Origin of the sequence: Acaryochloris thomasi RCC1774 (genome assembly GCF_003231495.1) — a bacterium.
In the GTDB taxonomy this organism is placed as follows: domain Bacteria; phylum Cyanobacteriota; class Cyanobacteriia; order Thermosynechococcales; family Thermosynechococcaceae; genus RCC1774.
On sequence record NZ_PQWO01000014.1, the window covers coordinates 1 to 57,671 of the forward strand.

The following is a 57,671-nucleotide window of genomic DNA, read 5'->3' on the forward strand; positions in this document are numbered from 1 at the left end:
CTATCTGCTCCCATTGATCATCGCGCAGAGCATATCGTCGGGGCATCTCAAAGCTCCTCACAGTAGAAGAGTCTTTAAGATGAAAGATTAATGTAGATACGTCAAGTTAATTGATGACACGCCCTAGATGCATCTGCTAGCGAAATTCGGAAACGATATCTAAAAATCGCCCGCAGTCTGCACCCAGATGCTCGTGGACAGGGAGCAGACGTCGCACAGGCGAGTCAGTTGCTTTCTAAGCTAGTCAATCCGGCCTACGAGACGCTTTCGCAAGATAAAGAGCGGGAAGAGTATCGCCTGTTGGTGCGGCTCGTGAGTCAGCGAGTCACGATGGAGCAAAACCAGCAGATGCACACGGTTAAAGCAAAGGAACTGCTCAAAGCCAATGATGTTGGTGTTTTGTACAAGGAAATGGTTGCTGAGCTGGCAGAGGGGCAATACCAGACGTTAGATCATGTTCAAGCTGTTGTTGAGCAGTTAAGCGAGTTGAATCTTGCCTATTTGATTCGTCAAGAGAGTATGGCGAGTGCGCCACAGCAAAAGTTTGCTACCTCCCAGACCGTCCAGACATCTGCTCCAGAACCGGTGCCACAGCCACCACCCTCTTCGCCCAAGACGGCGGTGACGTCGCCGCAGGCTGCTCCGGCTCCCAGTAAGCCCCCGGTCGATTCTTTTGTGAGTCAATATGTGCGCCGTGCTGAGGAGTTGATGGCGAAGAATCGCTTTCAACAGGCGATTCAGGAGTTACGCGATGGCTTAAAATTGGATCCTAAAAATAGTCAGTGCCAAAGTTTGCTGGGCAGCATCTATCTCAAACAGAAGCAGACAAAAATGGCTAAGATTCATTTCCGGCAGGCTTTGAAGCTGGAGCCTGGCGATATTGATGCGCTTAAAGGCATGGAGAAAATTGCCAAGCTGGAGAAGGCGGCCCAGGGCACCAGCTCTCAAAGTGCTCAGCAAGCCTCAGGGCGTAAGGGGTTATTTGGGCTGTTTGGTGGCAAAAAGTAGATGGAACGCTTGAGTTTGATAATTGCGCAGACGGCGGAGCAGTTGAGTCAACTTACTCTCTTTGGTCACAGAACGAACAATACGAAGCTCACAATGTTCTAGACGCTGCAGCATCGATTTTAGGTTGCGATCGCGACTCGCTAGTTTATTGGTCAGACAAGCTGGTTGGCGCAGACAAGAATTACACAGCACTCGGTCACTCCTCAGTTAAATAATGGGGGCTTAAACCCCCCGCACCGCATGGCAAAGATGAGGCGTGATTTTACGTCGATTTGATTTTAGCCAACATCCCATCAGATGGCACTCTCTATTGTGCGGCATTGTTCAATGTGAAACTGTGCCCCATATCACTTGAAGGCTTGATCTTGAGCCGCTGTGACAAGAGCGGTCTAATCAGACTAGAGTAGAAGTAGGTTAACAATTCGCAACCTTTCATGGATTATCCCCGAGCAACGATGACGCGAGCGGTAAGGGCTGTGGCCTGTAGTCCGTTTGATGTAGAGCTGTTTAAAGCGATGCGATCGCAAAGTATTTCCCTCGCTGAGATTGCCGGACAGCAGGGCATCACGCATCGCTACACCCGTCGCTCCCTATCAGAGCAGAAAGTAGAGGGCCTGTTGACGTGGCTCATTGATGTGGGGCTTCTGCGGCGTGAGGTTGACGGTCAAGGTTTGACAGATAGCTTTCGGTTGACGCCCCTAGGTCAGCAGCTCCTGCAGCTCTGGCAGCAGCAGAATATCCCGCGCCCTTCCCTTGCGGACTATTGGCGTAATCTCTGCAGCCGCTGGGTGCGGTGGCCGGTGTAGATGGGCGCAATCATGGTGGTGGGAACCACCTCCCATGCTGGGAAATCGCTACTCACCGCTGTCATTTGTCGATTGCTGAAGCGTCAGGGCAAGCGGGTGACTCCCTTTAAAGGGCAAAACATGGCCCTCAACGCCTACGTAACTGCCGCCGGAGAGGAGATGGGACATGCTCAAGCCGTCCAGGCTTGGGCCGCTGGCGTCGAGCCTCAGGTGGATATGAATCCTATTTTGCTCAAGCCCCAAGGAGATATGACTTCTCAAGTGGTGCTGCAGGGGAAGGTGGTGGGCCGAGTCCAGGCGGCAGACTACTACCGAGATTATTTTGACCGTGGCTGGCAGGCGATTACCGGGGCGCTGGAGCGACTGCAGCAGGACTTTGACTGGATCGTTTGTGAAGGAGCCGGAAGTCCCGCAGAAATTAATCTTAAGCATCGTGATTTGACGAATATGCGTGTGGCCAAGCATCTACAGGCTCCAACGCTGTTGGTGGCAGACATTGACCGAGGCGGTGTTTTTGCCCATGTCGTCGGAACGCTAGCGCTACTGGAGCCAGATGAACGGGCGCTGGTGCGCGGCATTGTGATCAACAAATTCCGGGGGCAGCGCTCCTTGCTAGAGTCGGGGGTGACGTGGCTGGAGGATCGCACGGGAATCCCTGTGGTGGGCGTGATTCCCTGGCTACCCCAAACGCTGCCTGCAGAGGACTCGCTGAGCCTTTTTGACCGTCGTGCAACAAAGCCAGAGGCTGAGATTACCATTGTCGTCATTCGGCTCCCGCGAGTGGCTAACTTTACGGACTTTGATCCGTTAGAGTCTGAAGCCAGCGTCAACTTGCGATTTGTAGATCCCTCTGAGCTTTTGGGAACGCCTGATGCGGTAATTTTGCCCGGGTCAAAAACGACCATTGCCGATCTGCAGGTGCTGCAATCATCTGGGATGGCTGCTCAGATTCAGGCTTACAGCGCGGCGGGTGGCATGGTGTTGGGCATCTGTGGAGGTCTGCAGATGCTGGGGCAGGTCTTGATTGACACGACCGGCGAAGAGGGCCAGGAAGGAGAATTTCCAGGTCTTGGGCTGTTGCCGCTACGAACGGAGATGACGATGGCGAAGATAACCCAGCAACGACAGGTTCTGAGTTGTTCTCTACCGGCCCAATTTGAGGCTCCGTCGGCGGAACGGCCGATTCACGGTTACGAAATTCATCAGGGCCAAACGCAGATACTTGATTCCAGTATTGTTCAGCCTTTATTTGACGATCCGACTTTGGGCGTCGTCAGCTTAGAACGTCTGACGCTCGGCACTTATCTGCACGGCCTGTTGGATAATGGGGCTTGGCGGCGATCTTGGCTCAATCAAATTCGGTGCCGACGCGATCTTTATTCTTTGCCGACGGATGTGCCTGACTATGAAGAACAGCGCAATCAGATGTTCGATCAGGTAACGGATGCCATTGCGGAGCATCTCGACCTCACGCCCTTGCTGACCCTAACGCCAACCGATACTCATTAACCTATGGACAGTTCTGTTCCTGCGACTCTACCGGCATGGATCATTCTTGATCCGATGCTCACCCGCTGGCTGCAAGAAGATATCGGTCGAGGAGATTTGACCACTCAGGCCCTGGGTCTATCGGAGCAGGGGCAGGCAAAGCTTCTATTTAAGCAGGCAGGATGTGTGGCGGGTCTTCCTCTAGTGCAAAGGGTATTTTCTCTTCTTGATGGCCACATAAAGCTGATGCCGTTGGTGGCAGAGGGAGAATGGTGCGCCGCAGGCACGGTTGTGGCTGAGCTTCAGGGGCCGATGGCGCCGCTATTAACAGGGGAACGAGTGGCTCTCAATCTGATCATGCGGCTGAGTGGGATTGCGACTTTGACAAAGCAATATGGAGATGCGATCGCAACCCTACCCACGCAACTCGTCGATACTCGTAAAACTACCCCTGGCCTCAGATTGCTAGAAAAATACGCCACGAGAATCGGAGGAGCCAAAAACCATCGTCTGGGCCTCGACGATGCCGTGATGCTCAAAGACAACCATATTCAGGCGGCAGGTGGCATTGGTGCCGCCATTGATCAGGTCCGCACCCAGATTCCGTATCCCCTTGCCGTTGAGGTGGAGACTGAAACGTTAGAGCAGGTGACAGAAGCCCTAGAGCATGACGTGGATATCATTATGCTCGACAATATGCTCCCAGCTCAGATGCAGAAGGCTGTTGGAATGATTCGAGCCTGCAGCACCACAATCAAAATTGAAGCTTCTGGCAACATCACCTTAGACACGATTCGGGCTGCCGCTGAAACAGGGGTTGACTACATTTCGACGAGCGCCCCGATTACCCAAGCCCCCTGGCTCGATATCAGTCTACGGATGATTGCTTAAGTCGTCATGCACGGTTGTAGGATAGGCTCCTATTAAAATCCCGCGAGGTCAGGCGATCCCGCGACAGGACAGATGTGATCGCCTCAGGGTACACTTGCAATGCGGCGAGACTCACGAAAAGTCCTGTCGCAACTGCGCTTGATTTATCGTTGCTTGTCAGGTCTAAACCCAATATGTCTGACCTTCCGTTTACGCTCGATCAGCTCCGTATTCTCAAAGCGATCGCAGCAGAAGGGAGTTTTAAGCGGGCCGCCGACAGCTTGTATGTCTCTCAACCCGCCGTGAGCCTGCAGGTCCAAAACCTGGAGCGCCAGCTTGATGTTCCACTTTTTGATCGAGGCGGACGTCGCGCTCAGCTAACTGAAGCTGGGCATCTGCTACTCAACTATGGCGATCGTATTCTCGCCCTGTGCCAAGAGACCTGCCGAGCTATTGATGATCTGCAAAATCTTCAGGGCGGAACCCTCATTATTGGAGCTAGCCAAACCACCGGCACCTATCTCATGCCGCGTCTTATTGGTCTGTTTCGCAAAGAATATCCTGAGGTTGCTGTTCAGCTTCATGTACATTCCACCCGCCGCACTTGCTGGAGCGTTGTCAACGGACAAGTTGATCTCGCCATTATCGGCGGAGAAGTTCCCCCAGAACTCCAGGAATCTCTTGAGATCTCGCCCTATGCTGAAGATGAGCTGGCCTTGATTTTGCCCGTCTCCCATCCCTTTGCTCGGCGAGAGATTGTACATCGAGAAGATTTATATAAGCTCAACTTTATTGCCCTTGATGCTCAATCAACCATTCGTAAGGTGATTGATCAGATTTTGGTGCGGGGCGATATTGACCCCCGTCGTCTCAAGCTAGAAATGGAGCTTAACTCTATTGAAGCGATTAAAAATGCTGTGCAGTCGGGGCTAGGGGCCGCTTTTGTCTCGATATCAGCCATTGAAAAAGAGCTTGACCTGGGGCTCTTCAAGCAGGTCGCTATTGAAGGTGTCGTAGTGAAGCGGGTTCTTTCGCTCATCATTAACCCCAATCGCTATCGTTCTAAGGCTGCCAAAACCTTCATGCATGAAATTTTGCCGCAGTTTGCCAGCGTCAGCGCGCGTCTAATATCGCTCTCTGAAGTCGAGAAACCACTGTCGGCAACCTCTGGTTCTACGCCTCTATAAGCCGGTGACGCATGAGAGATAAGGCGTTCCGATCTCCACCTAAGGTTAATGAAAGCCTCACCCAAAAGAGCCTACCGAATTTATTTGCAACGTATGTTACACCTGTGATAGCTTGAGAGCCTGAGGACGCATAGCTCAGTTGGTTAGAGCACCACGTTGACATCGTGGGGGTCCCCCGTTCGAGTCGGGGTGTGTCCATCCTTTAAGTGTAAAAATGCTTGTCTGAACGTTTGTTTTCGGAGCTTGCTGATATCGGATTAAATAAACAGAAAGTTATACAATAATCTGACTCACTTTTGATCTAAGTATGCTATGCTCCACTGACAACTCTAGTCTAGACGCAGATCTGTTGTTGGCAAATTGCCACAACTCGGGGGAAACAGGCTGCTTCTAAGAGCAACGTTTTGACGTAGCTAGCGTTGTATTTTAGTTCGTGCTTCGTCCTATCTGCTGCTCCACCAAGGATGTGGGGTTGGTGATGACGATGGATCTTGGATAGGAACGATTTTTTTGAGTCAAATTTTATTGGTAGAGCGGCAGGATTAATACGCTGGGGGATGGCAGATATGAGACAAAACACTCAAAACAGGTTGCTGTGCTTTTTGAAAGAAGAACTTTCTTTGCCTAGCGATTCTATTGGCCTTGCTTTACGACACCTAGAGCAGGATCCTGGTCCGTTGCCTATTGTGCTGTGGCAGTATGGCCTGATTACGCTTGAGCAATTAAATAAGATCTACGACTGGTTGGAAACGTCATAGAGACTTGACCCAGGCCTTGGGTAAAGAAAGCAGTTTCTGGCGCTTTGGAACGTAGGCCCGTTTGCTGAAGACGTCGTACTGGTTGTGCTTAATGACGTCTAGGATCCTTCGATATAGGATGAGTGCCGACCAAACTGGCCAACGCGCATTTTTCTCCAGTGATCGGATGCCGTCTTCGGCTTGGGCGAAAAACTGGTGTGCGCGCTCAATCTGAAACTGCATCAAGGAACGCCACTGGTCGTTGATGACGCCATCAAAGAGTTCCTGTTCGGTATAGCCAAAGCGCTTTAGATCGTCGAGTGGGAGATAGATCCGACCTCGCCGAGCGTCTTCGCCCACGTCACGCAGAATATTGGTGAGTTGATTGGCGACACCCAGAGCAACGGCCTTTTCAATGGGGCTGCCCGGTGTTGTCTCAGGGATGGCCCAGGGTGGCTGCAGGCGATCGCAAAAGGGTTCGATGCCCATGACGGGAGCTGACATCAAACCTACGGTACCGGCAACTCGGTAGCAGTAGAGATGCAGTTCCTCAAAGGTGTCATATCGGCTACGCTGCAGATCCATTCGTTGCCCTGCAATCATGTCTTGAAAGGGCTGAATATCAAGATTAAAGCGTTTGATAGTATCCTGAAGGGCGACATCTTCGCTTTGGATGGGGTGACCAGCAAAAACGGATTCTAGCTGCTCTTGCCATTGATCCAATGTGGCCGCCAGCTCTTCCGGTGTGGAATTAGCGGCTTGCGGACCATCCATTAGTTCATCTGTCTGGCGACACCAGACATAAATCGCCCAGATGCCCCGCCGCTTTTCGGGCGTCATTAGCAGCGTGCTGAGGTAAAAGGTTTTGGCATAGTCTGCTGTAACCTGACGACACTGCTCGTAGGCATCTTCGAGGGAAGACAGGGATTTGACCTGGCTAACCTGGCGTCGTGGCGTTTCAGGCAGTTGTAGCATGTGTCAGTGACGGAGAGCGAGACAATGATGGAGCAGATTTGCCACTATCGGAGGCAGAGGGATTATTTGCGATCGCATGTGCTGCCAGCTTACCAGAAAGGACCGCTCCCTCCATACTGCCAAGGTATTCCTGCATGGTGTAGCTTCCGGCCAAAAAGAAGTTGGCGATTGGCGTGGTCTGCACGGGACGACACTGCTGTGAACCCGGTACAGCCTTATAGACTGACCGAGGCGTAATCACAATTTTCTGCTTTAGTAGCTGGGCTGAGTCGTCACCTTGAAAGTGCTGAGGGAAGAGGTTTTCAAGCTCTGCCATCGTGGCGGCTAGTATTTCATCTTCAGACTTAGAAATCCAATCTTTTGCAGGGGCTAAAACTAGCTCCAGCATAGATTTGTTCGGATCGGCATACTCACGACAGGTATTGCTCATGTCCGCGTAGACACTTAACAAAGGCGACCGAGAGAACAATAGATTATCAATCTCAGTTAGCTTGCGGTCAAACCACAGATGAATGTTGATCACCGGTACGCCTTCTAGTCCCTGCATTTTTTTGAAATAGTCTAGCTTCTGCCAGGGTTCGGGCAGCATGACCTTAAGCGGATCAACGGCCATCGCAGAGACGTAGGCATCAGCAGAAACTTCGTAGTCTTCAGCACCCTCAAGACCGCGCATCAAAAAGCTGTTGACGGAGTCATCCTCTTTAAGACGAATTTCCTTGAGAGGGGCATTCAAATGAATTTCACCACCGCGTTCAGTGATGTAGTCCACGATGGGTTGACATAGGCGTTCAGGGGGTGAGCCATCTAAGAAGGCGACGCGAGAGCCGTGCTGCTCTTGCATGAAGTGGTAGAAAGCCGAGAACATCACGGTGGCGGTGATCTCTTCGGGATTAATAAAGTTGAGAGATTTAGAGGCGGCTAAAAAGAGTTGGTTGGTGACGTTCTCAGGGATGCCGTGTTGATCGCACCATTCAGTCCATGAGTACTTATCCATCTCTTCGGCGTAGGATTGCCCCTTAATCATGGCGGGCACTAAGCCGACCCCTAAGCGCACCTTCTCCGGCCAAGAGAGCATATCGTTGTTGCGGGCGATTGCCGCCAGGCCATTCCAGGGTGCGGCTACATTCGGGAAGTCAAATCGAGAGTAAGTTCCTGGCTTGTCTGGCTGGTTGAAGATCATGGTGTGCTCTTTCCACTGCAGCCGATCTTCAATGCCTAACTCTTTAAAGAGCTGGAGCATATTCGGGTAGGCACCGAAAAAGATATGTAAACCCGTCTCATACCAGTCGCCGTCCTCATCTTTCCAGGCAGCGACAAGGCCACCTAAGACATCCCGGCGCTCATAAACGATAGGAGTATGACCATGATCAACTAAATACTTGGCACAGGCTAGCCCAGCTAGGCCACCCCCTGCGATCGCAACTCGCATGTATTTCAACTATCCTTCCGCGACGCCAATGGGCGCGTCTGCTGTCTTGCAGCCGCTCCGTCACTAATTATACCGTTGCAATCCGTAACATTTCAGGAATATTTAAGATTGCTAGATTTAAATCATCACGGCGAACGTCTGAAACCGTCGGATATAGAAGTACACGTATTGATTAGGACATAAAAATGACTGCAATCTATCTGTGCTGAAGAAGGGCTGTCCTAACTCAGCCGGGTACTGCTCTAAGCTCCAGAAATACCGTAGAATTCAATGGACTTCGGGCAGGGTGAGCTGACGATTGTAGGTTCTCCAAGGGGCGCTGTCATTGAGGGCCTCCGGTTTGAATCGGAAACCCGAAGGCCGACGCTCAAGTCTCCTGCCAAAGAGTCTGCTGTCATCGTGGGTTTCCCATGCGCATTAAACGCCCCCTCAAAACGATTACTGATGTTCTCGTTTTCAAAACGCCCTTAGAGGCCCAGTTGATTATTACGCGACGCTGCAATTTGAGCTGTGGCTATTGCACAGAGTACGACCACACCTCAGATCCTGTTCCTCTCGCTGACCTTAAAGATCGAATCGATGCCATTCATCGATTAGGCGTGATCAATATTTCTTTGCTAGGGGGTGAACCGCTGATGCACCCAGATCTGATGGAAATTATTGAGTATGGCAGTCGTCACAGCCAGGTTTCGATGACGACCAATGGTTTTTTGCTCAAGAAAGAGCTGATTGATCGGCTTAATACAGCGGGCCTCAGCAATCTACAGATCAGTATTGATGCTCTGGAGTCTGACCCAACCCACTATATTCAGAAGTCGCTGAATAAGCTGATCTCAAAGCTAGAGCTGCTCAAGGAGTCTGCTACCTTTGATGTCCATGCCAACGTGGTGATGTGTGAAGCGACCAAAGAGACGTTTACAGAGACCGTTAACCAGATTCGGGCTTTTGGCTTCTATGTCTCTGTGGGGCTAATCCATAATGATCAGGGGCAAGTTCAAGTGCAGGGCGATGACTACATAAATCTCTGGGACCAGCACTTTGCCAATCGTGCGTCTCATACGAGCCTAGATTATGATTACGGTCGTCAATTACTGCAGGGGCAGCAGCCAGAGTGGATCTGCCGTGCGGGATCTCGATTTCTCTATATTGATGAATTTGGACTGACGCAGTACTGCTCTTCACAGCGTAATCGCCTAAATAAGCCGATCACGGACTACACCCGTGCAGATTTGCAGGCGCAGTTTAAAGAGCGAAAGGGCTGTGAGTCGGGCTGCTCTATTCTCTGTGTCTATCGCGACTCGATGCTCGATAATCAGCCGCTGGCAATGGTCAAAGATGCTTATCAATCCTGGCAAAGTGGCTCTATTTCTTTCTGAGGAAATATCTATACGTGATCTCCTGATTCAGAATGTTTAAGTCTGGAACGAGGCGGCTATTCTTTCGCCTGCTGTTTTTGCTATTGCTGGGTGTGGGGTTTGTGATTGCTTGGCATCGCTTGCGCTTCGATGGGGAAGCTTTTTTGGAAACGCTCCGACAGTTTGGCCCTACTTCTTTGGGGACAGGTCTAGTCATTGTCCTTGTCCAAATCGCGTTCCAGATCTCTCGCCTCTGGGTACTTTGCCCGCCAACGGTAGGTGTTTCCTGGCGGCAGGCGGCACGATCTTTTACCTCTGGGCAATTTGTCGGAAATTTTATTCAAGGACAGGCCGGACATGCGGTCAAGGTGGCTGTTCTCCGGCAGCCTGCGAATGCTCAGGGGCGGCAAATGGCGACGGCGGAATCGACGGCTATTGTGTTCGTCGATAAGGTGATGGATATCTTAATGTTGCTGGGGCTAACGGGACTGGCGGTCCTGCAGCTCGGGTTACTGGCACGGAGCTGGCGCTATTTCGACCATAATTTGCTGTGGGGCATTCCGGTGGCGGCGGTTGCGATCGCAATCTTGATCTATGTTCTCCGCCGCTGTTCAGGGCGCATTCAGCGTGGGCTGGCGGATTTCAAAAAGGGTTTGGCCGTCGTCAAGGTACCGATGCAGTTAGGCCAAGGCATCACAATGGGGCTGGGAGACTGGTTTACTGAAGGCCTGCTTTTGCAGGTGCTCTGTGTCGCTCAAGGGTTTCCGCTATCGCCCGCTCAGTTGATGGTGAGCCTATTTATTCTAAATGTCGGCATTTCAATCCCCATTTCTGTGGCTAACGTAGGGACGTTTGAGGCTGCGCTAATTTTTGCCTTGACGCGATTTGGCGTACCGCTGGTGCAGGGGGTTGCGATCGCAACCTTATTTCATCTTTACCAAATGCTCGGCATTGCCCTGTGGATGCTGGTGATGCTTCCAAAAAATGTCAAAGCTGAGATGCAGGGATAATAGCTTTTGAGACGATTTGCCCGAACTTCTAAGCACTCGACCCTTATAGAAGTAAGATTGGCGCTGTTCATGATAAATTCACACACAGTGAGCGCTTCTAATATTACGGAGCCAAGCAACGATTACAGGATTTTCTGTCAAGCTGAAGGACACCTCTATTGCAATGAACTCAAGCCTTCTCTTTACACCTACGCTATCAGCTCTACTCAAAAATAGACCTGCCTGTCTCGCCGTATCTGGTGCCACTATGCTTCACCTGACCCTGATGTCATTAGGATTGCCAAGCTGGCAATGCCCACTTCGCTATGGCTTGAATATACCTTGCCCTGGCTGTGGTCTGTCACGCTCTGTTGCGGCTCTCGCTCACGGACATTGGCATGATGCGGTCAACATTCATGCATTTTTCCCTCTCATGATGGCTGCTATTCTACTGATATTGGTAGCCAGTTTTTTGACTGACACTGCTAGGCTTTCTCTCGCGAATCGTTTAGAAAATGTAGAGGTTGACTTTGGAATTACAAATTTTATCTTAGTAGCCTTTGTTATCTACTGGTTAGTTCGGCTGCTGTTTTTCTCTAGCATTTTGTATCGGTTAGTTATGTGATACCTTTATCTCTAGATTTTGTTTTGAGATGGGGGATAAGAGTTGTGGCTTTAGTGGCTTCTATATTGGCGATTGCAACCTCAATTGGTTCAATTGTTTGTTGGATTATTGTGTTAACAAAACTTTTCCCCTCAGAAGGTGTGGGTTTAGGGATTTTGGGAATTATTTGCGGTCTCTACACCTTTATCTGGGGATGGCAAAATGTCAATCAGCACGATATTAAAAATATTATGTTGATTTGGAGTTTTTGCTTTGGGATGGGGATAGTCCTGAACGGCGTATTGACTGTGGCTGCTTCGTAGGAGTCGAAAGAAAAAATTTGTATATTCGTCACCAATGATGTGTGCTGCTCGTACCAGGCACATCATTTTTTGTATCAGTCTTCGGTTAGTAGGCTGTGAGCAAAGTTCTCACGCCTGCTTGAGACCCAACCGAATCCGAATGAAGGTGGCTCCCATAAATAACAGAGGACTCAATAAAAATCCTGTGATCACCAAATGCAGCGGAAAGTGAAAATAAAGCCACCAAAGCAGCAAAATTCCGGTACTGGAGTCGATGTGGTCAAAGATAAAAAAGAGAGGGCTACTCTGAGCACCGGCTGGAATCTGTAGCCGCCGTTTGACAAAAGAGTTGGGTAGCTCAGCAAGGTTACAGGCAAAACCGATCAGCAGCCCGTATTCTAAGGTACTGACGTCAGCAAAGCTCATCCAGGCATCTGGCACGACCGGACTGTAGTGTTCCAATACCTGGAAGCAAAATGTAGCCAGTAGATGCGTCAGCGGTAGGCTTAAAAGACCGCGCCAGCGTTTATTCTCACCAAACCATTCTCGCTGAATAGGGTGATTAGCCCACTCTAAAAGGGAAGTCTGCCAGAGATAGGCTTCCAGGATGCCAGCGGCAAACAGACCCAACAGTAACCAGATGAGGTTAAATGAGTCTTGAATCAACTGGTTAGCTGCAGAAGGCATGACGGTTCCCTTGAGACAATTGATTTTAGAAGCAGATCTGATCTACTGTCCATCGGGAATTCGGTCTCGTTCCCAGACTGTAGCGGCTTCTCTGACCTCTGAAACGTTTACATGGCAGGAAGGGAACCACTCTCAAACACTCAATCTGTCGGATATTCTGAATGTCTCCCCTTCGCCAGCAAAAGAGGCCGTGGAATTTATCGTGACGGCCTGTCCACTGCGGCGTCGGCATCAATGGACCCAGGTGCGACGACGAGTGATAGAGACTTATACGTTCTCTTGTTCAGAGGATTTGCGATCGCAATGGCTGTCAGCATTTTCTCAACTCCTCCGCACCCCTGCGAAACATCTAGTCGTGATCCTCAACACCACTAGCGGGCAAAGGCGGGGACTGCAACTCTTTGAGCGTGTCCGCCCGCTGCTAGAAGCGAGTCAAATTCAGGTAACGGTGGCAGAGTCTAAAAATGGTTCCCAGACGCGGCAATTGATCCAATCGCTAAACCTAGCTGAGTTCGATGGTCTAGTGGTGGTGGGCGGTGATGGTACCGTTCACGATGTGATTAATGGACTGATGCAGCGCTCGGACGCGGCAACCGCGATTCAAACACCTATCGGCGTCATTCCGGCAGGGACAGGCAATGGCCTCTGTCAGTCTCTGTTAGCGCAGGCGGGTGAACCCTACGATGTGATGTCAGCAGGATTTGCGATCGCAAAGGGCCACCCCCAGCCCTTAGATATTTTGCAGGTCCAGCAAGACGGGCAGCTATCCTACGGTATTCTCTCGCTAGCGTGGGGACTCATCAGTGATAGCGACCTCGCCTCAGATCGTTTACGTTGGCTAGGGCCGCTGAGGGATGATATCTGCGCGCTGCTGCTGATTGCTCGCCTGCGCGCTTATCCTGGACGTCTTGTGTTTGAGCATGAAGGTCGAAAACAGACTATTGAAGATGAATTCATTGCGGTGTGGGGCATGAATGTCCCCTGGGCCGCCTCCAATATGTTCGTGGCTCCCAACGCCGAGCGTGCCGGAGGAAAACTAGACCTCCTGATGGTGCGTCGGGGCGCCTCCCGATGGCGGTTGCTCCAAGCTTTTTCACAGCTTGATACGGGAGGACACGTCCAGTTCGCAGAGGTGGACTGCTTCAAGACCAGCCGATTGACTCTAACACCTGAAAAGCGATGCGGAACGCTAGCGATTGACGGGGAACCCGTTTCCTATGGCAAAACTGAAATGACAGTATTGCCTATACTGAGTTACTTCTTCGCTTTGACAAGAAGTGACTCAGTATTTGGGCCGCGAAATTGATTTCGTCCGTGTTTTGAGATTCCCAAATATCAGCACCCGCATATTCCTGAAATGAGTAACACAGCAGCCCAAGACTATCTCAACCTTAATGAACTTCAATAGGGACACTAGCTTATCAGGAGGTTGAGATCCAGTAACGGTAGGGCAACAGATTGAAATGCTCCATCAATAGAAAAATTTTTGGTTTGCGATCGCACAATTTAAATCGATCACCTCAACCTTGCAAGAGTGAATAAGAAGCTGAAAACTTGATATCTAGTATAAACAGCTACACTATTTCGAGCAGTGTAAAAGCTGTCTGTCATGGCAGAATGCATTTATGTACTCAGTACAGATAACCGATAATAGTGTTTTTCAAGTTGTTGAATAAGATGTCACTGTCCTCATAAATCTATTAAATATAATCTTGTAGAAAAATAATCTCACCCAAAAAACTTCCTGATAAAACTAATCAATGTATACGTGTATACATTCTATATTCGAGGTGAGCGTGTAAAGTAATCACCTAATGTCAGTTAGCTCAGTTAGCTTAAATAAATTCCTCAGCATCATTCCGAGTTGAAAAGCATCTAAAGCCCGGGTAGTTAGAGTTTTAACTAACGTATCTACTATTCAAAATGTTTCAATAAATAATTTTTATCTAAGTGGTCTAGCACGCTTCATTATTTACCTTGCCCCCGCCTTCTCAAGCTTTTCCAGTAAGGCAGCCTACTCTTGCTGCATAGACTAGTTTTCTTTATAAGTAATATTCACGGTTAATAGGAGTTCGCCTCGAAAGCCTTTTAATACTATCCTTGTATCTAAAATTTCGTTAACCAGCAAAATATTTCTTGGATTTAGCAATCCGTAGCCATGAGTGAAGTCAATGACGCTATCATCCTCTACCTTATCTCCTTCTCATTCAGCCACACGCGAGCCTGTTATTGAAGCCTATCTTTTAGAGCGTCGCATAACATTTATGACAACTCCTACATTAGTGAATGTCATCAGCGATATGTGCACATGTGGCAAGAAGTTTGTGGTCGCTAACTACAACGTTCACGGTTTTAATCTTTCAATGCAGTTGCCATGGCTCGATGGCTTTCACAAGACTGCAAACATCACCCACTGTGATGGGATGGGAATCATAAAACTGGTCAATATTTTAGGACTCAAGCTGCCAAAAGAGTATAAAAATTCATACACACTTTTGATGCCTGAGCTTTTAGAGCGATGCAACGAGAGGCAATTCTCAGTCTACCTTCTGGGAGGGAAGCCAGAGCAGCTCACGAATGCCCTCATTAATTTAAAGAACAGATATAGTGAAGCTCATTTCTCAGGACATGACGGCTACTTTTCGGTCCATGATTCTAATCGAAACGAAAGCATAATCAACGAGATTAATGCGATTAAACCAAATGTTTTGATTGTCGGCATGGGTATGCCTCTTCAAGAGCAGTGGGTTGACCTATACAGAGATAGGATAGATGTTAATGCGATTATGCTAGGTGGAGCAGTAATTGATCGGTTCGCAGGTTTAGTTCCTGATTGTCCTCATTACATTTCGGATCTAGGACTAGAATGGTTATTCCGATTGCTAAGAGAACCAAGGCGACTGATGGGTCGTTACCTACTCGGAAATCCAGTCTTTTTATTGAATATTGCCTTGGCATCTGCCCTTGGAATTCGTCCTTTGACTATTGGTCGGGTTGATGAGAACTGGCAAGAGATTATTCCGTAAGTAAGTTCCTGAAATGAGAGGATTGAAGCATTGCCTATAATTGGGCCATCTTTGTCGACGCATACATCCACGCTGTCTTTCCCCACTGATGTTGATTTTCTAGAAAACAAACGACGTGAACCTAAATTATGGTTTTTGATTCCAAAGTCAGCATTATAATTCCGGCATTTAATGTTGCATCTTATCTTCAATCAGCTCTTGAGTCCGTTGAAAGGCAGTCCTACCAAAACTTCGAAGCAATTGTTGTTAACGATGGCTCAACTGACAATACGGCTGAGATAGCTAGCTCCTTTTGTGAGTGTGACAGCAGATTTCACCTGCTATCTAAACCGAATGGTGGACTTTCATCTGCGAGGAACTATGGCATCAGACACAGTCAGGGAGAGTACATTGCTCTTTTAGATGGTGATGACGTCTATGAACCCGATAAATTACTCAATCACGTTTTTCATCTAGATCGATTGCTTAATGTGGGTGTTGTTTACAGTGCTTCAAGAGCCATTCGTGAAGATGGGCAGTCTACGCCAATGTACTTGAGCGGAAAACCTGTTAAACAGAATGACTTGGCAGCGCTTTTGTGTAAGAACTTTGTAGGTCATGGCTCCAATAGTATATTTCGCCGCTGTATTTTTGAGGAGATAGGTGAATTTGATGAAAGACTTAAAAGCTGTGAAGATTTAGATTTTTGGTTGAGAGTTGCTTCGGCTGGGCGGTGGCAGTTTTACCGCGAGTCAAAAATTTTATGTCAGTATCGAGTGCGCCCATCTGGTCTTTCTTTTAATGTGACAGAGATGCAGCGCTGCAACGAAAGAGTGCTTGAAATGGCCCGTAACAGAATGCCTAGCCTAGTCGAACCACTTCTCCCAACAGCTAATGCTTACATGTATCGCTATCTAGCACGTTTATCCTTGACTGCGGGCAATATAGGTGATGCTCGTAAATTTATTGACAAAGCATTATCATCTGATCGTTCTATCTTTCTTCTCGACTGGCGATCTTTCCTCACCCTTATGTCAGTTCGCTTAGCTCCCATCTCTAAGATAATGCTTCACTTAGCCTTGGGTTCACATAAGTCTCTAAGCCAGACGCCTTTGATTAGCCTTAACCAAAAAAGATAAGTATTATTTCTAGAGTATCAAGTCTACTGTCTCATGACTTTTTTATCCACGAATGAGTCTCTTTACTTGAACCAGATTCCAACAAGCTAATCCAAATTATAATGGAGACTTTGATATAGTGCAGTTAGCTTATGTTTCGGTAATTGTTCCGGTTTTTAATGATATAGAACGCTTGGAAAAATGCCTGAGGGCTTTGGAGGAGCAAACATATCCGAAGCATCTATACGAAGTTATAGTCATTGATAATAATTCTGATGAGGATATTGAATGTTTAGTGGCTAGCTTCAAGCACGTAAAACTAAGCTTTGAAGCTAAGCAAGGTTCATATGCAGCAAGAAACAAAGGTATTTCCCTATCTGTGGGCGAAATATTCTCTTTTACTGATTCAGACTGTATACCTAGACCTCAGTGGATCGAGAAAGGAGTTGAAGCTTTAGAGTCCAATAATGCTGACTTAGTAGGTGGAAAAGTAGAATTCACATTCTCATCTGAAAGGACTGCTGCTGAAATTTATGATTCTGTGACAAATATGCAAATAGAAAAAAATATAGCTAGTAGAAAAATTAGCAAAACGGCTAATTTATTTGTTCGGAAAACTGTCTTCTCTGAAATTGGTTTATTCCCAGGTAATCTTAAGTCAGGTGGAGATGTTATTTGGACTAAGAGGGCAACTGACGCAAATTTTTACTTAGTATACTCTTCTGAAGCATGTGTATTACATCCAGCACGTAAGCTAGTATCAATGCTCAGGAAACAGTATCGGGTCGGTTCTGGTCAACCGTCTATATGGCTAGAGCAAGGGCAGTCATTGACGCAAATTTTTAGCAATATTATATTTGGGTTTAGACCTCCTTCACGCAAGCAAATTCAGCAAAACTGTATAGACCGTGCGCGTGAGATTCGCTCTAGCTACATATCTATTTGGCGGGTTGCTTGGTTGTGTACTATCGCAACAAGCTTAGGACGTTTAAGTGGTTTTTTTATGTTTTATTCAGCGAAATGAAACTCTATGATTTTATTGTTGAAAGTGCTAACTCGGCCCTGCCTTTTCAAAATAATTCGACAGGCAGTATGCCAGCGGGCCACAACGGTTTATACCATGACTTAGAAACTCCTGTAAGAAATACTTCACATTGGCTTATTACTTTTTTAAAGGCATATTCAATATCTCATGATCAGAGATTTCTCAGAGCTGCTGAGTTTTCAGCTCAGTACTTATGTAAGAGTGAAGTAAGGCCAATGGGAGCCACATTTTGGCACCGCCAGAATCCTGAAAAAGATGCATGCAATGGTCTTATTGGTCAAGCGTGGACGATTGAAGCATTAGCAATAGCTGCTCAGAAACTGGAAATGCCTGAGTTGTTAGACTTGGCACAGGAAGTGTTTCTACTTCATCCATTTAATGAAGAAGCTGGGCTTTGGCAACGGGTTGGTGTTGATGGGAGTTACTTATCGTTCGATTTAACATTTAATCACCAGTTGTGGTTTGCTGCTGCAGGCAGTTTGATAGCAAAATATGGTTCTAGCGAAATTGATAGGCAGGTTCAGTGCTTTATCAGTAAGATCCCGAATCTCTTCAATACTTACGCTTCGGGGCTTATCTATCATTTGATTATTCCCAAGCCTGTAGGATTTCGGCAAAAACTTGTGAATCTAATTGAAGAGCAAAAGTCAATCCAGAAGCGTAAGATGTTGGCTTATAAAGCTATTGGATACCATAGCTTTAACCTTTATGCTTTTGCACTGTTGAAGAATCAGTATCCAAGTCAAGAAATTTGGAGAAGCAAAAAAATTAAAAAATCTCTGTTATATGCTAAATCAAGCCAGTACTTTAGAGATGTGCAGAATAACAAATATGGCTACCCATATAACCCTGCCGGGTTTGAAATACCTTTTTCTCTCCATGCCTTCAACGTTTGTGACCGATCAGAACAAGAAAAATGGATTTCTTCTCAATTTAATATATGTTTTGACTTCAGTGAGAATATGATGTCTAAGAATACAGACGATCCAAATACTCATTCTGCGAGAATCTACGAAGCAACAAGACTATCTAATATGGAGGTTGTAAGATAACTGCGTCTCATCAGCTTCAAGATATGCGAACGTTTTTTCTATTTAATTGGACTCAGTTTTGTCGATTTTGATAGAATCTTGCGTATTGCTTATATAAGATGAGAATATGCCTCACCTCTAATGTGATTAAGCAGTAAAAATGAGATTTTGATAATGTATTATTGTGATTTTATGCCGATTTCGCCTATGTTTTTTTGATTGGTTGCAGCCCTTTAATTATAGTGCTGTGAAAAGAGTTATCTCTTTTAATCTAAGCATTCTGTAACAAAAAAATTATCTATTCGTGTAATTCAGCACTCCATTGAAAAAGAACTAAAAGCTCAATCCTGTCGTTTCTGGTATACCTCTTAATCTTTTTTGCACTTGTTTGTAAAAGAGACTCGCCGCTTCTTGCTGAATACTTTGCATGCTTACACTCGCCTATGAGTCATCCTTCTACACATACTAAGTACAGTGAGTATTTTAATACTTCAAATCTTAAGGCTGACTTGAAAGAGCGCTCTATTCGTAGTGGCGCAGTTACGATTACATCTCAGTGGTTTCAGTTTGTCCTACGGATGGGATCAACGGTTTTTTTGGCTCGTTTATTGAGCCCTGAAGACTATGGTTTGATTGGGATGGTAGCTATCCTCACTGGTTTTGTTCAACTCTTCAAGGATCTAGGATTATCTGCAGCTACAGTACAGAAAAAGGAAGTCGATCATCAGCAAGTTAGTACTCTGTTTTGGATCAATCTTGGCGTCAGCTGCTTAGTTGCTTTTGTTGTTGCAGCTCTTGCTCCTATCTTAGCCTTGTTTTATCAAGAGCCACGACTGCTTTGGGTCACGCTGGCACTTTCGACTAACTTCATTTTCGGTGGATTGACCGTGCAGCATCAGGCTTTGATGAGGCGGCAGATGCAGTTTACTAACTTAGCTAGGATCGGCATTTGTTCGGTAGCTGTAGGCTTAATTGTAAGCATTACTATGGCTTGGCTAGGTGCTGGATACTGGGCATTGGTCGGAATGCAGTCTGCAAGCTCGATGACCACTGCAGTGTTCACATGGATCGAATGCAAATGGCGACCAGAAAGGCCCACACGTAGATCAGATATTAGAGATATGTTAGCCTTTGGTGGAAATTTGACGGGGTTTCGCACACTAAATTACTTTTCTCGTAATCTGGATAATCTTTTAATTGGGCGGTTCTGGGGTGCAACAGAGCTAGGCCTGTACGCGAAAGCGTATCAATTAGTTTTACTTCCGATCCAACAGATAAATTCTCCTGTTAATAATGTCGCGATGCCAACTCTCAGTAGTTTGCAGGATGACCCGGAAAGATATAGTCGGTACTATTACAAAGCCATCCTGCTTATTACTAGTCTGGGAATGCCGATTGTGGCGTTTATGTTTGCCTCATCTGATAAGCTGATACTACTTTTATTGGGTGAGCGATGGATTGATGCAGTTCCTATCTTTAGACTTCTAATACCTGCAGCTTATATTGCTACCTTCAATGTAGCGACGGGCTGGGTCTATCAGTCATTAGGTAGAACTGATCGTCAACTTCGATGGGGTGTTATTGGTTCGATATTAAATGCGTTGGTATTTATGGCTGGAGTCCGTTGGGGGGCTATCGGTGTTGCAGCAGTATTTGGGATGACGAGACCATTATTTTTTTTCCCTGCTCATATCTACTGTTTTCAGGGGACGCCTATTAAGTTCAAAAGCTTCTTGTCTGTTCTAGCAAGACCGACTATTGCTTCTATTGGTGCCGCTGGGTTGCTTATGGTTTTTCACAAGGTAGGCATCACACAGCATAGCAGCATCGGAGTGCTATTGCTCGATATAGCTTCATACATAGTGCTTTACCCTCTTCTCTGGATAGGTCTTCCGAACGGCAGAAGGCGTTTCATGGAAATTTTGGGTATATTCAGTAGTCTTAGAAAGAAGAGAAAAAAGATCTAGGACTACGGCTTTTGTTGTGCTTTGCAATAGAAATAAAATCTGAAATTTGCGTGACATTATGAATTTTCTCTTGAGACATATTTTTTCCTTGCCATCGTTTCTTTTATCTGGTGATGTAAGCAATGTTATTTGTCAATCAAGATAAGACTCAGTACGAGAAAAATTTACTCTCGTTGAAGGATGCTTAAGATGATAAGTAGACAACTTTATGAAATCGGGCCGAGCTACTTCTCCTGTTGCGTTGAATAAAAAATCACTCTGACTCTTGTCGCGAGCACACGAATGTTTCAAATTGCTCATTTAGATGAGGATGTACAATTTAAAGTCGTTCTTAATTCGCTGAAATATATGCTTATTAATCAATTGTCGTTAGCTTGAAATGTTATTCAACATAGATGCAAATGGGGATCTCAAATATAGAATAAATCACGGAGAAAAAATAGCCGCTACTTGGTACATCAAGTGCTAGGACCCCGCTAGTGGTTATAACCAATACTCCGGACAGTTTTCGGAACGCAGCCATAAGCCTTTCAGCATATGAAGTATAGAAAATATCGAATTAAATGCAACTCAGGGTCAGACCTGACTTTGAGTTAATGATCCTTGGTACACCCTAACCCTAGGGGGATGGTTATCCAGCCTCTAAAAAAGTGTCCGGACTATTGTATAACAGCAACTGGAGGTTCATAAAATGTCAAGTCAAAATAGAGAATGTTAAAAGTAAAGATAAAAAATACTTTCATTATGTTCTAGAGCCTCTGTTACAGTAAAATGTTGAGCTTTGTTAAAAAACTATGAAGCAACATCCAATCTTTATTGTCGGGGCACCTCGATCAGGCACGACACTACTTTCAGCTTTGCTGTCAAGCCATAGTCGAATTGCTTGTGGGCCTGAATCACATTTTTTTAACAAGCTTGCTTCTAAAGAGATAGACGACGCTATTCAAGATGATAACTGGCCAAACAAAGCAGTGAGCTTGCTGACTTCCACTAAACTATCAGGTCAATGTGTTTATGAACTTTTTGGCTTGAAATCTGACGATATTAGAGTCTATCTTACAAATCGATCTCCTTCTTTGAGAGTGCTACTGGAAGCTCTCACCGTTCAGCATGCTCATAAACTAGATAAGGTTCGTTGGGCTGAGAAAACACCAAATCACTTACTTTGCCTCCCATTGATTCGCAGCACCTTTCCCGGGTCACCGATCATCCGAATTATTCGTGATCCGAGAGATTCGGCAATGTCTATGCGCAAGCTGCCATGGGCTAGTCAGTCAATCTTGGCAAATTGCTATTTGTGGGATGCATGGTTCTCTTCAAGTCATGAATTTTGTGTTCGGGATGAAGAGACGCTAACTATCCGATATGAAGATTTAATTCTAAGTCCGAAAACTGTTCTTAGCAAAATCTGCTGCCATATTGGAGAGAGCTTTGAAGAAAATATGCTAGACACCTCAGAAACAGCCAGGATTGTAAGCTCACCGAATGAGTTTTGGAAAACTCAGGTTGCGGATCCTCTAGATCTAGATCGTTTATATGTGTGGAAAAGGGAACTTCCTAAACAGCTTTTGAAGCCTACTACTTATGCTTGTCAATATGGAATCGAGACTTTTCAGTATGAACAAGCATCGCCTCCAAAGTCTCTTTACTTTTTATATTGCCTAGATCGAGATTTCATTGAGATGAATGAGGCTTCTATTATAGAATCTTCGAATAATGGTATGGAATTTATTCAAGTTCAAAAAATCAAAGTTCTTGAGCATACTGATTTGGGTGCTGGAACGTTCTTTGTCTGCAAGTTGCCTGATTTGGAAGATGAGTTTCTTGAAAAGGTACTGTCCCTCTTGAAGTTTTTTTTGTACTTGCTTATCAATCGAATGAGAGGGCACTCAATTGCTTGTCCGGAAGATTATCTGGATTTAAGAAAAGCTAAGGGATTGAGTAATTTTTGGCGCATATTCTTTCTTAAAATACTCGGATCGAAAGCAGCTTCGATATAGAAGCAGATTTATATTTTGAGACTGTTATACAGGAATAGTATCGCATGAAGATTTTCAGAAATAGGCATGATAATCCCCGTATTTTCTTCATGCATATACCAAAATCAGGAGGTACGTCTGTTGATTATGCGATGCGAAAGAACTACCAAAATAGCTTTAGAAGAATTGAAGCTTCTGCATCTTATAAAGCATCTGAGATTGTAAATTCGCATATGCATTGGGAAGAAAATTATAATGCCTGTTTTAGGTATCGAGAAGGTTTGCTAGTTTATGAAATGGTTAGAGGTGTTCGCTATATTAGTGGACATATATTATATGATCAGAAAATATGGTATTTATTTAAGGATAAATATAACTATATTTCATTGCTGAGGCATCCCGTTGAACGATATGTATCAAACTATTTTTATAATAGGTATAAAGATAGTGAGCATTGTAGGCTGGAAACCAGTATTTCAAGTTTTTTGGAGTCAGACTTAGGTCGCTCTTGGGGACACGAATTTATTAAGTTTTTTTCTGGTTCGCAAACTAAAAGTGATGACTTGCCAGAGGTTAAGTTGAATGTAGCCAAAGAGAATGCCTTGAAATTTAATACGATTGGGTTTTTAGATTCTCTTGAGAGTTTTGTGGCTGAATGTAAAAGCAAATATGGTTTAAAGCTAAATATCCCTCATAAAAGAAAAAATCCTAAGGGTAATTATGGACTGTCTAAAGCTGAATTCGATAGAATAGCCCACGTTTGTCGCTTTGATATTGAACTCTATGACTTTATTCGTTCTAGTAGCTGTAAAGTCTATTAAATTGTAGTGGACACCGAACCTGAGATATATGAGTAAATTTTCTGATCGATCTTTGCCCGTTTTCTCTGGTAAATTTACTGTATGCTTTGCTCCTAAGTTTACCGATACTAATCCTTATCAAAGCTGTCTAGCTTATAACCTTGAACGTTTAGGTGTGAAATTGGATGGGATAGAAGATTGTAAGCTTTTTTTGCCTAAGGAAGTAGCCAAAAGGAGGGCAAGGATTCTCCATTTGCACTGGCTGCATCGCTTTTATCACCGATCAAAATCAGAAGTCTCTATATGTGTCTTCCTTAAGTTTTTTGTTGGGTTAATGACTTTGAAGGTCCGTAATGTTCCTATTGTTTGGACAGCTCATAATATTGTAAGTCATGAGGTTTCCAGCGTAGTGCTTGATCGCTTGAGTAGTATTTTAGTTGCGAGGCAAGCTGAGGCTATTATTACACATTCAAAGGCTGCCAAGCAGGAGCTTATTAATACATACAAAATTAAGAGCTGCGACAAAATATTAGTTATTCCCCACGCTAACTATATCGATCAGTACAAAAATGAGATTAGCAAAAAAGATGCAAGAAGTCGGCTCAGCATTCCAGAGGCTAAAACTGTTTTTCTGTTTTTCGGTCTTATTCGACCTTATAAGGGGGTTCCTGAACTAATTGATGCATTTGAGAAGTTGCGGGCAGATGAAATATGCCTGCTGATTGCTGGGCAACCAAGAGATAACGACTTAAGAGGTTTGATTGAGCGAAAGGTTGCTAAGAACTGTGAGTCTATTTGCTTTATTCCTCGCTTCATTGCTGAGGACGAAGTCCAAATATATATGAATGCTGCTGATGTTGTTGTTTTTCCGTATCGCGAGCTTTTGACCTCTGGAGCTATTTTGTTAGCAACCTCCTTCGGTCGCGCCTGTATTGCTCCCCAAAGGGGAGCGATTCTTGAATCTCTTGATAGCAAAGGAGCTTTTCTCTATGACCCTGACTCAGAAAGCGGTTTACTGAAGGCAATGACTTCGGCTCTCGCCCACAAAGCAAATCTTCATGAGATGGGTCAGCACAACTATCGAGTTGCTAAGGCATGGGGTTGGGAAGAAGTCGCAAGGGAAACGTCGGCTGTATATTCAAAATGTCTTAACGTAGTTAACTCACAGAAGGATTCAGTTGCGTATAAAAAATAGGGCAGCGAATAAATTCTACTCATGCCTCAGTTTTAAAACGCTGTTTCAAAACGTCTTGTCAGTGTAGAAATATCTTCTGCTTCTCAGAGCCTTTTCTGCATGCTTTATGCCGCAGCTGAGATACTATGCTGGGGCGTAATTTTTGTCCAGCCTTTGATGATTTGTAAATCATCATGCAAAAGTATTTCAGTAAAGCGAACACATTGTAGTCTACCAGGCTTACATCTGCTTTCTTGTCTGGCCCTTAAAAAATATTCCGATTTTTTCAAACTTTATTTTGAACATGGTATATCTGGCTACTTAGTTCTTAAGCAAGATATTGATAAGTTAGTGGTTGTGGTAAGTTATCTGCTGGATAGTTCATATGCTTGACTTAGAGATAGGTCAAGTTGACGTCTGATTATCAAAGATTAACTTATTCGTTCGATGGATGCCAAGCGGAGTGGTATGCCCATTATGCTTAAAGTTAAAGTACCTCAGCCATACGTTTCCGTCATTATTCCAGTCTTTAATGACTCAGCTCGTTTAAAGAGATGTTTACAGGTCCTGGATGGACAAACCTATGCCAGGGAGCGGTACGAAGTGATCGTGGTCGATAATGCCTCAGAGGAGAGTGTTGTGGACCTTTTGGCTCAGTTCGTCCAGGCTGTGTCGGCTTACGAAGGTCAGCAGGGTTCTTATGCAGCGCGCAATAGGGGTTTGTCTCTAGCTAAGGGAGAAATCATTGCTTTCACTGATTCTGACTGCGTACCTGCTTCTGACTGGATTGAAAGCGGTGTCACTGCGCTCTTACAGGATCAAGACTATTCAATTGTTGGAGGCAGAATAGAGCTTTTCTTCAGAAATTCAGATCAGTTAACACCTGCTGAACTATATGAGGACTTAACAGCTTTTCCGCAGAAGCAGCACATTGAAAAATCAAATTTTTCGCCAACAGCAAATCTATTTACATATAGAAGAGTTTTTGATGAATGTGGCGTCTTCAATCAAGAGCTTAAATCAAATGGCGATCGCGAGTGGTGCCAATCTGTTGTTCGCCAAGGATGTTCAATTAGATATGATGAGAAAGTTGTGGTTCAGCATCCGGCACGACATTCATTTCTGCAGCTTTATCGACGCCATTTGAGAATGGCTGGTGGTCGAGCTGATGCGTATAAAGAGAAGTTTAGCAACAGAAGATTTCAGTTGGTCAAAAATATTCTTTTGAACGAGATTCTTCCTGATGCCTTTTTGATGATAAAGGATTTCTTGGTCATTATCTTGCGGCGAAAGTACTCAGCTTTTGAAAAAGCTCAAATAGTTTTAGTTTCATCCTTGCTACGCCATGCTAGGAGTTGGGAAAAGGTGCGAGTCATTATGGGTGGAACATCCAGAAATTTCTAGAGACGTCCAGCAGCTCAGGAGAGAATTATTTTGGGATCATCTATTGTCAGCGTTGTCATCCCGACTCGTAATCGACCGGAGCTAGTCAAAAGGGCAGTGCATAGTGCCTTGGCCCAGACATTGGAGAAGATTGAGGTCTGTGTTGTGATTGACGGTCCAGATCCAGAAACATTTTCCGAACTATCTAAGTGTTCTGACTCACGGCTACGAGTAATCCAGCTTGCATCTAACAAAGGAGGTGCAGGTGCCCGCAACGAAGGTATTTCAAAGTCACAATCAGAATGGATTGCCTTTTTAGATGATGATGATGAGTGGCTTCCCCAAAAACTAGAGTGTCAGCTTGAAGCCGCTACGGCTTCTCAATATCAGTGGCCCATTATTACCAGTTTTGTAACTGCAAGAACGCCGAAAGGTGAGTTTACTTATCCTCGTCGGTTACCGCGTCACTCTGAAGACCTCAGCGAATATCTCCTAGCGCGGAATACACTTTCCTACGGAGAAGGCTTGATTCAGACGTCCACAATTTTAACAAAGAGGGAACTTTTGCTGACCGTTCCTTTTCGGGAAGAGCTACCCAAGCATCAGGATTGGGACTGGATACTGCACGTTCATTCATTAGAAGGCGTAGCAGTGGAGTTTGTACCCGAAGCGCTAGCGGTTTGGCATCTATGGGAACAGCGAGCAAGCACGAGCGGCAACAGCAACTGGGAAAATTCACTCGATTGGATTCAGCAGAATCAGCATTTGATTACCCCTAGAGCCTATGCCGCTTTTGTGCTAGTGGAGGTCGGATCACAGGCAGCACACACTCGTCGATGGGCCGCATTTTGGCAGCTTTTATTGGAGGCGTTCCGACTGGGTAAACCGAAACCTATTGATCTCTTTGTATTTATGGGGATGTGGATAGTTCCTCAAGAGCTACGGCGTTCTATGAAAAGTTTGCAGAGCAAAGCAGCTCAAAAGTTGAGTCACTTACCGTCACTAAAGGCAGATGCTACAGGCTAGTCACTCACCATTGAGGCGTCGTCACGTAGTCCCTGACTCTGAGCTTGGGCAATTGTCCCGCGCGGAGCGGATAATTTATTGGACAATTTTGCTCACCCCTCTATGGTGGGTGTTAGGGATACAGCCTTTATTATTCCCTGCAGTTGTGATCGGCTTACTGGCTAGCTCCTTTGATGCTGATAAGTTGCTAAGAATTCCTCTCCCCCTTTGCATATGGGCATGGTTGGGTATGGGGATCGTGATGCTCTGGACAGCCTTTACTGGCCTCAGTGAGCAGGGCTGGGATATATCGAAAGCAATTGCTACCGTGGTTACTTTCCTCAAGGGATACTTTCTGATTTTTGCCTGTTTTCTACTGCCTATGTGGAATCGCGTCAGAGTGGCGGTTATTACGAGAGCAGTAGTTTGGATGACCAGCGGTTATCTAATTAGCCTTACCGTTCAGATTACCTTGCTGTTCCTGGGCCTCAGCAGGGCGTTCTCTCCACCGTGGGCGCGATTTATGCCCGGTAATCCCTTGAGTTTTAGGGTCAATGCTGCTACTTTTCAGCCTTTTTTCGGTATCCCTCTTCCAAGAACTCCTCTTTATATGCCTGACCCGCCAATCCTAGGAATTTGTGGCCTGCTTTGTTTCTTAATTTGTCTGGGTGAGCCTAATCATCGGCTGCGTCAACTCGGCATGGCCGGGAGTCTGTCAGCACTCATCATCAGTCAGAGCCGTTTGGGCTGGATCTGCTTACCTATTGCCTTGCTAATCATTGCTTTATTCCGCAGCCCAATTGCTCGGCAGGGGGCTATTTGGGTCTCAGCCTTGATCTCTTTATTATGTACCTTGCTAGGAGGATTAACGCTCTCAGAGCTATTGAATAAGCCCCTCACAGTTTTCACAAATGCCCGACCGGCATCCTCAACAGATAGAGAATTCGTTGTTCGCAAGACCCTTGAAGCATGGCAAGAATCCCCCTGGCTTGGCTGGGGGGTTGCTCATGATTCAGCCAAATGGCATACCTTTGAGATCACCCTCGGCTCGTTCTCGAGCTATGCTGGCGTGCTTTATCTGCATGGGATTTTGGGGTTTGTCTGTCTGATAACTGCAATAGGATCCACACTATGGCATTTCCTACTGCCAGCACTAAGAGGTAATCTGCTTTGTAAAAAAGCATTTGCGAGCGTTGTTGCCCTCAGCCTGTTTATGGAAGGTATTCCCCTTTCTTGGATGGCCGTATATTTCTGGTATTTTCTGATTTGGCTAGGCGCTATTATTTCTCAGCAAAAGCAAGAGAAAAATTCAATGAAAAAGCTCGAGAACTTCAGCCCAATTTAACTCTTTAAATTCAAAAAAATCTATGACGATCTATTCAGAAACATCCCGAAAAATAAAGCGACTAAAATCAGTTCTAGAAGATATTGCTTTAGAAAAAGGAATAGTCAATAAGCACCATAGTTATACGAAGTTTATCATTCTTTGTCGAAGCCGTGTTGGCTCCAACTTGTTGCTTAATCTTCTGCAATCTCATAAGAATACTAGATTATTCTATGAGCTATTTAGCACAGCCCACAGCGACAAAACTCATTGGGATTTTGTTAATCATAATATTGATGATGTTATGCAGGTGAAGAAAAAGGATCCAACTGGCTTCATCGATGATTTTGTATTTCGTCCTATGCCACACTCAGTTCATGCAGTTGGATTCAAAATATTTTACTATCATGCCTCCTCGGGAAAAGAAAAATGTATCTGGGAACACTTAAAAAACATGGATGGCATGAGGATTATTCATCTGAAGAGAAACAATATATTGAAGTCGTTGCTTTCAAGAACAGTGGCTCAGAGGACTGGCTCTTGGGTTAAGCAGTCACTCCACAAAACAGATTCCAGCCAATCAAAATCAGTTGAGTTTGACTACAATCAACTCCTTTATTCTTTTGAAAGCACTAAGAGAATGGAACAAGAGTACGAAAGATTCTTTAAAAAAAATCCATTAATGAATATTACATATGAAGATTTATTGATGGAACCCTTGAGCGAGTTAAAAAGAATCTTAGACTTCTTGAGCTTGGATTTTCAGACTCTGAAAATATCTACCAAAAAGCAATCATCTGATAAGAGTCTGTCTAACGCTATTGTGAATTATTCCGAATTAAAACAAAAGTTCTCCGGTACTCCTTGGAAAATTTTCTTTGAGGAATAATAGCTGTACTTATGTTGACTGAAGATTATTCTAATTTAAAGAGATTAATTTATCTCTTCTTTGAGATTAAGCGTTGGTTTTATCAATTTCAATACCCCAATCTCACTCTTGAAAAAGGCGTATTAATTAAAGGTTCTATCAAGATAGAAGGCAGCGTTAAGGTGAATATTGAGACCGGGACGCGCATCAGTAAACAAGTTAAAATATTTGGTGGCGGGGAGGTTGTGGTAGGTCGAAATGTATCGCTCAATGGATGTTGGATTGGTTGCCAATGCTCAGTTCTAATCAGTGATGACTGTCTGATTTCTGATTGCTATCTGCTCGACTCTGATTATCATAACCTTGAGCCACATCTGCGGCATAGTCATGCCGGACCAAAGGTTTCAGCTCCAATTGTACTCAAGCCTAATGTGTGGGTGGGAGCAAATGCTACCGTAATGAAAGGAGTACACATCGGAGAGAATAGCGTTGTAGGTTTAGGGAGCGTTGTTAGAGAAACTGTTCCTGCTAATGTTGTCGTGATTGGAAATCCCCAACAGATTTTAAAGTCTCTTAAGTAAGAAGGCTTAGTCCTATGATTTTGGGAGTTAAAAAAGTATATGGGATAGAAAAACGTTGAGTTATTGCACAACGCTTGCTTCTGATCACTGCTGTTTTTTGCTCAATTATTATCTGCATCATACATGCATCTGTAATGTACCTCATATCTTAGAAGGTTTAGTTTTACAACATGAACTTAATCATTACTATTTTTAGGCATAGCAAGTTTATCATTCTGTGGAATGTTCTGGTACTCCTGTTTTTCTTGCAAGCTTGGAAGGGTGCCGCTAAGTCATGGACAGCTACAACAAAATTTGCTTTGCCGCAGACAACGAGTACTTTGAGTGCAGACCTTGGAACACTTGGGTCACTTAGAGGAGGAGATCCAAGCTTCTCTGCTGTTGTCAATCCACTCAAAACTCAAGAGGAGATTCTATCGAGTGATAACTTATTAGAAAAGGCGTTGAAGCTAGATCCAGAGTCTGAAAATTTTTCTGGGGTAAGTCAGTATAGAAATCTCTTTGAAGTGATTTTGGTCGAAAAGTCTAATGTATTTTCCATCGATGCCAAAGGCTCTAGCCCTGGAGTCGCACTTCAAAGAGCTAAAGTTCTAGCGCAAGTTTACCAAAAACACTTGAACTATTTACGTAAAGCGGATGTGGCTGGCCGGAACTCGTTTTACCAAAATGACCTAAAACGAGCAAGTCAAAGGTTAGCAGATGCGGAATCTGCCTTGGCAAGCTATCAAAAAGCTTCAGGATTAGTTAGTAGCGAAGAACAAACTGGTCAGACAGTTTCTCTGATATCTGAATTAGAGAAAACTTTAGCGCTTACAATTGCCGAGTCCAATAAAGATGCCAGTCAAGTTCAGGAGCTATCAAGTCAGCTAGATCTTCTGCCTAGAGAAGCCGTTAGCTCTGTAAGTTTAGATGAAAATAGTAGCTATCAGCTTGTCCGTCAAAAGCTAACTGAACTAGAATCCGAGTTGAAGGCGCAGCGGGCTCAGCTCACAGAGAGCCATCCATCAGTACAAACCCTAGTTTCGAATCGTGATGGGCTACTACGCCAACTATCTCAGTATGTTGATCATTCAGAAATTCAGAATGGCGATGGTGTTATTGCAAGTGGAGCTGAGGGGCAAAACGAAATCATTGAGCAGATTATACTTCTGAAAAGTAGCGCTATTGGAAAACGTCAGCAAGCCCAGGATATTCAGTCAAAAATTAATTCACTTCGGGTTAAGTTAGGGTCTCTCCCAAATCAGCAATCCCGTCTCGCTGTTTTGCAGAGAAACCTAAACGTTAGTAAAGGAATCTTTAACGGACTAATCGCACAAATTGAAAAGAGCAAAGTGGATGCCTTCCAGAGTTATCCTAGTGTTCAGTTATTAAATACTCCTACCCTAAATCCTGCGCCTATCTCTAATCGACTTCTAATTTCGATTAATGCACTATTCGCCTCAGCTCTTGGGAGTCTTGGCTTACTACTTTTGTTAGAGGGGCGCAACCCACTTCTTAGGCCAAAAGATCTAGAAGGCGCTTCCTTCCCATTAGCAACTCGAATCCCTAAATTGCGACGCCAACTGCACAAAGCTAGTGATAATATTCAATCTCTTAGGGGTGGTGAAACAGCTTTTTTGCAGCTGGCTTATGGAATTCTGACGCAAGAGATTTCTGATCGTTGTCTAATGGTAGTAAGCGCAATGTCTAAGGAAGGGAGGACAACTATATCCCTCCATCTAGCCCAAGCTTTGAGGGATTTAGGTTTAAAAGTATTGATTTTGAGTGAACGTTCATCTCAAAATGTTAAGAGGCGAAAAAAGACAGATCAGATACCAGCACTAGGCTCCATGTCTAGCCGAGCCTTAAAAAACTTCCCTTCACAGAAGCTACTTACTAGTAAATCGAAAGAGGCAGGGGTTCAAGTTATTGATTTCAATTTCTCGAGTCGCGACGACTTTAAGGAACAAATGCATCTTATTCTTAAATCTGAGATCTATGATTTCATAATTGTTGATGCGCCTCCTGTTCAATCAAGTAGCATAACAACTTTAATGTCTACTGTGATTACAAATATTTTGTTAGTTGTTCGCCCTGGAAAAAGTACGCGTTTTTCTGTGAGAGACTCACTTCAACTTTTGTTCCAGAGTCAGTTGAATTCTGTTGGTTTAGTTATTAACGATCCTGGCTATTTGGGGCTGTCAGATAGAACGGGATGGGAGCAAGATTTTATTGGTGTTTCTTCTAATAAATTTAATTCCTTGACTGTGGCTCCATAGAAATTCTGCCTACAGTATGCATCAAGAAAGCTAGTTGTTTCAACTTATTAAAGATTGTAAGCTGATGGTAGGAGAAGGTGCCGAGTTCTCCTCTAAATTGAGAATATTAATTCTGCTTCTGCTCATGATCCTATAGAAGACTGTATTTTGACGATGTAAGTGTTTATACACTGCCTTTCGATTGGAAATATATATCAGTTTTTTACTACTTAAAAAGTTATTTACTGAATCTACGTATTCGGTTTCGGGAAAATAATGTTATCAGTTAGCTTTCTTGTAGCAGTCTTGCTTCGAACTCACAATATTGTTTCTTTTGCATGCCGATGTAAGGCCCTGCACTTGTAGATTTTGTGTATTAAAAAAATCAAAATAAAGGTTAAGTATGATTAAGCAGTATCTCTTAGGTAGGTCTCTGACTCTTTTAAGTGCAGTTTGTATTGTTCTGGGTACTACCCCTTTGTTTCTTCTCCTTGTCAAGGCCTCTGAAAACACAACGATAGTCACTGTCGATTGGGACAAAAGAGTAGGACGTGCTCGCAATATTTACAGCCTAAACCTATGGTCAGCAACAGCAGAATCAGTCGGTACAAATACTAGCTATGCTAGCCGGATTGGTGAGATTTATCCCCACATTTGTCGTTTTCATTCTGCAGAGATGCTGAAGATTGGTCACCCAAAAGCTTGGATCAAGATGGATGGTCAATGGAACGAGCAAAAAATTGGAAGGATTTTGAGTTTCTTGGCACCTAAGTGTGAATCAATCATGATCTCTATCCCCAACTGGTCGCCTACTTTGCATCGCGGTGGCAAGCTACCTACAAGTAAATACGATGATTTTGCTCGCTGGTGTGCCCAATTGGTTGATATTGTAAAAAATCGGCAGAAGTACAATAATGTTAGGTATTTTGAAGTTCTAAATGAAAGAGATCAGATATATGATGGTAGCTCAGAGGAGCTTGCAGCCGTTGTCAGACATGCCTCAGCTAAAATGAGATCAGCTCACCCAAGGATAAAAATTGTAGGTGGTTCCTGGACACAGCCTTTCGATGATAGTGATATTCAGACGTTTTTAGACAACGTTGCAGCTACTGATATTCAAGCTTTTTCTTATCATCATTATGGGACAAGTGGTTCCATAACAGATCTAAATATTCTCTACGATCGTGCTAAATCTGTGGGGAGGCGTGGAGCCGTAATCCGTTCATGGATGGATAGTCGTGGGCTTAGTAAGGCTGAGTTATTTCATGACGAAATGAATATCTATTCAAATTGGCGTAAAGATTCTAAACGGTATATGCGTTCTTATCGTAGTGCTGTTTTTATGGCTTTAGTGTATAAGTATGCTTCTCAACGTGGAAAGGTCGATAGTGTTATGCCCTGGAATGATGCGGACGAGATATATGGGGTTTTGAGCCGTTCTGGCTCTTCTTATAGGTTTCGACCCGCCGGGCATTTACTAAGAATTTTGAGGCGTGAGTTTAGTGACGGTGAATTATATTCATCCTCTACATCTGACCCAGATATTAAAGTGTTGGCAGTAAGAAGTAAGAATAAACGGGTTGTTATGATTGTCAATCGTAGTCTTTCAAAAAACAAAAACTTCAGTATTGATATGAATATTGAAAACTTTAACTCAAGAACTTATAAAGATTTATCAATCAATTCACTAGGCTTTTCTGCTTCTCGTAAGCCTTGGAATCAAAATGATCTTCGATCGTTAAATATTTCAAAAGAATCAATTCGGTTTTTTGTCTTTAATTAGCGTCTAAATAAAAACCTTGGAATTGGTATCGAATCTATTTACTTCTTTTGTTTTTGTGTTCGTAAAAGAGCATTGTGAGCATCATCTTTAAATCCTGCCGGGGAAAGTAGTTTTCTTTCCTTGTAGCTATACAATGGTGCTACCGACTAAGGGATAAGTAATAGTAGCCGATCTGATGTAAGGCTAGATGAGATCGTATTCTCTATATTGTTAATCATTTCGTATAAAGCGTGGGAATGGCCTGGTTAGTTAATAAAAGTTGTGATAGAAATTCAGGGAGTATTGGATATCGGAAGAATCAGTATTAGTTCTGGTATCTTTGCTGCCATTGATTTTGAAACTGCTGACCGCGGTGCGGATAGCGCTTGTGCGATTGCAATTGTGCGTGCGAGTGATCACCAAATTATTGATTCTAAGTATTGGCTTATTCGGCCGCCTCGGCAGCAGTTCGAGTTCAGCCATATACATGGACTAACATGGGCCGATGTAAAGGACCAACCGACTTTTTCTCAGCTCTGGCCGCAGCTCCATGAGCAGCTTGAAGGAGTTGATTTTATTGCTGCTCACAATGCTAGCTTTGACCGTAGAGTTTTGCTGGCCTGTTGCCAGATAGCTGATGTTACTTTACCTCCCTGGGTCTTTCACTGTACGGTCAAGGTCGCTCGTCAGGCGTGGAGCATTTATCCAACCAAGCTGCCGAATGTATGCTCGGCCCTCAATATTCCACTGGACCACCACAATGCGCTATCGGATGCAGAAGCCTGCGCCAAAATAGTTATTGCGGCTAATCAGGAAAGCTAGGTTGGGAACTTGAACCACGAAGGAAGAGACCTCTCTCTAACGCTGACGAGATTGACTCACCTGTGTCGGGAATGGTCCTGGTTTTACGGAGATGGTTTGCTCACGGCCGTTGCGTTTGATGCCTAGCTGTAGGGCTGTGCCGATCTGAGTCTTCTCAACTTTGTTCTGTACGTCGGTCGCGGTTTTGACTTCTGCGTCGTTGATGCTTGTGATCACGTCGCCGGACTGTAGTCCTGACTGGGCTGCGGGAGATTGAGGGACAACGCGAACGATGAGCACCCCTTTGTCTTCTTCAACCCGTAAGTTGGAGCCGGGATTGTTGTTGAGCTGACGCTTTAGTTCAGGGGTCAAGCCCGCCATTTGAATGCCCAGAAAGGGGTGATCGACTTTGCCTTTGTCAATCAGCTGATCGGCAATGCGTTGGGCGGTCTTGATGGGAATGGCGAAACCTAGCCCTTGGGCACCCCCGCCAATGATGGCGGTGTTCATACCAATGACTTGACCGGAGCGATTGAGGAGTGGCCCGCCGGAGTTGCCGGGGTTAATTGCGGCATCGGTTTGGATGAAGCCCACTCGCTTATCCGGTACGCCAATATCACCACTAGTTCGCCCTGTGGCGCTGATGATTCCGGCGGTTACAGTGTTGTCCAGTCCGAGGGGGTTGCCAATGGCAATGGCCCACTCGCCGGGGCGTAGCTGTTCTGAGTCTCCCATGTTGACGGTGGGCAACTCTTTGGCTTCAACTTTAATGACGGCAACATCTGTGAGTGAGTCTTGGCCAAGGACTTTTCCTGAAAGACTGCGACCGTCTTTGAGAACGACGGTGACGGTGTCTGCGCCATCAACGACGTGGGCATTGGTCATCACTAATCCGTTTGAGCTGATAATAAAGCCGGAGCCAGTGCCTCGTTCAACGCGCGATCTGGGTGTGGGTGACTGTCCCCCTCCACCGAAAAAGTCACGGAAGAAGGGGTCTCGAAAGATTCTGGGGGTTCGAGTCTGGACGGTACGGGCTGAGTCAATGCGGACGACGGCAGGCCCGACTTTTTCAACGGCTTGGGCGATGAAGTTGGGGCCTTGTCCAGGTAAGGGGAGTTGGGCGATGCTAGGGCGGGGCGCTAGGCTCGCGGTGGGTAAAAGCTGGGTGCCTGCTAAGGTTCCCAAAGAGCCTACTAATAAGAGAGAGAGGTAGGTTGCTGATTTTTGAATAGAAGGTTTAGAGGGCATATCGGTTAGAGCGTTATCACATCAAAATTGTTAAGTATCTGTGTCATTGTGATCTCACGTATAGTGCTGATCACGGTAGTGCAGTGGGATTTGACAGCTACTCTGCCATTCAATATCTGTAAAAAAGTCCCGATACATCGCATGAGACCTATAGACTCTAGTCACGATACAGATGTTTCCGTTCGATGCTAGATTCTCAGCCTTTGGACTTGGAATCTGCCCGTTATGCGTTAAAGCAGTTTTGGGGCTATGACCAGTTTCGTCCTCCACAGGAGGATGTTGTGAGCTGTCTGCTAGCGGGGCAGGATGCTTTGGTGTTGCTGCCCACTGGAGCGGGTAAGTCAATTTGTTTTCAACTCCCTGCGCTTTTGCGGCCTGGATTGACGCTGGTGGTCTCGCCTCTGGTGTCTTTGATGGAGAACCAGGTGCAGGAGCTACGTCAACGACAAATTAAGGCTGCGCTTTTACATAGTCAACTTTCGCCGCAGTTGCGATCGCAAACTCTAGATCAGCTACGTCGGCTAGATCTATTATATCTATCTCCTGAATCACTCTTGAGTTCAACGCTTTGGCCGCGGCTGTGCAGCTTGAACATTGGTTACCTAATTATTGATGAAGCGCACTGCATTAGTCAGTGGGGAGTCTCCTTTCGACCGGTCTATCGTCGTCTGGGTACGGTGCGCTCAATTCTGCAGCAGGGGCAAGATCCAATTCCAGTGGCGGCGTTCACCGCGACGGCGACTCCCACCGTTCAGCAAGAGATTCAAACCGTTCTGCAACTGCAGAGGCCCCGGACTTTTCGGGTCAGTCCCTACCGAGCAAATTTGAATCTGCGGGTTCAAGTGACCTGCAGTTCGGCCCATCGTCGCCGTCAAGTTCTCAAGCTGATCCAGCGCCAAGGTCAGTCATCGGGGCTGATCTACACCCGGAGTCGTCGAGATAGCGAAGCGCTGGTTGATTGGCTGCGCCGCCAGCGGGTTCGTTCGGTGGCCTATCACGCAGGTTTACCCCCAGAGCGTCGTCGCCAGATTGAGGCAGACTGGTTGACGGCGACGATGCCAGTAGTGGTCTGTACCAGTGCGTTTGGAATGGGCATCAATAAGCCCGACTGTCGTTGGATTTGCCATTTTCATGCTCCCCTGAGCGTGGCGGCCTATGTGCAGGAGATTGGACGGGCAGGGCGAGATGGTTTGCGATCGCAAACGCTCCTATTGGTCAGCGAGCCGACAGGGTGGCTTGACCCACAAGATCAGCAGCAGCAGCGTTATTTTGCCCAGCAGCGGCGTCTTCAGCAGCAGCAAGCTCAACGCTTAGTGACTCAGCTTCCGGCGCAAGGAACCCTCACTGCTCTGCAGAAATCTATGCCACAGGCTGAGATGGTGCTTTCAATGCTGCACAGCACAGGGCAGCTACGCTGGATTGATCCCTTTCGCTATGTGATGACGGCTAACGCTGCTCCCCGCCCTCAGAAAACTGACCGTAGTACCATGAAATCCTTTATTCGCACCCGTCACTGTCGGTGGCGATGGATCCTTGGTTACTTTGGATTTGCTTCAGCCACCTTTCGATGTGGACATTGCGATCGCTGTCGCACTAGAGCGGGATAACTCTATACCTGCCGCTAAACTTTACAGCAGAACTTTCCCCCTTCTAGGCACTGTTCGGGGCGAGATAGCTGCCAGCCGCTAGAATATTAATAATGTCTAGATAAACTGACTGTTACGACTTTCAATTTTCGCAGATTAGTGCTCCGGGCAGCTTTCACTTGCTTAGATTTACTTTGCGTCAAAAACATATCGCTTTACTGATTGTTATCTACTCAGGCTGCGCATGACTACTACCTGTGATTCGCGGCCGCTTTCTGATCTCATTAATGCGCTGCCCGGCATCGTTTTCTATTGTCTCGATCCCCATGGGCGGACAATGCGCTATCTCAGCGAAGGATGTTTACAGTTAACGGGATACAAGCACGAAGAACTCACAAAATCGGGACCACTTTCCTACGCCAGCCTGATTCATTCAGAAGATAGATGTCGAGTCCAACAGGTGACGAAAGCGGCTATTGAAGATAGACAGCCCTACAGTTTGGAATATCGCATTTGTACTAAAACAGGTCAAGAGCGTTGGCTATGGGAACAGGGCCAAGTTATTGGTGATTCCAGTGGCCATCTGGGTCTGACGGGCTTGATCACTGATATTACGGCTATTAAAGAAAAGCAGGCTCGACTTCAGCGAGATGCCCTTTACGATCCGCTGACGGCTCTCCCCAATCGATCTCTATTTATGGATCGGCTCAAGCATCTCGTCCAGCATTCTCAGCGGGAACACAAGTATCAATTTGCCGTTTTATTCCTAGATTTAGATCGTTTCAAGGTCATTAACGATAGTTTGGGCCACGGTATGGGTGACCAGCTATTGATTGCCGTGGCTCAAAAATTACAAAAACTGCTCAGGCCTGGTGATACGGTGGCGCGTCTCGGCGGTGATGAGTTCACAATGCTCGTGAATGATGTGGCGACTCGGGCAGAGGTTGTGCTGATTTGCGATCGCATCCTTAAAGAGATGGCTATTCCCTATCTTGTAGAAGGGCGGAGCGTTTTCAGCACCACCAGCATCGGCATTGCCTTGAGTTCTGAGCGATATAGTCAGCCAGAAGAGCTGCTGCGCGACGCCGATATTGCCCTTTACTATGCGAAAGCGTCTGGTAAAGCCTGCTACGCTCTCTTCGATACTGCCATGCACCTCAAAGCTGTGGCGCGTCTGGATCTGGAAACCGATCTCAGGCAGGCCATTGCTAATCAAGAGCTACAGCTCAACTATCAACCGATCAGTTCCTTAGAAACAGGTAACATCGAAGGTTTTGAAGCTCTTGTCTCCTGGCAACATCCTCAGCAGGGGCATGTGGGGCCTGATGCCTTTCTGCCCGTTGCCGAAGAAACAGGCTTGATTGTTCCGTTAGGCCACTGGGTTCTCAAAGAAGCCTGTATGAAGCTGCGGCAGTGGCAGCAGACCTTTCCCCATGCCCACAGCTACTTCATCACCGTTAATCTTTCTAGCCGAGAGCTTTGCCATCCTGACCTTGTCCGCCATATTCAGGCCGTCTTGTCAGAGACACAACTCACGGCCCACTGCCTCAAGCTAGAAATTACAGAAAGCACGATTCTAGATAAAAGTGAGTTTGTGCTCACGCGGCTGGCCGAACTTCAGCAACTCGGGATTCAGCTCTGCATTGATGATTTTGGCACAGGCTATTCTTCCCTGAGCTACCTGCAGAGTTTTCCCATCAATTTCCTGAAAGTTGATCGGTCCTTTATTCACCAACTTGAGACCAAAGAAAATCTAGAGATTGTTCGTACGATTCTGCACCTCGCGGAGACGCTGGATCTAGAGGTCGTCGCCGAAGGCGTAGAAACCATCAATCAGCTCCTACAGTTAAGAGCCCTTAACTGCCAGCACGGCCAGGGCTATTTCTTGGCACGGCCACTAGCCGATGCCCAGATTGAGCTGCTTCTAGAGAAAGAAGAGCGGTGGTATGAGAATAGCGGCTGCACCGTTTCTCTGCCGCAGTTGATGATTGATCGTCCCTCCGGGCAGTCTCAGATTCTGCTAGCGGGTCGCACCACCTGGACCATTGGTCGGGCTTCAAACAACGATATTGTGCTACCGGATCGTATGGTGTCTCGCAACCATGCCATGCTGCTGCAGCTCCTACGGACGGGCAACTTTTACTTTGTCGATCTATGGAGCCGCAACGGTTCATTCCTTAATGGGCAGCGGATTAGCACCCCTCAGTTGCTCAAAGACAGCGATCGCATTCAAGTGGGTAAGACAGAACTCGAATTTCGGCTTGCGCCCTCTGTTCCCAACTACAAGCTGCAGCATTTGGCGGCTAAGTCTGTTTTATTGATTCAAACCTCCCATACCCAGGGTGACATCTGGCAGCACTTACTCACGGCTCAAGGCATAGAAGTTCTATGGCAAATGGCCGATATTCAGGTCGTGCCAACGCTGGAGCAGCTGAAGGTGTGCGAAGAACACCTTCCCGACCTACTGATTCTTGATTTAACGACCTTAGAACCCAATGCTGATGTTTTTCTCGACTGGTATCGCCCCCACGCAGATCTGCCGCTAATTCTGACCCATGCCCCTGAGAACAAACCGGAAGCGGGCATCAAAGACCTGATGCCCAGCCATCTTGTCGAAATCGTGTCCCATTTTCCAGATCATGATCTCCTTCCCCATCAGGCTGACATCACAGCGAAGCTGAAGGGGGCACTCAAACTGCTCGACTATACCTTTATCGACGATCTGGTGTTAGACAAACAGCTTCGCCATTTGCAGACAGTCCTGCACAATCGCACCCTTCATTGAAGCTGAGCATTACTGAGTATGTTCTGGTGCTTGCTGAGCTGTATGTGTGCGTTATCTATACCATTTCTCGCTGCCCCGTTTGGACCCGCCAGAGCTGCGCATAAACGCCTGATAGCTTTAGTAACTCTTCATGCTGGCCTTGCTCTTTGATCTGGCCCTGCTCCAGAACATAAATGCAGTCTGCATGGCGAATGGTGGAGAGCCGATGTGCGATCGCAATGGTTGTTCGGTGAGCTGTAATTCGATCCAGCGATTTTTGGATAGCGGCCTCCGTCTCGTTATCTACGGCTGATGTCGCTTCATCCAGAATCAGAATCGGCGGATCCTTGAGCAAGGCCCTCGCAATCGATAGGCGCTGTCGTTGCCCCCCAGAAAGCTTTTGCCCCCGCTCTCCTACGATTGTTTCGTATCCCTGCGGCAGCTGCTGGATAAAGGCATGGGCTTCGGCATGCTTGGCCGCAGTCTCAATCTCAGCGAGGGTGGCATCTAAACGGCCATAGGCAATATTTTCTCGAACCGTGCCGTGGAACAGAAATACGTCTTGGCTCACCAGTCCAATGGCTCGGCGTAGATCCTTGATTCGTAAGGTCTGGATATCGATGTTGTCGAGGGTCACCTTGCCCGTCTCAACTTCGTAGAGTCTGAGTAACAGCTTAGATAGCGTGCTTTTGCCCGAGCCTGTCGAGCCCACAATGGCAATGGTTTGTCCTGCAGGGATATGCAGATCAATGTCGTCTAAAACTGGGTTGTCGGCTTCATAGGCAAAGGAAACGCCTGCTAGCCTCAAATCCCCTTTGACTGCCGCCAGGGGCAGTGCTAAATGACCTGGATGAATATGAATAGGCGTATCTAGTAACCCCATGATCCGTCGAGTGGAAGCCATGGCCCGCTGATATTGATCTAATGTTTCGCCAAGGCGAGTGAGGGGCCACAGTAATCGCTGGGTGAGGAAGACTAGAACGCTATAGGTACCGACAGCTAATGCACCATTGACGACTTCCATACCGCCGTAGAGCAAAATGGCAATGAAGGCCAGTAAAATCAAGACCCGAATAAGTGGGATAAAGGCAGCGCTGAGGGCAATGGCGTTTTGGTTGCTGTCGCTATAGGCGTTGCTCTCTAGAGCCACCTGCTCAACTTCGTAGGCTTCGGTGGTAAAGCTTTTGATGGTGGTGATGCCGCTGAGGTTGTTGGAAAGACGACCGTTCAGCAGCCCCACTTGCTCCCGGACAAGGGCATAGCGAGGGGCCAGTCGTTTTTGAAATGCGATCGCACCCCAAATGATAAACGGCATGGGCAACAGCGCCATCCAAGCAACGTTGGGGGCGGTGCCTAAGAAAACAGCGCCGATAATAATCACCGTTGTAATCACCTGGAGAATATCATTGGCACCCTGGTCTAAAAACCGCTCTAGCTGGTTAACGTCATCGTTGAGAATGGACATGAGGCCGCCGGTCGTCCGTGCCTCGAAATAGGACAGCTCTAAATTCTGGAGATGGGCATAGGCATCTAGCCGCACGTCATGCTGTAGCGCTTGGGCTAGATTCCGCCAGAGTCGTTGATAGGCGTATTCAAATAATGACTCTAGGCCCCACACTAGGGCTGACAGCAGCGCCAGGGTTACAAGCTGTTGCCAAACATCTGTAATTCCAAAGCTGGCAATGATGGAGTCCTGGCGCTGCACCACCACATCCACTGCGGCCCCGATCAGGGCTGGAGGGGCCAAATCAAAAATTTTATTGAGCACAGAGCAGGTGGCCGCCCACCCTATCTGACGGCGGTAGGAGCGACTATAGCGCAGCAGTCGCCGGAGTGGGTATTTTGCCGGATCTCCAGAGGATTGATGGTTACCCATAAAGTTGCTCAACCAGTGTGAGTTGGTGGCCGTCTTCAGTCAATCCTAGGATTGATTGCCTGTTTCTAGCGGGGTCTGAACGATCGTTGTTAATTGGAACGGGTCTACAGTTTAATGGATCATCAGAATAGCCCATTCGTTGAGGATGCTCACCCTATGCAATCAGATTCACTGTCAGACAGCGACTCGACTCAGGCTTTCGCCAGTCAGGAGTCATCCCGTGCTGCAGATGCGATTAGCGATCAGGAACTGCAGAGTATCCCTCCGACGAGCGAGGCGGAGGCAGAAGCCTTGGCCGCTGTTTCTCTAGAGACTGAAAAGCTGGAAAAACGCCAGCGTCAGATTATCGCCAAGACGGTACTGCCCTATTCTCAAGAGCAGGTGTGGCAGGTCCTCACGGATTACGAACGCCTTGCCGATTTTATCCCCAATCTGGCGACCAGCCAGCTATTAGAGCATCCTCAAGAGGGGATTCGGCTGGAGCAAATTGGGGTGCAAAGTGCTCTTTTTCTCAAGTTCTCAGCCCGTGTTGTCCTAGACATGACGGAAGACTTTCTCAATGCGATTCACTTTGAGATGGTCGAAGGAGACTTCAAGGCTTTTTCTGGTGATTGGCTTTTAGAACCCGCTGCCGACGGAACGCAGTTGACCTACAGCCTATTCATTTGGCCGAAGCGGACGATGCCTATTATTGCCATCGAGAAGCGCCTGCGCTATGACCTGCCTCGCAATCTGCTTGCAGTGCAGCGCCGATTAGAAATGCTTCATGCCTCTTAGTGGGAAGGGCTATCCTCGCTATGTTCGGGGTTATGGCGATCAGGATAAAGATCTTTAAGGTTTTGGCGCTGGGATCGACGGGAGGGACGTCGGTAGCGTTTGCTAGAAAGCTTGGGTTCGTATTCTGTATTCCCTTTACGCTTCGCTTTGCGCTTGAGGGTGGATTCAGCATTTGCGATCGCATCCTGTTCACTTTGATGGGCGATCACCTCTTCCAGCAGGGTTAGGTAATAGGGATATCGCTCCCAGTTGCCGCGGACAGAGCAATTCGGTTCATCTCGATGAAAGCAGTCATTAAACTGACATTGAGCCTGCGCTAAGCGTTGCTGAGCCTCTGGGAAATATTGGGCTAGCGCTTGGGGACGACAGGTGGTGCTGGGCTGATTGAACCCGGGCGTATCGGCCAGGAGTCCGCCACCGGGCAGGTCAAACAATTCGACGTGCCGAGTGGTGTGTTTGCCCTGACCCCAGCGCTCTGAAACAGAGCCGACCCGCACGTCATGCTCTGGGATCAGATTATTGATGAGGCTGGACTTACCCACGCCCGAAGGCCCCGACAAAACGGTTAGCTGTCCCTGTAGCTGTTGCTGCAGTTCCTGTAGGCCCGCTTGCTCATAGAGACTGATCAGGAAAGGCTGGTAGCCCCATTTACGAAGGCGGTCTTGCCACTGCTGCTGCTGATCTTCGTCCAGTAGTTCTTTCTTGTTAAGGCCCAGAACAATCCTGAGGCCAGTGGCTTCGACCGTGACTAAGAAACGAGTAAGCTGCAGGGGATCTAAGGTGGGATCCGCTAGCGCAAACATGAGCAGCACTTGATTGGCGTTGGCAACCGGAGGCCGGTGTAGCTGAGTTTGGCGAGGGGAGATAGTTGCGATCGCACCTCTTAAACCCTGCCAATCCGGCTCTTCTACCCCGACCCGATCACCTACCATAATTTGCTGTCCCAGCTTTTTGAGGCGCGATCGTCGAGTACACAGCAGTTCCGTTGCCGACTCAGAAGCCTGCCCTGCTAAAAGCTGAACCCGATAATAATTCGCCTGCACCGCCACAACCACACCCACCAGCTCAGCGCTGGCGGTTCGCTCAGCCTTCATGTCCCGACGGGCCGACGGACCTGCAACGCAAAATATCCAGAGTAGTCAACCAAACCTTCGACTTTGTAGCCAGCCACCACCAGACTGTCTGGCACCTGTTCAATTGGTTCGCCAGGATCTAGCCAGACTTCCAGCAACGCACCCGGCGACATCTGCTGCAGCCGCAGCTTTGTGCGCACAAAGTTCAGCGGACAGGGCGTCCCGCGCAAATCTAGTTTTTCGTCAGGCTGACCCAGAGAATCGCTCATCGGCCAAAAATTCCACCGAGGAAGCCCTCAACGCCACCCTTCCCGGCCTGCTCACCCTTGATATCGGCCAGCTTCTCGAGTAATTCCCTTTCTTCAGTCGACACCCGCGTCGGAATATCGATCACAACCGTAATCAAGTGATCTCCACGACTGACGGGATTCCCGAGACGCGGCACACCGTGATTGTCCAGCGTCAATACAGTCCCCGGCTGTGTCCCTGCTGGGATCATGACCGGCTCTTCGCCATCCACCGTATTAACCGGGACTTTCGCGCCCAGAATTGCCTGTAGATAGCTGACCTTCAACGCCGAGAGAATATTTGAGCCTTCCCGACGGAATTCAGCATCCTCTTTGATGAAGAGATAGACGTATAGGTCGCCTGCAGGTCCGTTTCTCTGTCCGGCGTCGCCTTCATTGGAAACGCGCAGGCGAGTACCGGTATCAACGCCCGCAGGGATTGTGATTTTTAATTTCTTGCTAACCTGATTTTGGCCTTTGCCACCACAGGTTTCGCACTTATCTGTCACCGTTTGCCCCGTCCCTGAACAGGTTGGGCAGACTGACACCTGCGTAAAGCTACCAAAGGGGGTCCGCGTCATCCGACGCACCTGGCCATTCCCCTGACAGGTTCCGCAGGATTGAGGCTTCGTTCCGGCCTTTGCTCCCGAGCCTTCACAGGTGTTGCAGACTTCTAGGTGAGAGATCCGAATCTGATGCTCACCGCCAAAAATTGCTTCCCGAAACTCCAGCTTGAGATCGAATCGTAGATCTTCGCCGCGAGCAGGTCCTGAGCGTCGTCGCCCTGCCTGAGTGGTACCGCCAAATCCGCCGCCACCAAAGAAGCTTTCAAAAATATCGGCAAACCCGCCCATATCGCCGAAGTCTTGGAACCCGCCTGCACCCGGACCCGCAGCAGCAGAACCTACGCCCGCCTCGCCAAAACGATCGTATCTGGCCCGCATTTCACCGTCAGAGAGGACTTCGTAGGCCCGGTTAACCTCCTTAAACTGATCCTCTGCTCCCGGTTCTTTATTCACATCAGGGTGATACTTACGTGCCAAGCGGCGGTAAGCGCGCTTTAGCTCGTCTGGATCAGCATTTCGAGAAACACCGAGAAGGTCATAGTAGTCCCGAGCCATAGATCACATTCAGTCAGTAGAACAATAAATCCTGACGCCCACGACCGTTAATCGACAGCTTCATAGTCTGTAATTACCGTGTCGTCAAAATCACCAATGATCGTAGCATCATCATTCATCGTCTCTCTAGGAGCAGCTTCTGCCGAAGCAAAAACTTCTTCTGGAGGTGGGCTTGCTTCAACGGGCGCACTCGGTGCAGCAGAGTCACCAACAGAAGGCTGCCCTGCGAACTGATAAACAGCCGCCCCGACATCCAGAAGAACGCGATTGAGATCATCAATGTGCTGCTTGAGAACAGTGATCGTGATTTCAGGATAGGCACTTGCCGCTCGTGCTTGAGCCACAGTTTGATCAGCGCGTTGCCTTAAGTCAGCACTAATCAAATTGCCATTTTCCGCGAGCGTTGAGGTATAGCTATACAATAAGCTATCCAACTGATTTTTGTATTGAGCAATCTCACGATGTGCCTGGTCTTGGTCGGCGTAAACCTGAGCTTCTTGCCGCATCCGCTCAACCTCTAGGCTGCTGAGGCCACCCGTATTGGAAATGCGAATACTTTGCTCCCGGCCTGTCCCGCGATCTTGTGCAGAGACATTTAGAATACCGTTAGCATCAATATCAAATGTCACCTCAATTTGAGGCACTCCGCGTGGTGCAGCAGGAATACCGGTTAATTCAAAGTTCCCGAGACAGCGATTGTCTTTGACCATTGCCCGCTCACCTTGATAAACCTGAATCTCAACGCAGGTTTGACCATCGGTTGCGGTTGAAAAACATTGAGAACGGCTAGTGGGCAACGTCGTATTGCGATCAATGATCTTCGTGAAGACGCCGCCCAGGGTCTCAATTCCCATGGACAGGGGTGAGACATCTAGCAACAGCAGATCTTTAACTTCTCCGCCCAGAACACCTGCTTGAATCGCGGCCCCCAAAGCCACAGATTCATCGGGATTAACCGACCGATCGGGCGCTTTCCCTCCAAAGTACTCTTGAATCGCTTCCTGTACCGCAGGTATGCGTGTCGATCCCCCCACTAAAACAATGCGATCAATATTTTCAGGATTTAAGCCGCCATCTTCAAGTGCCTGCTTGACTGGCGTGAGCGTTTCGGTTACCAGTTCACCCACAAGCTCCTCAAATTTTGCGCGGGTTAGGTCCATCTCTAAATGCTTCGGACCCGACTCATCTGCAGTAATAAAGGGCAGATTAATGGAGGTTGTAACGGTGCTAGAAAGCTCAATCTTGGCCTTCTCTGATGCTTCCCGAAGACGCTGAAGCGCCATCTTGTCATTAGAGAGGTCTAGATTCTCGACCGATTGGAAATGTTCAAGCATCCAGCGCAGGATGGCTTCATCAAAGTCGTCACCCCCCAGGTGATTATTGCCGGCGGTGGCCTTCACCTCAAAGACCCCATCTCCAAGCTGCAGAATGGAGACATCAAAGGTGCCGCCGCCTAAGTCAAACACCAGTACTTTTTCGTCCTGGTCTTGCTTATCTAGGCCATAGGAAAGAGAGGCTGCCGTGGGTTCATTAATGATGCGGAGTACTTCTAATCCCGCAATCGTGCCGGCATCCTTCGTTGCCTGACGCTGAGCATCGCTAAAGTAGGCAGGGACGGTAATGACTGCCTGGGTCACGGTTTCGCCCAGGTAGCTCTCGGCGTCCTGTTTTAACTTTTGCAGAACCATGGCTGACACTTCTTGAGAAGTGTAGCTTTTACCCCGAATCTGCACGTTAACGGTGTCGTCGCGCCCGACAACGCAGGAATATGACACTCTAGAGCGTTCATTCTCGGTCTCTTGCCAGCGCCGACCGATAAACCGCTTAATACTGAAAATCGTATTCTCAGCGTTGGTGACAGCCTGACGCTTCGCCAATTGCCCTACCAGGCGATCTCCTGACTTGCCGAAGCCGACGATACTAGGGGTTGTACGGCCGCCCTCAGTGTTGGGAATCACCACAGGCTTTCCCCCTTCTAAAACAGCAACACAACTGTTTGTTGTTCCTAGATCAATTCCTATGACCTTGCCCATAATTTCTTTATAGCCAACGGCAGTTTTCTTATACTTCGAGTTCTCTTTTAGGAGACTCCTACATTAGTTAGGGTGCCGCAACTCCCAACAGTTTTAATCACTGGTTCCTAAATTTTGCTGATATTCTTTTCGAGAACAACGCAGAAGGGCTATTCAACGGCTTGACTGTCAAGAGTCTCGGGTGAATTTTCTTCAGAGGTTAGCATGGGCTCTGCAGGTGCAGCAACTTTGACCATGGCGTGACGCAGCACAAGATCGCCGATCATGTACCCATTGACGAGTTCTTCCATCACTTCACCTTCTGTGAACTGATCTGTGGGCTCCCGCATAATCGCTTCGTGTAGATTAGGGTCAAATTCTTTACCCTGCGCACGCATGGGAGCAACCCCGATTCGCTTCAGACAATCGACAAGCTGCTTATAAACGCCCTGATAGCTCTTTTGAATATTTATTTCTTCTTCAGTTTGAGGATTGATGTGGGATTTGGCGCGCTCAAAGCTATCAATAACCGGCAACAGCTCACTGATGGTCTCTCGCTTGACCCGCTGCTCTAGATCCGATTTCTCTCGCTCTGTTCGCTTGCGAAAATTATCGAAGTCCGCCGCAATTCGCATATATTGACCGGTGACGCCCTCCAATTTCTGCTGCAGGGCATCTGTTGTTTCTTCGGTGCTCTCCTGGGAGGGGGCAGCGCTGCCATCTGCTGTCGTCTCCGCTGTCTCAGTGGCGTCAACAGCAGGTATCTCTGCCGGGATATCTTCAACAATGGGCACCTCTACGGCGGCATCATCGCCCATTTCAAGGTCCTGGGGCTGCTGCGCATCGCTAGAGACTGGGTTGTCTACTTCTGGCTGCATATCGCCCTGATATTCATTCTGCTGCTCGTCACCACTCATTATGTTCTGTCTTACTCGTCAACAACTAAATTACTTTCCGTTTGATTGCTTCTATTATGTACAGCAATCTAGCCACTTCGCCTAGGTTATCACTATTGACTGGTGCTATTAGGGGCGGTTTCGCTAAAAGTTTGGTTCGGGTTCCCTCACAAGAATGTAGAAAAATCACCGTTTTATATGGCTCGTGGCACAGACCGATTCAGGTTATGGGTTAAAGAACGGTGAATAATATGGGCATGCTGAAAGAAATATCTCCAACCCTGAGTCATTTCCACCAATCAGGACATATAAAATAGCAGGCGTAGATCTGTTGCGATCGCAGCCTCTTCTAAGCCTTCATCAAAGATCTCCTACCCTCTGTACGATATGGTCAACTCACCTTCCCAACGTAGAGCCCTCATTACCCGGCAGAATTTTTCGCCCTTTGGGAACAAGTTGATTGCCAAGGGCTATATCGATCAGGATCAGCTCCGCGAGGCCACCGTCGAAAGCCGTCAGTCAGGCCGATCTCTGGTCGAAGTTTTACAGGGTATGACAGGTCAAGCCCTGCCCCCTGAACTACTCCGTCAGTTCAAGCGCCAGCAGCTCTTTGAACTTAAGATTCTCTATGGTATTGACTCTCTCGATCCAGAGATCAACCAGATTCCAACCGATCAGGTTGGCGAACTAATTGACACGCTGATTCCCCTTGAGCTTTGCCGCCGCTGCCAGCTGGTGCCGCTGATGCTGAACCGGGAATCAACGCCACCCGCACTGCTGGTGGCCATGGTGGATCCCGATAACTTAAGAGCTTTAGACGACCTAGGGCGTATTCTACGTCCCCAGGGCATTAACCTTCAGCGGATGGTGGTTGCGGTTGAAGACTACCAGCAACTGATTGCCAAGTATCTGGATAAACAGGTAGAGCAGCAGGGCCAAGCTCAGCAGGCTCTTGAGTTTGATCTAGAAGACGATCTCGAAGCCATCATGGGGCTTGAGGAGGTTGCCGATGAGTTAGAAGCTGACCTTGGAGATGCGGTACAGGATGCAGGGACCGCGCCCATCATTGCCTTGGTGAATAAGATTTTAGCCAAAGCTCTACAAGAGGGCGTATCTGATATTCACATTGAGCCGCAAGAAGAGAGCCTCAGGGTTCGCTTTCGGAAAGATGGCGTTCTCATGCAGGCCTTTGACCACCTGCCCCGCAAAATTATTCCAGCCGTCATTTCTCGCTTTAAAATTATTGCCGAGCTAGATATCGCCGAACGACGCTTGCCGCAGGATGGTCGGATTCGACGCCTATTTCAGGGTCGCAAAATTGACTTCCGGGTTAGTACGCTACCGAGCCGATATGGTGAGAAGGTGGTGCTGCGAATTCTGGACAACTCCTCGACACAGTTGGGACTCGATAAGCTGATCTCAGATCCTGAGAGCCTCGACATTGTTCGGGATATGGTCAGTCGTCCCTTCGGACTCATCTTAGTAACCGGGCCAACCGGTTCAGGTAAAACAACAACGCTTTACTCTGCACTCGCTGAGTGTAACGACCCCGGCGTCAATATCAGCACGGCGGAAGACCCGATTGAATATACGCTCCCTGGTCTGACTCAGGTACAGGTTATCCGAGAAAAGGGTATGGATTTCGCCTCTATTTTGCGGGCTTTCCTCAGACAGGATCCAGATGTGATTCTGGTGGGTGAGACTCGGGACAAAGAAACGGCGAAAACGGCTATTGAGGCCGCTCTCACAGGTCACTTAGTTTTGACCACCCTACACACCAATGATGCAGCCAGTGCGATCGCGCGTCTTGCAGAAATGGATGTTGAACCCTTTATGGTCTCGGCTTCGCTGATTGGCGTCGTCGCCCAGCGACTGGTCCGCCGGGTTTGTTCCGACTGCAAGATTCCTTATCAGCCCAGTTCGCTGGAGCTGTCCCGCTTTGGACTCTCTGCCACCCAGGGCGCAGAAATCACTTTCTATCGTGCTAATACGCTATCAGCAGATGAGATTCAGGCTGCAGAAGCAACAAATCAGACCGTGTGCCAAACCTGTAAAGGCATCGGCTACAAAGGGCGATGTGGTGTTTACGAAGTGATGCAGGTGACCGAGACCCTTCAGGCCATGATTACCGAAGGGGCACCTACCGAACGCATCAAAGAAGTTGCGGTGGAAGAAGGGATGATTACCCTGCTGTCCTACAGTCTCAATCTTGTCAAAGGTGGTGAAACCACTCTGGAAGAGGTTGAGCGGGTTACCTTCACCGATAGCGGCTTGGAGGCCGAGCTGAAAGCCAAGCGCAAAACCTCACTTACCTGTCGGGTCTGCACCGCAGCTCTCAGACCGGAATGGCTGGACTGTCCTTTCTGTACGACCCCTCGGTTTGAAGAAGTGCCCGACGAGGCATCATCTGATTTGTAATTGTCTTGAAAATACTAAAGCTAAAAGGGATTGAGAAACGCTCATGGACTATATGATTGAAGACCTAATGGAAGAGGTTGTCGAGCGAGGCGGCTCTGACCTACACCTATCGGCGGGTTTGCCCCCCTACATGCGCGTCAACGGTAAGCTCGCGCCTGCCGAGTACGAGCCACTGACGGCAGAAATGTGCCAACGGCTGATCTTCAGCATGCTCAATAATACTCAGCGAAAGCAGCTTGAGCAAACCTGGGAACTAGACTGCTCCTACGGTGTTAGAGGTCTAGCTCGCTTCCGGGTTAACGTCTACAAAGACCGAGGTACCTATGCGGCCGCACTGAGAGCCTTGAGTTCGAAAATTCCCACCATTGAGACCCTGGGCCTGCCTAACATTGTGCGGGAGATGTCTGAGAAGCCACGTGGATTGGTACTTGTAACCGGTCCCACCGGCTCAGGAAAGTCAACGACGCTAGCGTCAATGATCAACAACATTAATTTGACGCGGGCTGAGCATATTTTGACGGTGGAAGACCCGATTGAATTTGTCTATGAACCGCTCAAAAGCATGATTCACCAGCGTCAAGTGGGTGAAGATACTAAAAGTTTTGCCAATGCACTGCGGGCCGCGCTCCGGGAAGATCCCGATGTCATTCTAGTGGGTGAGATGCGGGACTTAGAAACGATTCAGCTTGCCATCTCAGCGGCGGAAACGGGGCACCTGGTCTTCGGTACCTTGCACACCAGCTCAGCAGCCCAGACCGTTGACCGCATGGTCGATGTGTTCCCGCCAGAGCAGCAAATGCAGGTTCGGGTGCAGCTCTCTAACTCTCTAGTCTCTGTCTTTAGTCAGACTTTGGTCCCCCGCAAAAATGTCAAACCAGGTGAATTTGGTCGCGTGATGGCTCAGGAAATTATGGCCGTGACACCTGCGATCGCAAACCTGATTCGAGAAGGCAAAACCTCTCAGATTTATTCTGCCATTCAAACCGGCGGCAAGCTCGGGATGGTGACTTTGGAGAAAGTGCTAGCTGACCTTTATAAAGCGGGTACTATCTCTTTTGAGGCTGCTATGTCTAAGACGTCTCGCGCAGATGAGCTGCAGCGTCTGATTGGTTCGGCTCAGGTGGGCGGTCAGATGAATGGTGCTGCTGCAGGCCAACGCCGTCGATAGATTGTTCTTTCTCTTTGTTTATGTCCGCTTATTTGATTTCTAAAGAGGTGTAATATGCCCACCTATGTTGTGCGTGCGCGCAGTCCCCAAGGGAAAGCGAGTAAGCAGAAAATAAATGCCAACTCTCCCAAAGAAGCCCGCGCGAACCTACAGCAGCAGGGGCTTTACATCCTTGATGTTAAAGAGGCAGAAGGCTTTAGCCTCAATGGCGATCTTGATCTCAGCTTCCTCAACAACATTACGGTCAAAGATAAGGCGCTGTTCTCTCGTCAGTTTGCGGCCCTTGTTAATGCTGGTGTTGCCCTGGTCCGTGGCTTGGGCGTCATGTCTGAGCAGTGCAAAAATCCTAAGCTTAAGAAGGCGCTGCTCGACGTCAACGCCGATGTACAGCAGGGTGTGAGTCTTTCGGATGCGATGCGATCGCATCCTGAAGCCTTCGACGAACTTTACGTCGCCATGATTCAAGCGGGCGAGATGGGGGGAGTCCTAGATGAAGTTCTTAACCGCCTATCGAAGCTGCTTGAAGATTCAGCTCGACTCAACAACCAGATTAAATCGGCCCTCGCCTATCCCGTTGTGGTGACACTGATTGCCGTTGCCATCTTCTTTGGTATGGTGATCTTCCTGATCCCTATTTTTGACGGTATTTTCAAACAGCTCGGAGGCGAACTACCGGCCTTCACCCAGCTACTGGTCAACCTCAGTGAATTTCTCCGTAATCCTGCCTACCTTGTTCCTACTATTGTGGTCATCATTGGGATTGTATTTGGGATGCGTCAGTACTACAAAACTCGCGCAGGACGAGAAACCATTGACCGGATTTCTCTCAAGGTTCCCCTCTTCGGTGACCTGATTCAGAAAACAGCCGTTGCGCGCTTCTGCCGCACCTTCGGTTCTCTCTCTCGCTCCGGCGTCCCGATACTGTCAGCGCTAGAAATTGTCCGCGATACCGCAGGCAACCAGATTATTGCCAACGCCGTTGACGAAGCCCGCCGTGAAATCCAAGGGGGCGGCATGCTTAGCCTCGCCCTCCAGAAAGAAAAGGTCTTTCCGGTGCTGGCCACGCAGATGATCAATGTCGGTGAAGAAACGGGTGAACTCGACAAAATGCTGATGAAGGTGGCTGACTTCTATGAGGATGAAGTTGAGCAAGCTGTTAAGGCCATGACCAGCGTTATCGAACCCTTGATGATTGTTGTTCTGGGTGGCATGGTCGGTTCTATTCTCGTCGCCATGTACTTACCCATGTTTAAGGTCTTCGATTTGGTGGGATAGCGGTTCGTATCTGTACAATAGCGGCAGCAATAGAGAGAATGGTTGTGTGAACCAAAAGCACTCTTCCGGCAATTCTAGCCCTGCTGCCTTGACTTACTACAAACTACTGGGCCTAAGCCCCACCGCCTCCGAGGACGATGTTCGGCGTGCCTATCGCCAGAAAAGCAAGCTGTATCATCCTGATACCACGGAGCTGCCGCTAGAGAAGGCCGCAGAACAGTTTCAAAAGCTGAAGGAAGCTTATACAACCCTCAGCAATGCTGAAGCTCGTCGCCACTACGATCGTCAGTTTCGTCCGCCCGTCCCGCGCCGGACGGCCGCTCCTGTTTCGCAGTCGGTCCATCTAAATGCTCAGCAGCGTCCGCTGTCGCCAGGTGAAGTCTTTGCCCTCTTCTTATTAGGCATTACATTCCTGGTCTGTCTGGTGCTCGCGCTAGTGGTGGGGACCGCTCAAAGTGAGAGCTGGAGGGCGGCACAGCGGTCTCCAGAATGGGCACAGCCGGTGATCGTTTGGTTCCAGCAGCAGACGACGGCCTCCGCCCCCAACTTATCTGAGGAAGCAGCCCGTCTCCCTCTAGAATAAGATCACGTCACTGCGACAGGACTCCAGTAAAGTAGATATGCCCCAGACTTCCCTTCCCGAAGCGGATACTCCGCTTTACAGCCATCCACTCCCCCAAATTGAGCAGTGGCTTAGAGATCAAGGCTGTACACAAGACTCAGAAGAGCTGGATCTTTGGCATTTGCAACATCCCCAATGGCGCGCCGAGCTAAGGCTAGATGTTGAAGAATTGTCTGTTGCCTATACGGGTGTTGAAGACGGCGAGCAGACGGTTCGTCGTACCTTCAAATATTCCTTCAGCCGCCGTGATATTGAAGATGCGGTGTTTGCCGGTCCCTAGACGTTGGGGCCAAGCACCAAGTCTAAAAAGCGTAAGGTCAAAACCCTTTAAATACGACCGAAGCGTCGATGCCGCTGCTGATAATTTTGTAGTGCCTGATGCAGCTCGGCACGGTCAAAGTCGGGCCACAGAGTATCGGTGACATACAGTTCAGCGTAGGCCACCTGCCACAGCAAAAAGTTGCTGACCCGCATCTCGCCGCTGGTACGAATCAACAGATCGGGGTCACAGATACCGGCGGTATAGAGATGGGACGCAAACAGAGATTCATCAATTTCTTCGACGGCTAATTTGCCTTGCTGCACCTGAGTCGCAATCTGGCGACAGGCCTGTAAAATCTCCCAGCGCCCGCCATAGTTGGTGGCAACAACAAACTGAATGCCTTTGTTAGCCTGGGTGGCGTCAACAGCTCGCTGGATTTCAGATTGGAGTGACGGGGGCAGTGCCTTGAGATCGCCAACGAAGCGAATCTGCACGCCTTCGGTCATCATTTCGTCGAGTTCGCGCCGCAGAACTCGCTCGAACAGAGTCATTAAAAAATCAACTTCCTCTAAGGGGCGTCCCCAGTTCTCAGTGGAAAAGGCATAGGCTGTAAGAGATTCAATACCCCAGTCTTTGCAGCAGCGCAGTAAAGACTTGAGCGTATCGACACCGCGACGGTGACCCATGATTCGAGGAAGTCCCCGCTGGTTCGCCCATCGCCCGTTTCCATCCATGATCACGGCAATGTGCCGAGGCAGCCTCTGGACATCGAGGTCAATGGGTAAATCCTGTAGGATGGGTTTCGAAATCATGTTTTCTTGCGAGAACCAGGAAAAGGAAGTCGGGGTAAGAGGGCGAGGCTTTTTTCCCGAAGTTGGCGTCGGATACCTCTGAGGCTAGGCGTGACGACCTCATCAACGGAGGGGTTGACTCGTGCTTCTAGTAATTCTTTCAGTTTACTGCTAGTTAAGGGCCGATTGAGCGTTCCTTGCTCGGCTAAAGAGATAGATCCTGTTTCTTCTGAAACCACGACACAAATGCAGTTCTCGACCCGCTCGGTGATGCCCATTGCGGCTCGGTGACGCGTCCCCAACTGCCGAGACGCGGTGCGCTCAGAAATGGGCAGAATCACCCCTGCGGCCACGATCCGCGCCCCCCGGATGAGGATAGCACCATCGTGGAGCAAAGTGGAGGTTTGAAAGATGGTTTGGATGAGTTCACGCGAGATTTCGGCGCTCAGGCGTATTCCAGGAACTGAGAAGTCCCGTTCATCAATGGGAATATCCTGCGTTTCTAAAATTAGAAGCGCACCGGTCCGGTTCTGAGACAGCTCTTTGACGGCATCGACAATTTCATCGAGAACGGTTTTTGGCCCCTGGACGCCTTGACGGGTCGGACGCAGCATATTGAGGATGTCGCCTCGTCCTAGCTGTTCTAGAAAGCGACGGGCCTCTGACTGCAGAATGACGGCCATTGCTACGGCAGAACCAATGACTAAATTACTGAGGACAAAGCTGAGCAGCGTCAACCCCAATCGATTACTGGCTGCGGCCGCTAGCATCAAAAAAATAAAACCCCGCACCATCCAGAGCGTGCGACGCTCTGCAATGACGAGCAAGACCATATAGGTGAGCGCTAGGACAAGGCCAACATCTAGCAAAAAGGTTAAGGACTCAGTCCAGTTCTGATTTGTCAGCCATGCTTGCAGCCCTTCCATTCCGGCGGTTTAACCCTTATCTCGGTCGGTTTTAGATCAGTCGTGGTTTACCCTTGCAGGCTTCCAGATCAGCAGCCTATGGGAAATGCTGTCTTGTTAAACGGGCTGCAGCCGTGAGGGCAGGCAATCGTGACGTATGAGGTCTTGAAATGTTTCCCGCTGCACAATTAGATTTGCTTCTCCGGCCTGGACTAGGACCGCTGCGGGTCGGGGCAGACGATTGTAGTTGGAGGCCATGCTGTAATTGTAGGCACCTGTCCCTAAGATTACGAGGATATCTCCAGGTTGGCTAGGGGGTAGAGCTGCATCTTTTAGGAGGATATCGCCAGATTCGCAGTGTTTTCCGGCAATTGTGACCGTTTCTGAGGCTGCTTCGGTCATGCGATTGGCAATTACGGGACTATAAAGCGACTGGTAGGTAATGGGGCGGGGATTATCTGACATGCCGCCATCGACGCTGAGATAGGTCCGCACGCCAGGAACCGTTTTTTGACTGCCCACGGTGTAGGCGGTGAGGCAGGCTGACCCAATTAAAGACCGTCCAGGTTCACACAGAAGCTTGGGGTAGGGAAGCTGCTTCGCTTGGCAGGCTTTGGCAATCCCTTCGCAAACAACTTGGGACCAGGTCAAGATACTGGGGGGATCGTCGGACTCGACGTAGCGAATGCCAAGGCCGCCGCCGACGTTGAGTTCTTGCATCGGCAACCCGGCCTGGTGAGCCTGCTCCAGCCAGCTAACGATCACGCTGGTGAGGTCTTGATGGGGCTGTAGCTCAAAGATTTGGGAGCCGATGTGGGCATGGAGTCCAACCCAGTTGATTTCGGAATGTTTTTGGGCAAAGGTGAGTAGGTCGCTGAATTGCCCAGGGTCAAAGCCAAACTTGCTGTCCAGGTGTCCGGTGCGAATGTATTCATGGGTATGGCATTCGATGCCGGGGGTCATGCGGAACATGACGCGGGGAGAATGTTCAGGCGCTAGTTCTTGAACGAGCTCAACGAGCAGGTCTAGCTCTAGCCAGTTATCAGCGATGATCGTGCAGTGGTTTGCGATCGCAAGCTTCAATTCATCCTGAGACTTGTTGTTGCCGTGCAGATAGAGCTTGGCCGAATCCACACCAGCCTGAAGTGCGGTGTACAGCTCGCCGCCGGAGACCACATCAATCCCTAGTCCCTCGCTGGCGACTAGGGCACAGATAGCAAGGCAATTCCAGGCCTTGGACGCGTAGAGAACCTGAGACTCGCCTGGGTAGAACTGCTCGAAGGCTTGTCGATATTGCTGACAGGCGACCCTCACCGTATGCTCATCAACAATATAAAGCGGCGACCCAAACTGTTTGACCAGATCAACCACGTCACAGTCACCGACGGTCAGCGTTCCCTGGTCAGAGGTCACTGCGGTCAAAGGAATGAGCTGCTGATTGGGAGATCTCTGCTCTGAAAGCACTGGGGAAGCTGGAGACTGACGGGTCTCAAGATTTTGCACGGATACCATAGGTTCTGAGGGAGCAAATTGAACGAACAACGAACGCCAGATAGCCAGGGACCCATACTTTCTGAAGCTCAATACTCTTAGTCTACAATCTGCTGGCCGTCCGCGTGGGGTGGAATACTCAACAAATGCAGCCAAAGAAATTTCTAAGATCGCCCCTCGGGTAAAGCGGGTGGTTTTGAGGCTGATGGTCGACCCATCGCATCACTCAAGGCCCCGATTAAATTATTGCGGGTCTTTGCATGGGCTTCTTGCTCTTGGACTAATGCCTTGGCAAGCCGATCGCGTTCAGCTTCCGCCTGGGTCAAGGCTGTTTGTAACGTTGCGGGCTGTTGGTTAGAGGGTGGCAGGGCTGGAGTTTTAGGCCGAAGCTGGCAGAGCTGCTGCACTTCAGCTCTCAGTTGCTGAATTGTTTTCTGTGCGATCGCGTATTCTTTTCGCCGCTGCTGTGCTTCAACCTCATAGCGATGTCGCCACTTATCGGCCTCAGACTGCCGTTGAGTCGATGGAAGATCTTCTGACACAGGAAAAATAGTTAGGTGAGTATACAACGTTAAATATACG

At 47.8% G+C, this 57,671-nt stretch carries 49 protein-coding genes, 1 tRNA gene and 1 pseudogene; 37 read left to right on the forward strand and 14 right to left on the reverse strand.

Going from position 1 to position 57,671, the window contains the following annotated elements; translation table 11 throughout:
- Positions 1-138: 138 nt before the first annotated feature.
- The 8 genes and pseudogenes from C1752_RS29745 to C1752_RS19130 all read left to right on the forward strand — a co-directional run.
- Positions 139-282 (forward strand): annotated as a pseudogene (locus tag C1752_RS29745) (J domain-containing protein); the annotation flags it as partial.
- 66 nt (positions 283-348) lie between these two features.
- On the forward strand, positions 349-1,008 hold the full coding sequence (locus C1752_RS30090; protein ID WP_339373423.1) for a tetratricopeptide repeat protein: 660 nt from the start codon (positions 349-351) through the stop codon (positions 1,006-1,008).
- A 434-nt stretch (positions 1,009-1,442) separates the two neighbouring features.
- Positions 1,443-1,814: an Npun_F0494 family protein gene (locus C1752_RS19105; RefSeq protein WP_110987661.1), complete on the forward strand. Its 372-nt coding sequence runs from the start codon at positions 1,443-1,445 to the stop codon at positions 1,812-1,814.
- Positions 1,815-3,323 (forward strand): cobyric acid synthase CobQ, encoded by a 1,509-nt coding sequence (cobQ, locus tag C1752_RS19110; protein WP_110987662.1) that lies wholly within the window; start codon positions 1,815-1,817, stop codon positions 3,321-3,323.
- A 3-nt stretch (positions 3,324-3,326) separates the two neighbouring features.
- On the forward strand, positions 3,327-4,193 hold the full coding sequence (nadC, locus tag C1752_RS19115; RefSeq protein ID WP_110987663.1) for a carboxylating nicotinate-nucleotide diphosphorylase: 867 nt from the start codon (positions 3,327-3,329) through the stop codon (positions 4,191-4,193).
- A gap of 173 nt (positions 4,194-4,366) precedes the next feature.
- Positions 4,367-5,359 (forward strand): LysR family transcriptional regulator, encoded by a 993-nt coding sequence (locus tag C1752_RS19120; RefSeq protein ID WP_110987664.1) that lies wholly within the window; start codon positions 4,367-4,369, stop codon positions 5,357-5,359.
- A 124-nt stretch (positions 5,360-5,483) separates the two neighbouring features.
- Positions 5,484-5,557, forward strand: a tRNA-Val gene (locus C1752_RS19125).
- 368 nt (positions 5,558-5,925) lie between these two features.
- On the forward strand, positions 5,926-6,117 hold the full coding sequence (locus C1752_RS19130) for a DUF2949 domain-containing protein (RefSeq protein ID WP_110987783.1): 192 nt from the start codon (positions 5,926-5,928) through the stop codon (positions 6,115-6,117).
- On the opposite strand, the gene C1752_RS19135 is transcribed toward C1752_RS19130, so the two are convergent.
- Positions 6,112-7,071: a phytoene synthase gene (locus C1752_RS19135; protein ID WP_110987665.1), complete on the reverse strand. Its 960-nt coding sequence runs from the start codon at positions 7,069-7,071 to the stop codon at positions 6,112-6,114. The two genes, C1752_RS19130 and C1752_RS19135, sit on opposite strands and share 6 nt — an antisense overlap.
- Entirely contained in the window at positions 7,055-8,500 is a 1,446-nt protein-coding gene (gene pds / locus C1752_RS19140) for a 15-cis-phytoene desaturase (protein WP_110987666.1), read from the reverse strand. Before pds ends, C1752_RS19135 begins: the two co-directional genes overlap by 17 nt.
- A gap of 410 nt (positions 8,501-8,910) precedes the next feature.
- Between pds and C1752_RS19145 the strand changes: the two genes are divergently transcribed.
- The 4 genes from C1752_RS19145 (at position 8,911) to C1752_RS19160 (ending at position 11,771) form a co-directional block, all read left to right on the forward strand.
- Entirely contained in the window at positions 8,911-9,876 is a 966-nt protein-coding gene (locus C1752_RS19145) for a radical SAM protein (protein ID WP_110987667.1), read from the forward strand.
- A gap of 32 nt (positions 9,877-9,908) precedes the next feature.
- Positions 9,909-10,865 carry a lysylphosphatidylglycerol synthase transmembrane domain-containing protein gene (locus tag C1752_RS19150; protein WP_110987668.1) on the forward strand — a complete coding sequence of 319 codons (957 nt, stop codon included), beginning with the start codon at positions 9,909-9,911 and terminating at the stop codon, positions 10,863-10,865.
- A 265-nt stretch (positions 10,866-11,130) separates the two neighbouring features.
- Positions 11,131-11,469: a DUF2752 domain-containing protein gene (locus C1752_RS30475; protein ID WP_353962724.1), complete on the forward strand. Its 339-nt coding sequence runs from the start codon at positions 11,131-11,133 to the stop codon at positions 11,467-11,469.
- 44 nt (positions 11,470-11,513) lie between these two features.
- Positions 11,514-11,771, forward strand: coding sequence for a hypothetical protein (locus C1752_RS19160; protein ID WP_110987670.1), 258 nt, complete (start codon positions 11,514-11,516; stop codon positions 11,769-11,771).
- 108 nt (positions 11,772-11,879) lie between these two features.
- On the opposite strand, the gene C1752_RS19165 is transcribed toward C1752_RS19160, so the two are convergent.
- On the reverse strand, positions 11,880-12,437 hold the full coding sequence (locus tag C1752_RS19165) for a CDP-archaeol synthase (RefSeq protein ID WP_110987671.1): 558 nt from the start codon (positions 12,435-12,437) through the stop codon (positions 11,880-11,882).
- Here C1752_RS19165 and C1752_RS19170 point away from each other — a divergent pair.
- The 17 genes from C1752_RS19170 (at position 12,436) to C1752_RS19250 (ending at position 34,538) form a co-directional block, all read left to right on the forward strand.
- The gene (locus C1752_RS19170) at positions 12,436-13,743 is read left to right on the forward strand and encodes a diacylglycerol kinase family protein (protein WP_110987672.1); all 1,308 of its coding nucleotides are present in this window, start codon (positions 12,436-12,438) and stop codon (positions 13,741-13,743) included. The two genes, C1752_RS19165 and C1752_RS19170, sit on opposite strands and share 2 nt — an antisense overlap.
- Before the next feature lie 865 nt (positions 13,744-14,608).
- Complete coding sequence (locus C1752_RS19175) at positions 14,609-15,463, forward strand: WecB/TagA/CpsF family glycosyltransferase (RefSeq protein WP_110987673.1); 855 nt, start codon at positions 14,609-14,611, stop codon at positions 15,461-15,463.
- 128 nt (positions 15,464-15,591) lie between these two features.
- Positions 15,592-16,581, forward strand: coding sequence for a glycosyltransferase family 2 protein (locus C1752_RS19180; protein WP_110987674.1), 990 nt, complete (start codon positions 15,592-15,594; stop codon positions 16,579-16,581).
- A gap of 118 nt (positions 16,582-16,699) precedes the next feature.
- Positions 16,700-17,584: a glycosyltransferase family 2 protein gene (locus tag C1752_RS19185; protein ID WP_158535142.1), complete on the forward strand. Its 885-nt coding sequence runs from the start codon at positions 16,700-16,702 to the stop codon at positions 17,582-17,584.
- Complete coding sequence (locus C1752_RS19190) at positions 17,581-18,657, forward strand: agl cluster protein AglQ (protein WP_110987676.1); 1,077 nt, start codon at positions 17,581-17,583, stop codon at positions 18,655-18,657. Before C1752_RS19185 ends, C1752_RS19190 begins: the two co-directional genes overlap by 4 nt.
- A 422-nt stretch (positions 18,658-19,079) precedes the next feature.
- Entirely contained in the window at positions 19,080-20,603 is a 1,524-nt protein-coding gene (locus C1752_RS19195; RefSeq protein WP_110987677.1) for a lipopolysaccharide biosynthesis protein, read from the forward strand.
- A 794-nt stretch (positions 20,604-21,397) separates the two neighbouring features.
- A complete protein-coding gene (locus C1752_RS19200) occupies positions 21,398-22,603 on the forward strand; it encodes a sulfotransferase family protein (protein ID WP_110987678.1) in 1,206 nt (401 codons plus the stop codon).
- A gap of 44 nt (positions 22,604-22,647) precedes the next feature.
- Complete coding sequence (locus tag C1752_RS19205; RefSeq protein WP_110987679.1) at positions 22,648-23,403, forward strand: sulfotransferase family 2 domain-containing protein; 756 nt, start codon at positions 22,648-22,650, stop codon at positions 23,401-23,403.
- Between the two features lie 28 nt (positions 23,404-23,431).
- Positions 23,432-24,577, forward strand: a complete 1,146-nt coding sequence (locus C1752_RS19210; protein WP_110987680.1) for a glycosyltransferase — start codon at positions 23,432-23,434, stop codon at positions 24,575-24,577.
- 426 nt (positions 24,578-25,003) lie between these two features.
- Positions 25,004-25,960 carry a glycosyltransferase gene (locus tag C1752_RS19215; protein WP_110987681.1) on the forward strand — a complete coding sequence of 319 codons (957 nt, stop codon included), beginning with the start codon at positions 25,004-25,006 and terminating at the stop codon, positions 25,958-25,960.
- Positions 25,961-25,990: 30 nt separating this feature from the next.
- The gene (locus tag C1752_RS19220; protein WP_110987682.1) at positions 25,991-26,965 is read left to right on the forward strand and encodes a glycosyltransferase family 2 protein; all 975 of its coding nucleotides are present in this window, start codon (positions 25,991-25,993) and stop codon (positions 26,963-26,965) included.
- Positions 26,966-27,194: 229 nt separating this feature from the next.
- Positions 27,195-28,289: an O-antigen ligase family protein gene (locus C1752_RS19225; protein ID WP_233501735.1), complete on the forward strand. Its 1,095-nt coding sequence runs from the start codon at positions 27,195-27,197 to the stop codon at positions 28,287-28,289.
- 22 nt (positions 28,290-28,311) lie between these two features.
- Complete coding sequence (locus tag C1752_RS19230; protein WP_110987684.1) at positions 28,312-29,157, forward strand: Stf0 family sulfotransferase; 846 nt, start codon at positions 28,312-28,314, stop codon at positions 29,155-29,157.
- 11 nt (positions 29,158-29,168) lie between these two features.
- Complete coding sequence (locus tag C1752_RS19235) at positions 29,169-29,717, forward strand: acyltransferase (RefSeq protein WP_110987685.1); 549 nt, start codon at positions 29,169-29,171, stop codon at positions 29,715-29,717.
- 170 nt (positions 29,718-29,887) lie between these two features.
- A complete protein-coding gene (locus tag C1752_RS19240) occupies positions 29,888-31,975 on the forward strand; it encodes a GumC family protein (RefSeq protein ID WP_110987686.1) in 2,088 nt (695 codons plus the stop codon).
- A 382-nt stretch (positions 31,976-32,357) separates the two neighbouring features.
- Complete coding sequence (locus C1752_RS19245) at positions 32,358-33,737, forward strand: hypothetical protein (RefSeq protein ID WP_110987687.1); 1,380 nt, start codon at positions 32,358-32,360, stop codon at positions 33,735-33,737.
- 261 nt (positions 33,738-33,998) lie between these two features.
- Positions 33,999-34,538 carry a 3'-5' exonuclease gene (locus C1752_RS19250; protein ID WP_233501736.1) on the forward strand — a complete coding sequence of 180 codons (540 nt, stop codon included), beginning with the start codon at positions 33,999-34,001 and terminating at the stop codon, positions 34,536-34,538.
- Positions 34,539-34,574: 36 nt separating this feature from the next.
- On the opposite strand, the gene C1752_RS19255 is transcribed toward C1752_RS19250, so the two are convergent.
- Positions 34,575-35,765, reverse strand: a complete 1,191-nt coding sequence (locus C1752_RS19255) for an HhoA/HhoB/HtrA family serine endopeptidase (protein WP_110987688.1) — start codon at positions 35,763-35,765, stop codon at positions 34,575-34,577.
- A gap of 185 nt (positions 35,766-35,950) precedes the next feature.
- On the opposite strand from C1752_RS19255, the gene C1752_RS19260 reads away from it, so the two are divergent.
- Together C1752_RS19260 and C1752_RS29755 are read left to right on the forward strand one after the other, a co-directional pair.
- Positions 35,951-37,372 carry a RecQ family ATP-dependent DNA helicase gene (locus C1752_RS19260; RefSeq protein WP_110987689.1) on the forward strand — a complete coding sequence of 474 codons (1,422 nt, stop codon included), beginning with the start codon at positions 35,951-35,953 and terminating at the stop codon, positions 37,370-37,372.
- A gap of 223 nt (positions 37,373-37,595) precedes the next feature.
- A complete protein-coding gene (locus C1752_RS29755; RefSeq protein ID WP_110987690.1) occupies positions 37,596-40,136 on the forward strand; it encodes an EAL domain-containing protein in 2,541 nt (846 codons plus the stop codon).
- 55 nt (positions 40,137-40,191) lie between these two features.
- Here the strand turns inward: C1752_RS29755 and C1752_RS19270 are convergent, their stop codons facing one another.
- Positions 40,192-41,991: an ABC transporter ATP-binding protein gene (locus C1752_RS19270; protein WP_110987691.1), complete on the reverse strand. Its 1,800-nt coding sequence runs from the start codon at positions 41,989-41,991 to the stop codon at positions 40,192-40,194.
- A 156-nt stretch (positions 41,992-42,147) separates the two neighbouring features.
- Here C1752_RS19270 and C1752_RS19275 point away from each other — a divergent pair, with 156 nt between their 5' ends.
- Positions 42,148-42,768: an SRPBCC family protein gene (locus C1752_RS19275; RefSeq protein WP_110987692.1), complete on the forward strand. Its 621-nt coding sequence runs from the start codon at positions 42,148-42,150 to the stop codon at positions 42,766-42,768.
- Here C1752_RS19275 and rsgA read toward each other — a convergent pair.
- The 5 genes from rsgA to grpE all read right to left on the reverse strand — a co-directional run bounded on the left by rsgA (position 42,765) and on the right by grpE (position 48,178).
- A complete protein-coding gene (gene rsgA / locus C1752_RS19280) occupies positions 42,765-43,862 on the reverse strand; it encodes a small ribosomal subunit biogenesis GTPase RsgA (protein WP_110987693.1) in 1,098 nt (365 codons plus the stop codon). The genes C1752_RS19275 and rsgA overlap by 4 nt on opposite strands.
- Entirely contained in the window at positions 43,859-44,110 is a 252-nt protein-coding gene (locus C1752_RS19285; RefSeq protein ID WP_110987694.1) for a sulfurtransferase TusA family protein, read from the reverse strand. The genes rsgA and C1752_RS19285 overlap by 4 nt, the downstream gene beginning before the upstream one ends.
- Positions 44,107-45,249, reverse strand: coding sequence for a molecular chaperone DnaJ (gene dnaJ, locus C1752_RS19290; protein ID WP_110987695.1), 1,143 nt, complete (start codon positions 45,247-45,249; stop codon positions 44,107-44,109). The genes C1752_RS19285 and dnaJ overlap by 4 nt, the downstream gene beginning before the upstream one ends.
- Before the next feature lie 47 nt (positions 45,250-45,296).
- On the reverse strand, positions 45,297-47,282 hold the full coding sequence (gene dnaK, locus C1752_RS19295) for a molecular chaperone DnaK (protein ID WP_110987696.1): 1,986 nt from the start codon (positions 47,280-47,282) through the stop codon (positions 45,297-45,299).
- A gap of 149 nt (positions 47,283-47,431) precedes the next feature.
- Positions 47,432-48,178, reverse strand: a complete 747-nt coding sequence (gene grpE / locus C1752_RS19300) for a nucleotide exchange factor GrpE (protein WP_110987697.1) — start codon at positions 48,176-48,178, stop codon at positions 47,432-47,434.
- 366 nt (positions 48,179-48,544) lie between these two features.
- Here grpE and C1752_RS19305 point away from each other — a divergent pair, with 366 nt between their 5' ends.
- Genes C1752_RS19305 through C1752_RS19325 form a run of 5 tightly spaced genes read left to right on the forward strand, consistent with a single transcriptional unit; the run spans position 48,545 to position 53,920 of the window.
- A complete protein-coding gene (locus tag C1752_RS19305; RefSeq protein ID WP_110987698.1) occupies positions 48,545-50,575 on the forward strand; it encodes a GspE/PulE family protein in 2,031 nt (676 codons plus the stop codon).
- A 43-nt stretch (positions 50,576-50,618) separates the two neighbouring features.
- Entirely contained in the window at positions 50,619-51,743 is a 1,125-nt protein-coding gene (locus tag C1752_RS19310; RefSeq protein ID WP_110987699.1) for a type IV pilus twitching motility protein PilT, read from the forward strand.
- Positions 51,744-51,797: 54 nt separating this feature from the next.
- A complete protein-coding gene (locus C1752_RS19315) occupies positions 51,798-53,018 on the forward strand; it encodes a type II secretion system F family protein (RefSeq protein WP_110987700.1) in 1,221 nt (406 codons plus the stop codon).
- A 46-nt stretch (positions 53,019-53,064) separates the two neighbouring features.
- Positions 53,065-53,601 carry a J domain-containing protein gene (locus C1752_RS19320; RefSeq protein ID WP_110987701.1) on the forward strand — a complete coding sequence of 179 codons (537 nt, stop codon included), beginning with the start codon at positions 53,065-53,067 and terminating at the stop codon, positions 53,599-53,601.
- Between the two features lie 37 nt (positions 53,602-53,638).
- Complete coding sequence (locus tag C1752_RS19325; protein ID WP_110987702.1) at positions 53,639-53,920, forward strand: DUF3143 domain-containing protein; 282 nt, start codon at positions 53,639-53,641, stop codon at positions 53,918-53,920.
- A 47-nt stretch (positions 53,921-53,967) separates the two neighbouring features.
- Here the strand turns inward: C1752_RS19325 and uppS are convergent, their stop codons facing one another.
- The 4 genes from uppS to C1752_RS19345 all read right to left on the reverse strand — a co-directional run bounded on the left by uppS (position 53,968) and on the right by C1752_RS19345 (position 57,631).
- Positions 53,968-54,714 carry a polyprenyl diphosphate synthase gene (uppS, locus tag C1752_RS19330; protein ID WP_110987703.1) on the reverse strand — a complete coding sequence of 249 codons (747 nt, stop codon included), beginning with the start codon at positions 54,712-54,714 and terminating at the stop codon, positions 53,968-53,970.
- The gene (gene cdaA, locus C1752_RS19335; protein WP_110987704.1) at positions 54,711-55,619 is read right to left on the reverse strand and encodes a diadenylate cyclase CdaA; all 909 of its coding nucleotides are present in this window, start codon (positions 55,617-55,619) and stop codon (positions 54,711-54,713) included. Before cdaA ends, uppS begins: the two co-directional genes overlap by 4 nt.
- A 96-nt stretch (positions 55,620-55,715) precedes the next feature.
- Positions 55,716-57,110, reverse strand: a complete 1,395-nt coding sequence (gene lysA / locus C1752_RS19340) for a diaminopimelate decarboxylase (protein WP_110987705.1) — start codon at positions 57,108-57,110, stop codon at positions 55,716-55,718.
- A gap of 143 nt (positions 57,111-57,253) precedes the next feature.
- The gene (locus tag C1752_RS19345; RefSeq protein WP_146242380.1) at positions 57,254-57,631 is read right to left on the reverse strand and encodes a hypothetical protein; all 378 of its coding nucleotides are present in this window, start codon (positions 57,629-57,631) and stop codon (positions 57,254-57,256) included.
- Between the last annotated feature and the right edge of the window lie 40 nt (positions 57,632-57,671).

Coding starts and splice junctions, on each gene's coding strand:
- C1752_RS30090 (WP_339373423.1), top strand. CDS start 349: ATGCACACGGTTAAAGCAAAGGAACTGCTCAAAGCCAATGATGTTGGT.
- C1752_RS19105 (WP_110987661.1), top strand. CDS start 1,443: ATGGATTATCCCCGAGCAACGATGACGCGAGCGGTAAGGGCTGTGGCC.
- cobQ (WP_110987662.1), top strand. CDS start 1,815: ATGGGCGCAATCATGGTGGTGGGAACCACCTCCCATGCTGGGAAATCG.
- nadC (WP_110987663.1), top strand. CDS start 3,327: ATGGACAGTTCTGTTCCTGCGACTCTACCGGCATGGATCATTCTTGAT.
- C1752_RS19120 (WP_110987664.1), top strand. CDS start 4,367: ATGTCTGACCTTCCGTTTACGCTCGATCAGCTCCGTATTCTCAAAGCG.
- C1752_RS19130 (WP_110987783.1), top strand. CDS start 5,926: ATGAGACAAAACACTCAAAACAGGTTGCTGTGCTTTTTGAAAGAAGAA.
- C1752_RS19135 (WP_110987665.1), bottom strand. CDS start 7,071: ATGCTACAACTGCCTGAAACGCCACGACGCCAGGTTAGCCAGGTCAAA.
- pds (WP_110987666.1), bottom strand. CDS start 8,500: ATGCGAGTTGCGATCGCAGGGGGTGGCCTAGCTGGGCTAGCCTGTGCC.
- C1752_RS19145 (WP_110987667.1), top strand. CDS start 8,911: ATGCGCATTAAACGCCCCCTCAAAACGATTACTGATGTTCTCGTTTTC.
- C1752_RS19150 (WP_110987668.1), top strand. CDS start 9,909: ATGTTTAAGTCTGGAACGAGGCGGCTATTCTTTCGCCTGCTGTTTTTG.
- C1752_RS30475 (WP_353962724.1), top strand. CDS start 11,131: ATGTCATTAGGATTGCCAAGCTGGCAATGCCCACTTCGCTATGGCTTG.
- C1752_RS19170 (WP_110987672.1), top strand. CDS start 12,436: ATGACGGTTCCCTTGAGACAATTGATTTTAGAAGCAGATCTGATCTAC.
- C1752_RS19165 (WP_110987671.1), bottom strand. CDS start 12,437: ATGCCTTCTGCAGCTAACCAGTTGATTCAAGACTCATTTAACCTCATC.
- C1752_RS19175 (WP_110987673.1), top strand. CDS start 14,609: ATGACGCTATCATCCTCTACCTTATCTCCTTCTCATTCAGCCACACGC.
- C1752_RS19180 (WP_110987674.1), top strand. CDS start 15,592: ATGGTTTTTGATTCCAAAGTCAGCATTATAATTCCGGCATTTAATGTT.
- C1752_RS19190 (WP_110987676.1), top strand. CDS start 17,581: ATGAAACTCTATGATTTTATTGTTGAAAGTGCTAACTCGGCCCTGCCT.
- C1752_RS19195 (WP_110987677.1), top strand. CDS start 19,080: ATGAGTCATCCTTCTACACATACTAAGTACAGTGAGTATTTTAATACT.
- C1752_RS19200 (WP_110987678.1), top strand. CDS start 21,398: ATGAAGCAACATCCAATCTTTATTGTCGGGGCACCTCGATCAGGCACG.
- C1752_RS19205 (WP_110987679.1), top strand. CDS start 22,648: ATGAAGATTTTCAGAAATAGGCATGATAATCCCCGTATTTTCTTCATG.
- C1752_RS19210 (WP_110987680.1), top strand. CDS start 23,432: ATGAGTAAATTTTCTGATCGATCTTTGCCCGTTTTCTCTGGTAAATTT.
- C1752_RS19215 (WP_110987681.1), top strand. CDS start 25,004: ATGGATGCCAAGCGGAGTGGTATGCCCATTATGCTTAAAGTTAAAGTA.
- C1752_RS19225 (WP_233501735.1), top strand. CDS start 27,195: ATGGGGATCGTGATGCTCTGGACAGCCTTTACTGGCCTCAGTGAGCAG.
- C1752_RS19230 (WP_110987684.1), top strand. CDS start 28,312: ATGACGATCTATTCAGAAACATCCCGAAAAATAAAGCGACTAAAATCA.
- C1752_RS19235 (WP_110987685.1), top strand. CDS start 29,169: ATGTTGACTGAAGATTATTCTAATTTAAAGAGATTAATTTATCTCTTC.
- C1752_RS19240 (WP_110987686.1), top strand. CDS start 29,888: ATGAACTTAATCATTACTATTTTTAGGCATAGCAAGTTTATCATTCTG.
- C1752_RS19245 (WP_110987687.1), top strand. CDS start 32,358: ATGATTAAGCAGTATCTCTTAGGTAGGTCTCTGACTCTTTTAAGTGCA.
- C1752_RS19255 (WP_110987688.1), bottom strand. CDS start 35,765: ATGCCCTCTAAACCTTCTATTCAAAAATCAGCAACCTACCTCTCTCTC.
- C1752_RS19260 (WP_110987689.1), top strand. CDS start 35,951: ATGCTAGATTCTCAGCCTTTGGACTTGGAATCTGCCCGTTATGCGTTA.
- C1752_RS29755 (WP_110987690.1), top strand. CDS start 37,596: ATGACTACTACCTGTGATTCGCGGCCGCTTTCTGATCTCATTAATGCG.
- C1752_RS19270 (WP_110987691.1), bottom strand. CDS start 41,991: ATGGGTAACCATCAATCCTCTGGAGATCCGGCAAAATACCCACTCCGG.
- C1752_RS19275 (WP_110987692.1), top strand. CDS start 42,148: ATGCAATCAGATTCACTGTCAGACAGCGACTCGACTCAGGCTTTCGCC.
- rsgA (WP_110987693.1), bottom strand. CDS start 43,862: ATGAAGGCTGAGCGAACCGCCAGCGCTGAGCTGGTGGGTGTGGTTGTG.
- C1752_RS19285 (WP_110987694.1), bottom strand. CDS start 44,110: ATGAGCGATTCTCTGGGTCAGCCTGACGAAAAACTAGATTTGCGCGGG.
- dnaJ (WP_110987695.1), bottom strand. CDS start 45,249: ATGGCTCGGGACTACTATGACCTTCTCGGTGTTTCTCGAAATGCTGAT.
- dnaK (WP_110987696.1), bottom strand. CDS start 47,282: ATGGGCAAGGTCATAGGAATTGATCTAGGAACAACAAACAGTTGTGTT.
- grpE (WP_110987697.1), bottom strand. CDS start 48,178: ATGAGTGGTGACGAGCAGCAGAATGAATATCAGGGCGATATGCAGCCA.
- C1752_RS19305 (WP_110987698.1), top strand. CDS start 48,545: ATGGTCAACTCACCTTCCCAACGTAGAGCCCTCATTACCCGGCAGAAT.
- C1752_RS19310 (WP_110987699.1), top strand. CDS start 50,619: ATGGACTATATGATTGAAGACCTAATGGAAGAGGTTGTCGAGCGAGGC.
- C1752_RS19315 (WP_110987700.1), top strand. CDS start 51,798: ATGCCCACCTATGTTGTGCGTGCGCGCAGTCCCCAAGGGAAAGCGAGT.
- C1752_RS19325 (WP_110987702.1), top strand. CDS start 53,639: ATGCCCCAGACTTCCCTTCCCGAAGCGGATACTCCGCTTTACAGCCAT.
- uppS (WP_110987703.1), bottom strand. CDS start 54,714: ATGATTTCGAAACCCATCCTACAGGATTTACCCATTGACCTCGATGTC.
- cdaA (WP_110987704.1), bottom strand. CDS start 55,619: ATGGAAGGGCTGCAAGCATGGCTGACAAATCAGAACTGGACTGAGTCC.
- lysA (WP_110987705.1), bottom strand. CDS start 57,110: ATGGTATCCGTGCAAAATCTTGAGACCCGTCAGTCTCCAGCTTCCCCA.